The sequence below is a fragment of the Streptomyces sp. NPDC045778 genome, from assembly GCF_056431945.1.
The window spans coordinates 1-56,110 of the sequence record NZ_JBWKJZ010000034.1 but is presented as its reverse complement, the minus strand read 5'-3'; the positions used below and the strand labels follow the sequence as shown (position 1 = coordinate 56,110).

Annotated in this window: 50 protein-coding genes (1 of these 50 cut by a window edge); 29 read left to right on the top strand and 21 right to left on the bottom strand. The window is 72.0% G+C overall.

Annotated elements, in window-relative coordinates:
* On the top strand, positions 1-1,935 hold the end of the coding sequence (locus AC07GB_RS32640) for a non-ribosomal peptide synthetase (protein ID WP_478851826.1). The gene continues 4,065 nt to the left of window position 1, outside the view; the window shows 1,935 of its 6,000 coding nt (coding positions 4,066-6,000); its start codon lies beyond the left edge, outside the window; it ends in the stop codon at positions 1,933-1,935.
* Positions 1,936-1,957: 22 nt separating this feature from the next.
* On the opposite strand, the gene pip is transcribed toward AC07GB_RS32640, so the two are convergent.
* Positions 1,958-2,920, bottom strand: a complete 963-nt coding sequence (pip, locus tag AC07GB_RS32635) for a prolyl aminopeptidase (RefSeq protein WP_478851824.1) — start codon at positions 2,918-2,920, stop codon at positions 1,958-1,960.
* A gap of 117 nt (positions 2,921-3,037) precedes the next feature.
* On the opposite strand from pip, the gene AC07GB_RS32630 reads away from it, so the two are divergent.
* Positions 3,038-3,964 (top strand): aminoglycoside phosphotransferase family protein, encoded by a 927-nt coding sequence (locus AC07GB_RS32630; protein WP_478851822.1) that lies wholly within the window; start codon positions 3,038-3,040, stop codon positions 3,962-3,964.
* A gap of 60 nt (positions 3,965-4,024) precedes the next feature.
* Here the strand turns inward: AC07GB_RS32630 and AC07GB_RS32625 are convergent, their stop codons facing one another.
* Entirely contained in the window at positions 4,025-4,447 is a 423-nt protein-coding gene (locus AC07GB_RS32625; RefSeq protein WP_478851820.1) for a hypothetical protein, read from the bottom strand.
* 675 nt (positions 4,448-5,122) lie between these two features.
* Between AC07GB_RS32625 and AC07GB_RS32620 the strand changes: the two genes are divergently transcribed.
* From AC07GB_RS32620 to AC07GB_RS32610, 3 genes are all read left to right on the top strand, one after another.
* Positions 5,123-5,773 (top strand): nucleotidyltransferase domain-containing protein, encoded by a 651-nt coding sequence (locus tag AC07GB_RS32620; RefSeq protein ID WP_478851818.1) that lies wholly within the window; start codon positions 5,123-5,125, stop codon positions 5,771-5,773.
* Positions 5,774-5,857: 84 nt separating this feature from the next.
* Positions 5,858-6,361 (top strand): NUDIX hydrolase, encoded by a 504-nt coding sequence (locus AC07GB_RS32615; RefSeq protein ID WP_478851816.1) that lies wholly within the window; start codon positions 5,858-5,860, stop codon positions 6,359-6,361.
* A gap of 51 nt (positions 6,362-6,412) precedes the next feature.
* A complete protein-coding gene (locus tag AC07GB_RS32610; protein WP_478851814.1) occupies positions 6,413-6,964 on the top strand; it encodes a GrpB family protein in 552 nt (183 codons plus the stop codon).
* Positions 6,965-7,026: 62 nt separating this feature from the next.
* On the opposite strand, the gene AC07GB_RS32605 is transcribed toward AC07GB_RS32610, so the two are convergent.
* The gene (locus AC07GB_RS32605) at positions 7,027-7,320 is read right to left on the bottom strand and encodes a DUF1330 domain-containing protein (protein ID WP_478851812.1); all 294 of its coding nucleotides are present in this window, start codon (positions 7,318-7,320) and stop codon (positions 7,027-7,029) included.
* Between the two features lie 161 nt (positions 7,321-7,481).
* Between AC07GB_RS32605 and AC07GB_RS32600 the strand changes: the two genes are divergently transcribed.
* Entirely contained in the window at positions 7,482-7,838 is a 357-nt protein-coding gene (locus AC07GB_RS32600) for a winged helix-turn-helix transcriptional regulator (RefSeq protein WP_478851810.1), read from the top strand.
* Positions 7,839-7,993: 155 nt separating this feature from the next.
* Here AC07GB_RS32600 and AC07GB_RS32595 read toward each other — a convergent pair whose 3' ends face one another.
* Entirely contained in the window at positions 7,994-8,569 is a 576-nt protein-coding gene (locus AC07GB_RS32595) for a transcriptional regulator (protein ID WP_478851808.1), read from the bottom strand.
* Between the two features lie 398 nt (positions 8,570-8,967).
* Complete coding sequence (locus AC07GB_RS32590; protein ID WP_478851806.1) at positions 8,968-9,546, bottom strand: TetR/AcrR family transcriptional regulator; 579 nt, start codon at positions 9,544-9,546, stop codon at positions 8,968-8,970.
* Between the two features lie 111 nt (positions 9,547-9,657).
* On the opposite strand from AC07GB_RS32590, the gene AC07GB_RS32585 reads away from it, so the two are divergent.
* The gene (locus tag AC07GB_RS32585) at positions 9,658-10,536 is read left to right on the top strand and encodes an SCO6745 family protein (protein WP_478851804.1); all 879 of its coding nucleotides are present in this window, start codon (positions 9,658-9,660) and stop codon (positions 10,534-10,536) included.
* Positions 10,537-10,620: 84 nt separating this feature from the next.
* Here AC07GB_RS32585 and AC07GB_RS32580 read toward each other — a convergent pair whose 3' ends face one another.
* Positions 10,621-11,946, bottom strand: coding sequence for a deoxyguanosinetriphosphate triphosphohydrolase family protein (locus tag AC07GB_RS32580; protein ID WP_478851802.1), 1,326 nt, complete (start codon positions 11,944-11,946; stop codon positions 10,621-10,623).
* 85 nt (positions 11,947-12,031) lie between these two features.
* On the opposite strand from AC07GB_RS32580, the gene AC07GB_RS32575 reads away from it, so the two are divergent.
* Positions 12,032-12,307: a hypothetical protein gene (locus tag AC07GB_RS32575; protein ID WP_478851800.1), complete on the top strand. Its 276-nt coding sequence runs from the start codon at positions 12,032-12,034 to the stop codon at positions 12,305-12,307.
* A gap of 133 nt (positions 12,308-12,440) precedes the next feature.
* Here the strand turns inward: AC07GB_RS32575 and AC07GB_RS32570 are convergent, their stop codons facing one another.
* On the bottom strand, positions 12,441-13,043 hold the full coding sequence (locus AC07GB_RS32570) for a TetR/AcrR family transcriptional regulator (RefSeq protein ID WP_478851798.1): 603 nt from the start codon (positions 13,041-13,043) through the stop codon (positions 12,441-12,443).
* A 99-nt stretch (positions 13,044-13,142) separates the two neighbouring features.
* Between AC07GB_RS32570 and AC07GB_RS32565 the strand changes: the two genes are divergently transcribed.
* Positions 13,143-13,928, top strand: a complete 786-nt coding sequence (locus AC07GB_RS32565) for an MBL fold metallo-hydrolase (RefSeq protein ID WP_478851796.1) — start codon at positions 13,143-13,145, stop codon at positions 13,926-13,928.
* 26 nt (positions 13,929-13,954) lie between these two features.
* Here the strand turns inward: AC07GB_RS32565 and AC07GB_RS32560 are convergent, their stop codons facing one another.
* Positions 13,955-14,548, bottom strand: a complete 594-nt coding sequence (locus AC07GB_RS32560; protein ID WP_478851794.1) for a YbhB/YbcL family Raf kinase inhibitor-like protein — start codon at positions 14,546-14,548, stop codon at positions 13,955-13,957.
* Between the two features lie 200 nt (positions 14,549-14,748).
* Complete coding sequence (locus AC07GB_RS32555) at positions 14,749-18,555, bottom strand: nSTAND1 domain-containing NTPase (protein WP_478851792.1); 3,807 nt, start codon at positions 18,553-18,555, stop codon at positions 14,749-14,751.
* A gap of 70 nt (positions 18,556-18,625) precedes the next feature.
* Here AC07GB_RS32555 and AC07GB_RS32550 point away from each other — a divergent pair, with 70 nt between their 5' ends.
* Positions 18,626-20,206 (top strand): glycosyltransferase family 39 protein, encoded by a 1,581-nt coding sequence (locus AC07GB_RS32550; RefSeq protein WP_478851790.1) that lies wholly within the window; start codon positions 18,626-18,628, stop codon positions 20,204-20,206.
* A 17-nt stretch (positions 20,207-20,223) separates the two neighbouring features.
* Here AC07GB_RS32550 and AC07GB_RS32545 read toward each other — a convergent pair whose 3' ends face one another.
* Positions 20,224-21,435, bottom strand: a complete 1,212-nt coding sequence (locus AC07GB_RS32545; RefSeq protein ID WP_478851788.1) for a serine hydrolase domain-containing protein — start codon at positions 21,433-21,435, stop codon at positions 20,224-20,226.
* A gap of 274 nt (positions 21,436-21,709) precedes the next feature.
* Between AC07GB_RS32545 and AC07GB_RS32540 the strand changes: the two genes are divergently transcribed.
* Positions 21,710-22,327, top strand: a complete 618-nt coding sequence (locus tag AC07GB_RS32540; protein ID WP_478851786.1) for an HdeD family acid-resistance protein — start codon at positions 21,710-21,712, stop codon at positions 22,325-22,327.
* Between the two features lie 83 nt (positions 22,328-22,410).
* Here AC07GB_RS32540 and AC07GB_RS32535 read toward each other — a convergent pair whose 3' ends face one another.
* The 5 genes from AC07GB_RS32535 to AC07GB_RS32515 are packed head-to-tail and all read right to left on the bottom strand — an operon-like array spanning position 22,411 to position 28,174.
* On the bottom strand, positions 22,411-23,523 hold the full coding sequence (locus AC07GB_RS32535) for a type III polyketide synthase (protein WP_478851784.1): 1,113 nt from the start codon (positions 23,521-23,523) through the stop codon (positions 22,411-22,413).
* A 5-nt stretch (positions 23,524-23,528) separates the two neighbouring features.
* Complete coding sequence (locus AC07GB_RS32530) at positions 23,529-25,673, bottom strand: MMPL family transporter (RefSeq protein WP_478851782.1); 2,145 nt, start codon at positions 25,671-25,673, stop codon at positions 23,529-23,531.
* Between the two features lie 35 nt (positions 25,674-25,708).
* Positions 25,709-26,935, bottom strand: coding sequence for a beta-ketoacyl-[acyl-carrier-protein] synthase family protein (locus AC07GB_RS32525; RefSeq protein WP_478851780.1), 1,227 nt, complete (start codon positions 26,933-26,935; stop codon positions 25,709-25,711).
* Positions 26,925-27,215, bottom strand: a complete 291-nt coding sequence (locus tag AC07GB_RS32520; RefSeq protein WP_478851778.1) for an acyl carrier protein — start codon at positions 27,213-27,215, stop codon at positions 26,925-26,927. Before AC07GB_RS32520 ends, AC07GB_RS32525 begins: the two co-directional genes overlap by 11 nt.
* Positions 27,212-28,174 (bottom strand): acyl-ACP desaturase, encoded by a 963-nt coding sequence (locus tag AC07GB_RS32515; RefSeq protein ID WP_478851776.1) that lies wholly within the window; start codon positions 28,172-28,174, stop codon positions 27,212-27,214. The genes AC07GB_RS32520 and AC07GB_RS32515 overlap by 4 nt, the downstream gene beginning before the upstream one ends.
* A gap of 506 nt (positions 28,175-28,680) precedes the next feature.
* On the opposite strand from AC07GB_RS32515, the gene AC07GB_RS32510 reads away from it, so the two are divergent.
* The 4 genes from AC07GB_RS32510 (at position 28,681) to AC07GB_RS32495 (ending at position 34,451) form a co-directional block, all read left to right on the top strand.
* Complete coding sequence (locus AC07GB_RS32510) at positions 28,681-29,100, top strand: hypothetical protein (RefSeq protein ID WP_478851774.1); 420 nt, start codon at positions 28,681-28,683, stop codon at positions 29,098-29,100.
* Positions 29,101-29,321: 221 nt separating this feature from the next.
* Positions 29,322-30,116 carry an SDR family oxidoreductase gene (locus AC07GB_RS32505; protein ID WP_478851771.1) on the top strand — a complete coding sequence of 265 codons (795 nt, stop codon included), beginning with the start codon at positions 29,322-29,324 and terminating at the stop codon, positions 30,114-30,116.
* A 1,265-nt stretch (positions 30,117-31,381) separates the two neighbouring features.
* Positions 31,382-34,093, top strand: coding sequence for a DNRLRE domain-containing protein (locus tag AC07GB_RS32500; protein ID WP_478851769.1), 2,712 nt, complete (start codon positions 31,382-31,384; stop codon positions 34,091-34,093).
* 22 nt (positions 34,094-34,115) lie between these two features.
* On the top strand, positions 34,116-34,451 hold the full coding sequence (locus tag AC07GB_RS32495; RefSeq protein ID WP_478851767.1) for a hypothetical protein: 336 nt from the start codon (positions 34,116-34,118) through the stop codon (positions 34,449-34,451).
* Between the two features lie 424 nt (positions 34,452-34,875).
* Here AC07GB_RS32495 and AC07GB_RS32490 read toward each other — a convergent pair whose 3' ends face one another.
* The 4 genes from AC07GB_RS32490 to AC07GB_RS32475 form a co-directional block, all read right to left on the bottom strand.
* Positions 34,876-35,514 (bottom strand): HAD-IA family hydrolase, encoded by a 639-nt coding sequence (locus AC07GB_RS32490; protein ID WP_478851890.1) that lies wholly within the window; start codon positions 35,512-35,514, stop codon positions 34,876-34,878.
* Positions 35,515-35,786: 272 nt separating this feature from the next.
* Positions 35,787-36,710 carry an endonuclease/exonuclease/phosphatase family protein gene (locus AC07GB_RS32485; RefSeq protein ID WP_478851765.1) on the bottom strand — a complete coding sequence of 308 codons (924 nt, stop codon included), beginning with the start codon at positions 36,708-36,710 and terminating at the stop codon, positions 35,787-35,789.
* Positions 36,711-36,748: 38 nt separating this feature from the next.
* Positions 36,749-37,714 carry an endonuclease/exonuclease/phosphatase family protein gene (locus AC07GB_RS32480; RefSeq protein WP_478851763.1) on the bottom strand — a complete coding sequence of 322 codons (966 nt, stop codon included), beginning with the start codon at positions 37,712-37,714 and terminating at the stop codon, positions 36,749-36,751.
* Between the two features lie 348 nt (positions 37,715-38,062).
* Positions 38,063-38,575 (bottom strand): HD domain-containing protein, encoded by a 513-nt coding sequence (locus AC07GB_RS32475; RefSeq protein WP_478851888.1) that lies wholly within the window; start codon positions 38,573-38,575, stop codon positions 38,063-38,065.
* Positions 38,576-38,975: 400 nt separating this feature from the next.
* Here AC07GB_RS32475 and AC07GB_RS32470 point away from each other — a divergent pair, with 400 nt between their 5' ends.
* The 14 genes from AC07GB_RS32470 (at position 38,976) to AC07GB_RS32405 (ending at position 54,626) form a co-directional block, all read left to right on the top strand.
* Positions 38,976-39,746: a thioesterase II family protein gene (locus AC07GB_RS32470; RefSeq protein ID WP_478851762.1), complete on the top strand. Its 771-nt coding sequence runs from the start codon at positions 38,976-38,978 to the stop codon at positions 39,744-39,746.
* Positions 39,747-39,932: 186 nt separating this feature from the next.
* Complete coding sequence (locus tag AC07GB_RS32465; protein ID WP_478851760.1) at positions 39,933-40,187, top strand: acyl carrier protein; 255 nt, start codon at positions 39,933-39,935, stop codon at positions 40,185-40,187.
* Complete coding sequence (locus AC07GB_RS32460) at positions 40,184-41,401, top strand: beta-ketoacyl-[acyl-carrier-protein] synthase family protein (protein WP_478851758.1); 1,218 nt, start codon at positions 40,184-40,186, stop codon at positions 41,399-41,401. Before AC07GB_RS32465 ends, AC07GB_RS32460 begins: the two co-directional genes overlap by 4 nt.
* Positions 41,402-41,517: 116 nt before the next feature.
* Positions 41,518-42,741 carry a WS/DGAT domain-containing protein gene (locus tag AC07GB_RS32455; RefSeq protein WP_478851756.1) on the top strand — a complete coding sequence of 408 codons (1,224 nt, stop codon included), beginning with the start codon at positions 41,518-41,520 and terminating at the stop codon, positions 42,739-42,741.
* A 458-nt stretch (positions 42,742-43,199) separates the two neighbouring features.
* Positions 43,200-44,213 carry a beta/alpha barrel domain-containing protein gene (locus tag AC07GB_RS32450; RefSeq protein WP_478851754.1) on the top strand — a complete coding sequence of 338 codons (1,014 nt, stop codon included), beginning with the start codon at positions 43,200-43,202 and terminating at the stop codon, positions 44,211-44,213.
* A 351-nt stretch (positions 44,214-44,564) separates the two neighbouring features.
* Positions 44,565-45,467 carry a fumarylacetoacetate hydrolase family protein gene (locus tag AC07GB_RS32445; protein WP_478851752.1) on the top strand — a complete coding sequence of 301 codons (903 nt, stop codon included), beginning with the start codon at positions 44,565-44,567 and terminating at the stop codon, positions 45,465-45,467.
* Position 45,468: 1 nt separating this feature from the next.
* On the top strand, positions 45,469-47,247 hold the full coding sequence (locus AC07GB_RS32440; protein WP_478851750.1) for a non-ribosomal peptide synthetase: 1,779 nt from the start codon (positions 45,469-45,471) through the stop codon (positions 47,245-47,247).
* A gap of 3 nt (positions 47,248-47,250) precedes the next feature.
* The gene (gene asnB, locus AC07GB_RS32435; RefSeq protein WP_478851748.1) at positions 47,251-49,026 is read left to right on the top strand and encodes an asparagine synthase (glutamine-hydrolyzing); all 1,776 of its coding nucleotides are present in this window, start codon (positions 47,251-47,253) and stop codon (positions 49,024-49,026) included.
* A complete protein-coding gene (locus AC07GB_RS32430) occupies positions 49,023-50,444 on the top strand; it encodes an AMP-binding protein (protein WP_478851746.1) in 1,422 nt (473 codons plus the stop codon). The genes asnB and AC07GB_RS32430 overlap by 4 nt, the downstream gene beginning before the upstream one ends.
* Positions 50,441-50,674: an acyl carrier protein gene (locus AC07GB_RS32425; protein WP_478851744.1), complete on the top strand. Its 234-nt coding sequence runs from the start codon at positions 50,441-50,443 to the stop codon at positions 50,672-50,674. The genes AC07GB_RS32430 and AC07GB_RS32425 overlap by 4 nt, the downstream gene beginning before the upstream one ends.
* Positions 50,661-51,893 (top strand): cytochrome P450, encoded by a 1,233-nt coding sequence (locus tag AC07GB_RS32420; RefSeq protein ID WP_478851742.1) that lies wholly within the window; start codon positions 50,661-50,663, stop codon positions 51,891-51,893. Before AC07GB_RS32425 ends, AC07GB_RS32420 begins: the two co-directional genes overlap by 14 nt.
* The gene (locus AC07GB_RS32415) at positions 51,890-52,609 is read left to right on the top strand and encodes a thioesterase II family protein (RefSeq protein WP_478851740.1); all 720 of its coding nucleotides are present in this window, start codon (positions 51,890-51,892) and stop codon (positions 52,607-52,609) included. Before AC07GB_RS32420 ends, AC07GB_RS32415 begins: the two co-directional genes overlap by 4 nt.
* Positions 52,606-53,886 carry an APC family permease gene (locus tag AC07GB_RS32410; RefSeq protein WP_478851738.1) on the top strand — a complete coding sequence of 427 codons (1,281 nt, stop codon included), beginning with the start codon at positions 52,606-52,608 and terminating at the stop codon, positions 53,884-53,886. Before AC07GB_RS32415 ends, AC07GB_RS32410 begins: the two co-directional genes overlap by 4 nt.
* Positions 53,883-54,626, top strand: coding sequence for a thioesterase II family protein (locus tag AC07GB_RS32405; RefSeq protein WP_478851736.1), 744 nt, complete (start codon positions 53,883-53,885; stop codon positions 54,624-54,626). The genes AC07GB_RS32410 and AC07GB_RS32405 overlap by 4 nt, the downstream gene beginning before the upstream one ends.
* Before the next feature lie 24 nt (positions 54,627-54,650).
* Here AC07GB_RS32405 and AC07GB_RS32400 read toward each other — a convergent pair whose 3' ends face one another.
* Both AC07GB_RS32400 and AC07GB_RS32395 read right to left on the bottom strand, forming a co-directional pair.
* Positions 54,651-55,319 (bottom strand): hypothetical protein, encoded by a 669-nt coding sequence (locus AC07GB_RS32400; RefSeq protein ID WP_478851734.1) that lies wholly within the window; start codon positions 55,317-55,319, stop codon positions 54,651-54,653.
* Entirely contained in the window at positions 55,312-55,878 is a 567-nt protein-coding gene (locus AC07GB_RS32395) for a SigE family RNA polymerase sigma factor (protein ID WP_478851732.1), read from the bottom strand. Before AC07GB_RS32395 ends, AC07GB_RS32400 begins: the two co-directional genes overlap by 8 nt.
* Between the last annotated feature and the right edge of the window lie 232 nt (positions 55,879-56,110).

The following is a 56,110-nucleotide window of genomic DNA, read 5'->3' as shown; positions in this document are numbered from 1 at the left end:
GGTGAGCTGTACATCGGCGGCGCCGGCGTCGGACGCGGCTACCACGACCGCCCCGGCCCGACCGCTGAGCGGTACGTGGCCGACCCCTACGGGCCGGCGGGCGCACGCATGTACCGCACCGGTGACCTGGCCCGCTGGGACGGGTCCGGAGAGCTGGAGTACGTCGGCCGCGCCGACGCGCAGGTGAAGATCCGCGGTTTCCGGGTCGAGCCGGGCGAGGTGGAGGCGGCGGTCGCCGCTCACCCGCGCGTGGCCCGGGCCGCGGTGACCGCCCGCCCCGGCGCGGGCGGCAGGCAGCTGATCGCCTACACCGTGCCCGCCCCCGGAAGCGCCGGCCTCACCGCTTCGGACCTGCGGGAGTTCGTGGCTCGCCGGCTTCCGGAGTACATGGTGCCCGCGGCGTTCGTCCTGCTGGAGCGGCTGCCGCTGTCACCCAACGGCAAGCTCGACATCGCGGCACTGCCCGAGGTCGACTTCGCCGCCGCGGCGCCGCACCGGGCGCCGGGCACGCCGCGCGAGAAGAACCTGTGCGCGCTGTTCGCCGACGTCTTGGACGCCGATCGCGTCGGGCTCGACGACAACTTCTTCGACCTCGGCGGTCACTCGCTCCTGACGGTACGTTTGCTGGCCCGCCTGGAGGCCGATTCGGGTCTGCGGGTGCCGACGCGGGACTTCTTGGCCGCGCCGACGCCGGGCGGGCTCGCTGCCCTCCTGGAGACGCTGGAGACGGGCGGCGGCGCCACCGCGCCGGCCGAGGCCCTGGTGCCCGAGAGCGAGGCACGGTTGGCGTCCTCCCTCCGCTTCCCCGCCGGGGTGCGGTTCGGGTCTCCGCCCCGCCACGTCCTGCTCACCGGCGCCACCGGTTTCGTAGGCGCCTTCCTGCTCAGGGAGTTGCTCACGCGCACCGACGCGGACGTTCACTGCCTCGTACGCGCGGCGTCGCGGGAGGCCGGGCAGGCCCGGCTCGACGGCGTACTGCGCTCGTACGGCATCCGCGTCGGCCCCGGTGGACGGCGCGTGCACGTGGTGTGCGGTGACCTGGCCGAGGACGGTCTCGGACTCCACGCGGGGGTGTGGCGGGCCCTGCGGGACGGCATCGACACGATCCTCCACGCGGGCGCGTACGTGCACCACCTGTCGCCGTACGAGAGGCTCAAGCCCGCGAACGTAGGGGGTACGGAACGCCTGCTCCGGCTCATGGCGGAGGGGGCGCCCAAGCGGCTCCATCACCTGTCGACGATCGGGGTGTTCGGGCGCGCCGAGGCCGCGCGGCGGATCACCGAGGACTCCCCCACCGCGGGGCAGCGGCACACCACGGCCGACGGTTACACGGCGAGCAAGTGGGTGGCCGACCGCATGGTCCAGCACGCCGCGGACCGCGGGGCCGCGGCCCGCGTGTACCGGCTCGGCCGGGTGTGGGCGGACACCGAACGGGGTCTCGTGAACCGGGACGACATGTTCTGCCGCCTCCTCACCACCTGTGCCGAGCTGGGGTGTTACCCGCAGGACGCGGCGGTCGGGGCCGACCTGCTGCCCGTGGACGTCACGGCCCGCGCGCTGGTCGCGCTCGCCTTCGACGACTCCGCCGGTGCCGTGCACCATCTGCACCACGCCCGGCCGACGCCGCCGGGGGCGTTCCTGCGAGTGCGCGACGACCTGTACGGAACGCGGTCGCGGCCGGTGTCCCTCGACCGGTTCCTGGGTCGGCTGCGCGAGGCGGGCGAGGCCGGGCGGGAACTGCCGTTCCTGCCCTATCTGAGCGTGTTCCAGCAGGTCGTCGAGCAGGCCGCCGCCGTGCCACGGTCGGGCCGTGCCGTCCCGCACGACACGAGCGACAACGGCCACACTCTGCGCGACCTGGAGCGGCTCGGGGTGGAGGTTCCCACGGTGGACCGGCGCATGATGACGTCGTTCTGGCGCGGCCTCTGCCTCTAGTCACCCGCTGGGCGGCTTGGTCTCATCTCCGGTGAGCGAACCGGTCGAGGGCCTGGAGTACGTGGACGCGAGTCGTATCGGTGCCCAGGTGACCGGCGTCGTCGACGACGATCAGCTCCGCGTCGGGCCACGCGCGGGCCAGCTCCCACGCGGTGACGAGCGGGCCGCCCATGTCGAGCCTGCCGTGGACCAGCACGCCCGGGATACCGGCGAGGCGATGGGCGTCACGCAGCAGGGCGCCCTCCTCCAGCCACGCGCCGTGGGAGAAGTAGTGCGAACAGATGCGGACCAGGGCCACGCGCGCGGCCGGGGGGCGGTCGCCGTACGGGTGGGAGGTGCCGTTCGTCTCCCCGGACAGGACCGCGTCCTCCCAGCGGCACCAGTCGGCGGTGGCCTTCTCCCGCACCGCGGCGTCCGGGTGTTCCGCCAGGCGCGCGTAGGCCGCGACGATGTCACCGTCTCGCGGTGTGCCGGGGGCTCCGGCGAGGAAGCGTTCCCACTGCTCGGGGAAGTACCGGCCGACCCCCCGGTAGAGCCAGTCGATCTCGGAGCGCCGGGTGGTGGTGACGGCGGCGATGACGATCTCCGACACGCGCTCCGGGTACGTCTCGGCGTAGGCGAGGATCAGCGTGGAGCCCCACGAGCCGCCGTGCAGCAGCCAGCGGTCGACGCCCAGGTGCTCGCGCAGCCGCTCCATGTCGGCGATCAGGTGCGGGGTGGTGTTGTGCCGCATGTCGGTCGCGGGGTCGCTCGCGTGCGGGGTGCTGCGGCCGCAGCCGCGCTGGTCGCACAGGATCACCCGGTACCGGTCGGGGTCGAAGTACCGGCGCGCTCCCGCCCCGCACCCGGACCCCGGCCCTCCGTGAACGACGAGCGCCGGCTTGCCGTCCGGGTTACCGCAGGCCTCCCAGTACACGAGGTTGCCGTCGCCGACGTCGAGCATTCCCTGCTCGTACGGCTCGATCGCCGGGTACGGAACGCTCATTTCGGGGCCTCCTGGGGGCTGTGCGTGGGGGAAGCGCGCCTGTGCCGTAGACACCATGGCAGGGCGGAAACCTTCGGCGTGCCCGCGCTCCGCCTGCCCCCGATACCGTGGCTTGGCATGACCGACGCTGAGATCGAGATCACCGCGGGCCTGGTCCGCGACCTGCTGCGGGAGCAGCATCCGGACCTCGCGGGACTGGCCGTCCGCGAAGTGGCAGGCGGCTGGGGCAACCAACAGTGGCGCCTCGGGGACGAGTTGGCCGTACGCATGCCGCGTACGTCAGGCGCGCCGGACCTCCTGCGCAAGGAGTGCCGGTGGCTGCCCGCCCTGGCCCCGCGCCTGCCGCTGCCGGTCCCCCGCCCCGTACGGATCGGGGAGCCGTCCGCGCGCTTCCCGAAGCCCTGGGCCGTCATGACGTGGGTCCCCGGCGAGCCGCTGGACCGCACCTCGATCCGCCGCGGCGACCATGCGGCCGACGCGTTGGCGGGCTTCCTCAGGGCGCTCCATGTCCAGGCGCCCGCCGACGCGCCGAGCAGTTCGGACCGCGGCGAGCACCCCAAGAAGTGCACGGACGGCTTCGACCACTTCTTTCACGCCGTGCTACCCGGCGGCATCGCCGATGGCATCCCCAATGGCATCGCTGACGAGGTCCGAGCCGTCTGGGAGGACGCCGTGGCGGCGCCCGAGTGGGAAGGTCCGCCGGTATGGGTGCACGGGGACCTTCACCCCGCGAACGTCGTCGTCACCGGTGGGACGCTCTCCGGCGTGATCGACTTCGACGCCGTGTTCGCCGGCGACCCGGCCTGGGACCTCGCGGCCGCATGGGTCGTCCTGCCCGCGGGCGCCGCCTCACGCTTCTTCGACGTGTACGCGCGTGCCGACGAGGCGACGATCCGGCGCGCCCGCGGGCTGGCCGCTCTGAAAAGCCTGTTCCTGATGCTGATGGGGCAGAACGGGGACCGGGGGCTTCCTGGTGGCAAGCCGGCGTGGGGGCCGTTGGGGCGGGCGGCGCTCGATCGTGTCTTGGCGGGTGGGGCGGCGTAGACGCGAAGGCCGGCTCGTGCGGAGCGCTGCCTCCGGTCCGCCCCAACGGGCCGCGTTCCCCTACTTGGGTCGCCTGTCTGCCGGTGCCGCGCGGACGACCTTGACTATCCGAGTCCCCGCCGAGGGCCCGTTCGCCTTCGGTTTGCGGTCGTAGGCACGCACCAGGAGCAGGTCTCCCGTCGCCACACGATCGGTCAGCTTCCGGGGGAGGAAGGTGAGGAGTTCCTCTCCTGGGGCGGCGAAGGTGATGCCGACGCCCCTCCTGCGGCGGCTGGAAGCACCGAGCTTGCCGCCCTGCCGCAGGCCGTTGCGGGCACTGACGACGATGCCCCGCCGCAGGCCGACGTAGGGAGGTCCGGCCCAGTGCTCACCCAGTCTGATCACCGTGCCGCGGAGCTGCCGGGGGTACTGTTGGCGCCTGCGGAGCCGCGCACGCTGGTTCGCGAAGCGCTTCTTGAGGACCTTGCTCTGACGTGCGGTCATCGCTCTTCCTCCCGGTCGGTACGCGGGCCGAAGTGGCCACCGTCCGACCATGGCAACACCTGCCGTCCGGGTCCACCCCTCCGGCACGCCTCTGTTGCCCGGCTGTACCGGCAGCCGCCTGTGGAAGGGCTACGTCCGCAGCGCCGGGCGTCAGCCTTGGCATGACGGGTGTCACCTCAGCCGCCTCCGCCCGGAAGCCTGGTCGCGCGGGCGGACTGCCTCAGGGCCGAGGAGGCCGGGACCCTGGTTGCGCGGGGGACTGCCTCAGGGCCGAGGACGAAGGCCCCTACCGCCGACACCCCCGAAACGCCACGCGATGAGAGCCCAGCTCGCGGCGACGAGGACCAGGCCGACCCACGCCGTGCCGATCCCCTGGGCCACGATGACGTAGACGAGAACCAGAACGCACGGCACCGTGGCGATGGAGGTCCACCGCAGATACCGCCGGGCTCGGTCAGCGTCAGTGAAGCGTCCCTGTTCCATATGCCTTCCTCCGCTGGAGGGGTGGGATCGGAGGCGTGGGAGGAGTATCGCGTACGTACAACGAGGAGTGGGGAGCCCTGGTCGCTCAAGTGCCCCGGTCGCTCGGGAGCCCCGGTCGCTCGGGAGCCCCGGTCGCTCGGGAGCCCCGGTCGCTCGGGAGCCCTGCCGCTCACCGCTGATAGATTCCTTCGGATGAGCGAGCAACTCCCCAGCGGTGGCACCGAACTGTCGCCCGCCGAGCTGAATGCCCTCGACGCTCGGTGGTCATCCTGCTGGACCCCGTGGGAGGTCGCACAGCGCCTGGCCGGGGTGACCGTGCCGTGGTGTGTCGCCGCCGGCTGGGCGCTGGATCTGTTCCGCGGTACGCAGGCGCGCGAGCACGGGGACATCGAGATCGCGATCCCCGCCGCGGAGTTCCCCGAGATTCGCGGCCGCTTCCCCGGATACGTCTTCGACGCGGTCAGCAGCGGCCGGATCTGGGAGAACGCCACACCGGACGTGCTGGCCGCCACACACCAGACCTGGCTGCGCGAGCCGGCCACCGGTGACTACTTGCTCGATGTGTTCCGCGAACCCCACGACGGTACGACCTGGATCTGCCGACGCGACGAGGCGATCCGGCTTCCCTACAGTGAGATCGTCCACCACACCCCGGACGGCATCCCCTACCTGGCGCCCGAACTGGTTCTGCTGTTCAAGGCCAAGCACGCACGGCCCAAGGATCAGGAAGACTTCAACGCGACCCTCCCGCACATGACTTCAGCTCAGCGCACGGCACTGGCCGAGTTCCTCACCCGCGTCCACCCGGGGCACCGCTGGCTCAAGGATCTGTCATACACCTGACGGCTGGTCCGCGAGGACACCTCGTCTCTCGTGAACAGTCCTGGGCTCGGCAAGTGACCAAGCCGCTCACGTACGGTCGACCGCATGACAGCAGAAGCTTCGAGAGCCGCCATACCCCGCGTCCAGTTGGTCATCGGCATCATCCGCAGGGGCGACGAGATCCTCCTCGTGCGGGAGAGCCTCGGCGCCGACGGCGAGGTGCTCTGGTCGCTGCCCGGTGGCGGAGTCGAGGACGGCGAACTCCTGCACGAAGCGCTGCGGCGCGAAATGCGGGAGGAGACCGGGCTGCTGATCGGCGATCCGGCGCGGACAGCTTTCCTCGTACACGTCGACTCCGAGCGGCACCCCTCGGCACTGGCCGCGGCCTTCGAGGTCGAGCAGTGGTCAGGAGACCTCACGCCACAGGACGACGACATCGAACAAGCCGCCTTCTTCCCCCTGCCCGATGCCGTGAAGCTGCTCGGTGCACTGGACAGCGCAACACCGCGGGAGCCCATCGTCAGCTATCTGACCGGGGCCGCCGCGCCGGGCGCGACATGGCTCTACCGGAATCGGGGGAAGCAGGAGACTCTCGTCGCCCGCTGGTGACAGCACCCAGCACCCACCGCATGGAGTGCGCGCCCCTGAGAAACTGTCGGCATGACGGACAGGATCGTAGTCAGCGCCTACGACCCCCGCTGGCCCGAGTGGTTCGAGGATCTGCGGCGGCTGCTGGCTCCGCACGTCGCGGATCTGGCTGTGTCCATCGAGCACGTCGGCAGCACGGCCGTGCCCGGGTGTGCCGCCAAGCCGGTCATCGACCTCGACATCGTGGTGCCCGAGGAAGCGGCCATGCCTGAGCTGATCTCCCGCCTCACGGGGCAGGGCTACCAGCACGAAGGCGACCTGGGCATCCAGGGACGGGAGGCATTCCAGGCCCCGCCCGCGGCTTTCGCCCACCATCTGTACGGCGTGGTCGCGGGCGCGAAGCCCCACCTTGATCATGTGCTGCTCCGCGACCACCTGCGGCGGAGGCCCGCGGAAGTCCAGCGCTACAGCGCGCTGAAGACGGCCCTGGCCCAGCGGTTCACAGCCGACAGCGAGGGCAGGGCGGCCTACTCGGCGTCCAAGAGCGCTCTGGTGGAGGAACTCACAGCAAGGGCCTACGCGGCGCGAGCCCGGCCAAGGCTTGTCCCGGGGAGGCCGTGCTGATCGACGACACCCTCATCGCCGCGAGGCCCAGCCGCGCCGGTGAAGACCCGACCGGGCCCCGCTCAGTCGATGCCTTCGACGATGCGGAAGTCACGCTCGACGCCGCCGGAGAGGGCGGCCAGCGCCTCCTGGTAGGCCTCACTCTCGTACGTCGCGACGGCCTGCTCGAAGCTGTCGAACTCGACCAGGACGGTGCGCTCGGCGATTCCGGCCTCATGCGCCACGACCCGGCCGCCGACCGCGAGGGTCCGACCGCCCCCGGCCTTGACGGCCGGAGGGGTCAGCTCGTTGTAAGCAGCCAGCTTCTCAGGGTCTGAAATGGCGCGGTAGACGCTGACCCAGTAGCCCTTGGGCATGGAACCTCCGGTGTTGAGTTGGTGCGTCTGGCTTGCGGGGTGGTTTCGGACGAGCGCCGGCGGACGACAGCGTGAGCGGTCCGATGCACGGCGCCCCACCCCGCCTGCTTCGATTTTCGAATCACTATGATGCTTCGAGAGCCGAAGCGCAAGGAGTGACCATGGAAGCCAGAGCGCCGCGCCCGGGCGTGCCGGTGCGGGGGTCCGAGACGGGCCGTCCGGTGATGGCCGCTCTCGACCTGCTCGGACGGCGTTGGGCGATGCGGATCCTGTGGGAACTGAGGCAAGCTCCGGTCGGCTTCCGTGAATTGCAGCGCCGGTGCGAGCGCATGTCCTCCAGCGTGCTCAGTACCCGGATCGAGGAGCTGTCCGACGCCCGCCTGCTCGCCCTGGACGGCGACGGCTACCGCCTCACCCAGCTGGGCCAGGACCTTGTCGAGGCGCTGGACCCGCTGGCTGACTGGAGTCGGCGGTGGGCCGAGGAGATGGGGCCCGCGACGGCGGGAGGGCCGGAATGATCACCGCGCGATTGGCCTGATCACGGCAGCGGTGCCATCCTGCGGCTCGGCCGCCGGTGCAGGCTGCCGCCGGTGCAGGCTGCCGCCGATGCAAGCCGCCAGGGAGTTGACGCCGCACGCCGAGTTCGGCCATAGGCCTACCGCTGGGCCTTTGGTCAGGCGGCGAAGCCGATGTTGCTGACGTGCTCGTACTGCCCCCACTGCGAGCCCAGGTCCACCACGGCGTCGCTCACCCACGCCTCGTCCAGGGCCGCGTCGTCGTCGGCGCTCCAGGCGTCGACGATGCGGTCCCAGCGGCGGACGTTGAGGGTGCGGAATTCCACCACTCGCTGGCGCGGCCGGTCCACGTGGGACTGGTTGAGGGGGTGGAACTCCACGCGGGTCCCGCGGCCTTGTCGGTTGAGGCGGGCCAACAAGTAACGAGACACGTTACGGCGGCGTACCGCGCGGTAGGCGGTCTCGATCCGCTCGAGGTTCTTCCGCGACGGGCTGCGCTTGCCGTCCAGCCACGCCTTCAGCGTGCGGTCGGTGACGGACAGGCCGGCTTCGCGGGCCGCCTGGCGGGCGTGGTCGGTGCGGGTGAGGTAGTGCAGACGTGCCAACAGGCCGCGGCGGGCGGTGATGGGTGTGGCGATGAAACCGGCAAGCTGGTCGAGCTGGCGGGCGACGGCTTCATGGCCCTTGATGCCACGAGCACCGTATTTGCCGAACTCGTTATTCCTCTCCGGCATTTCCCGTCCTCCCGGATCTCAGCTGTGGCGGCCCCATCATATCTCAACTCTCTGGAGCGGATTAGGGATTCGGTGGTGGGTCGCGCTTTCAGGGTGTGGATTTGGCGTTCTCGGAGGGGGCCGTGGTCATATCCCGTCGAATACGGCGCGCGTTTCCTCTCGGGACAGTTCCTCACGCCCCCACGGCGCGGCGGTCGCTCCCCCGGGTTCCAGGCCGAAACTGCGTACGTGGTCGAATTCCTCGGCCGGTCCGGTCCGGCACAGGCGGTCGGCGCGGGGCGCAGGAGGGCCCGGGCCAAGCCCGGCCGTGGCCGCGGGAGTTGCCGCAGGTGGCTGGCGGGGCATCGGCGACGGGACAGGTCCGGGCAGGGCGAGCGCTCCCGGTGGCCTGTGCCCGGCTACTGCCGACGGCCGGGGAACAGCAGTTCCGCCAGCGTACGGAAGACGTCCTCCGGGTCGCGCTCCCCCACCGGCTCGCGCAGGTTCTCGGTCAGCAGCAGCGTGGCGAAGCCGTGGGCGAGTGACCATGCGGCGATCCCCGCGAGCCGGGCGTCCTGGCCGCGTTCGCTCTCGGGCACCTGGGCGATGCCCGCTCGCAGTTCGGTCCCGGCCCGGGTGCGGGCGGCGAGCAGGGCGGGGTCGTCGTCGCGCAGCAGGTCGGGGTGGAACATGACCTGGAAGTGCGCGGGGTGCTCGATGCCGAACCGGACGTAGCGGACCCCGCGTTCACGGAGGTCGGCGGCGTCGGCGAGGGCGTCCGCGAGGAGGTCGTAGCCGTCCGCGGCGATGGCGGTGAGCAGGCCGGTGCGGTCCTTGAAGTGGTGGGCGGGTGCCGCGTGGGAGACGCCGGCGCGCCGTGCCAGGTCGCGCAGGCTGAGGGCGCTGGGGCCTTCGGTGGCGATGACGTCGAGGGCCGCGGTCAGCAGGGCGTGGCGCAGGTCGCCGTGGTGGTAGGGGCCGCTCTGGGTGGTGGGCATGGTCAGTATGGTCACGCCGAATCTAGGCGTTGACAAGTTTGCGTACGGGCGAGCAATCTAGTCAGTGTCTAGTTCGGGTGAGTGGTGAGTGGAGAAGACGGGGAGAGCGCCATGCAGGATCAGAAGGGCTCCATCGAGCTTGGCCGTGTGCGTCAGCTGTGGCATCTGCTGGAGCCGCTGCACGCGGTGGTCCACTTCGCCCCGGAAGCGAGCGAGGAGGCGGACCGGCTCGGCATCGCCTCCGGCCGCTGGCCGCGGTACTTCGCCTGGCGGGCCGCACCGCTCGGCGCGGTCGGGCAGGAGCAGGTGACGTCCGCGTTCTACAGCTTCAGCCCCGGGATGGTCAGGGAGCACGTCCCTTCCGTATGGGACGCCGCGGCTCCCGAGGCCGTGCTTGCCGCCCGTCTCCGCGCCGTCGACCGCGCCTACCGTGCGCTCCTCGGCGACCGTGTCGGCAGCCCTGAGCTGGCCGAGGCCGCCGCCCTGGCCCGCCGGGCCGCCGAGGCCGCCGTGCACGCGGGCCGCCCGCTGGCCGCCGCGAACGCGGCGCGGCCCTGGCCCGAGGCCGCGCACCTGGTGCTCTGGCAGGCCGCGACGATCCTGCGCGAGCACCGCGGCGACGGTCACCTGGCGGCGCTGCTGGTCGCCGGGCTCGACCCGGTGGAGTCCCTGGTCTCGTTCGCGGCCGTCGGGGCCGCGCCCGAGGAGACCTTCGCGAGTCGCGGCTGGAGCGCGCGGGAGTGGGCCGCGGCGCGCGAACGACTCGTCGGGCGCGGCCTGGTGGAGCCGGACGGCACGGCGACCGAGGCGGGCCGCGCGCTGCGCGCCGAGGTCGAGCGCCACACGGACGAGCTGGCGGCGGGGCCCTGGCAGGCGCTGGGCGCGGCCGACACGGAGCGGCTCGCCGGACTCCTGGGGGACTGCTGGGTGGCGGTGATCGGGTCGGGGTTGTTGCCCGGTACGAACACGTTGGGGATCGGGAAGGTGTGAGCGAAGGCCGCGCGGCACGCTGCGGCTGCCAGGTTGTTCAGCGGCATCGGAGGGCTGCCCCGGCCCCGGCCCCGGTCAGAGCCATCAGAGCCAGACGTTGTCGCTGACCGAGCCGAGGCTCGTGCCCGAGAGGCGTCGGTGCAGAGCGATGGCCTGGTCCTCGGTCAGCGACGCGACGTGGTCGGCGGCAGCCCGCAGCGGGTCGCCGTGAAGGTCCAGCTCCTCGGCCCGGTCGGCGGGGAGCAGCTGCGGCGCGTCATGGGTCCAGCGCAGCAGCTCGGAGACGATGCGCCGCTTGCCGTGCTGCTGCGTGGCCAGGGCCGGGCGGTCGATGACGTAGCACCAGACCAGTTCCTTGAGCAGTTCGCAGGCCGCCCGGCGCTCGGCGGGCACGACGAGCCGGGCGCCGTAGCGGATCGCGGCGGTGCCGGTGACCTCCAGCTCGATGTCCCGGGTGAAGTGGTCGATCAGCTTGGCGGTACGGGCGTTCACGGCCACGTCGTCCTCGTGGCGGCCGGAGTAGGGCCCCGCGATCGACAGCGCCTTGGCGATGTCCGCCAGGAGGTACGCCGCCTCGTCCCGGTCGAAGTCGGCACCGGCGGCGCGGCGCTTGGCCGCCACGTAGTCCAAGAAGCGCCCCGTCTCACGCTCGGTGTCGCCCCCGGCGGCCCCCGCGGGCGGAAACAGCGCGGCCAGCGGGATCAGCCCCGTGCGGTAGAAGTCCTCCACGTCGTGGCAGGCGTAGGTGACGTCGTCGGCCCAGTCCATCACCTGCTCCTCGACCGGCACCGCGGCGTCGCCCCGGCCCGCCCGCACCCACGCGAACGCCTCCCGGTCGACCGCGTAGACGCCCCACTTGGCGTGCCGGGCCCGGTCGACGTCGCGCGGCGCGCGCTCCCAGGGGTACTTCGTGGCCGCGTCCAGGCAGGCGCGGGTCAGGTGCAGACCGCGGTGGCCGGGGTACTTGTGCGCGGCCAGGAAGGTGAGGATGTGCAGGGTCTGGGCGTTGCCCTCGAAGCTGTCGAGCACCCCGGCCGCGGAGTGCAACTCATCCATCGTCGCGCGCAGCGCGGTCTCACCCGCGTGTCCGAAGGGCGGGTGGCCGATGTCGTGGGCCATGCAGGCCGCCTCGACGAGGGCCGGATTCGGGCCGCCGTAACGCCGCTCCAGGCGCTCGGCCATGCGCCGGCCCAGCTGCGCCACCTTCATCGAGTGCGTCAACCGGGTGTGGTACGCCCCGAGTTCGGCGCTCGCGACGACCTGGCTCTTGCCCGCGAGCGCGCGCCACTGCGTCGAGTACAGGATCCGGTCCACGTCGTGCTCGAACCCCGATCGCTGCCCGTCGTCCGCGACCCTTCGGCGCAGGGAGTGCTGTTCCAGGTCCTCGTCGCTGTAATGGGCAGGTCGCATGGACGGGATGCTACTGGCTGCGCCGTCGGCGCCGCCGCGCAGGGGCGTGCCAAGGGCCGCTCGGACGCTGCGTAGGGTCGTGGTCATGGCCAAGGGAGTGGGGCGGCGGATCGAGGTGGATCTCGACAGCGGCGTCGAGGACGCGACGGTGCTCATCCTGGAGTGGCTCGGTGAACAGGGCGTCGATGCCATGATCCGGGTCGACGCGGAGCGCATGCGTGACGGGCGGCCGGCGTGGACCTTCGCCGCTTCTGGTGGGCCGCTGGACGGCGGGATGCGGGCCGATGGGGCCTCGGTCGCCGCATGCATGGGCAAGGCACTGCATCTCTTGCGGGAGGCCGGGCTGGCTGTTCCCTTCTGAGGCCTTGTTCAGCGCCTGGGGGGCGGAGGCCTCCGAACTCCGGTGACCCCAGCCGACTCCGGCGGGGCAGGCGTGAGCCGTCCGCGCCGGTCGACCGCCCCCTCAGCACGGCCAAGCCCCGCGGCCGCCCCGGTCACGCCTGCTCCAAGGCCCGTTCGATCGCCCGGCGGGCCCGGCCCGCGGCCGTCCGGTCGTCCTGGAGCTGCATGGCCGCGTTCAGCGCGAGCCCGGCGGCGATGATCTCGAACAGCGCCTGGTCGACGTCGAACCCGGCGGGCAGCTCGCCGTTGTCCACCGCCGCGGTCAGGTCCGCCCGCAGCCGTTCCCGCCAGCGCGACCACACCTCGGCCACCGCGTCGCGGACCCGGCCGGGGCGGCCGTCGTACTCACTCAGCGCCGCGGTCATCAGACAGCCGCCGGGCAGCAGGGGCGCTTCGAGGTAGCCCACGGAGTTGGCGCACACCGCGCGCAGCCGCCGCAGGCCCGGTGGTTCGGTGAGGGCGGGCTCGACCACCCGGTGCCAGAAGTCCACGAACGCCTTGTCCAGCGTGGAGATCTGGAGCGTCTCCTTGGTGCCGAAGATCTTGTGCACCCCGGACTTGCTCATCTCCAGCTCCTCGGCGAGCCGGCCGATGGTGATGCCGTCCAGGCCTTCCTCGGAGGCGATCTCGGCGGCGCGGTCGAGGATCCGGCCCCTGGTGGCCTGCGCTTCGGCCGCTGAGCGTCGTGGTGACATGCGCCAAGAATAGCGTACGAGCGTTCGCTATTGATTTAGCGAACGCTCGTACGCTAACTTCTGCGGCACCTGCCAGGGACCGGAGCGAAGGAGTACGCGATGCGAGTACGACGACTGGGCTGGGCCGGCCTGGAGATCGAGGCGGCCGGCGGCGAGCGCCTGGTGATCGACTACGTACAGGACCTCACACCGCTGTTCACGGGGTGGAAGCCGGGCGTGGGCCTCACAGAACCGAGCGGGGAGGCCATCGCGGCCCTGGTCACCCACCTCCACAGGGACCACACCGACGCGGCCGCGCTCGCGCAGGTGCTGACGCCGGGCGCGCCGGTGCTGCGCCCGGCACCCGGCCACGGCGACGACGTGGACAACGTGACGACGCTGGCGGCCGAGCGCGAGCTGGCCCTGCACGGGCTGGCCGTGGAGGTCGTGGACGCCTGGTCCACGCGTGAGGCCGGGCCGTTCCGCGTCACCGCGGTCCCTGCCGTCGACGGACTGGGCGACCCGCAGCTGAACTGGGTGGTGGAGGCCGAGGGGCAGCGGGTCTTCCACGGCGGCGACACGATGTTCCACGGCTACTGGTGGCTCGTCGCACGCCGGTTCAGCCCGTTCGACGCGGTGTTCCTGCCCGCCAACGGCGCCGTCGTCGACGCGCCGCACCTGCGGCCGCCGAGCCCGCTGCCCGCCGCGATGGACCCCGGGCAGTCCGCCGTGGCCGCGGAGATCCTCGACGCCCGGCACGCCGTGCCGATGCACTACGAGACGGAGCAGCCGGACAAGATCCCGGGCTACGTCGAGGTCTCCGACCCGGAGAAGGAGTTCCGCGCACACGCCGGGGGGCGCGCACGCGTGCTGGCCGTCGGGGAATGGCTGGACCTGGCCACCTGAGCGCGGGTCCCACCGTAAGGCTGAAGCTATGACTCGCCGGTGATCCTGGCCGAGCCGATCGAGGACGCGAGGATCTCCCTGGCGGCGGTCTGGGTCGAGGAGTTGGCGTTCAGGTTGGTCAGCGAGGCCTTGTCGAGGGCGTGGACGACGAACTCGTAGGTGTTCACCGTCGAGGGCGAGCACGGCCCTTGATAGCCGTAGAGGCTCGCGCTGCCGCGGTAGTAGACCTGCCTGGCTCCCGCCGGGGTCGAGGGCCGGTACTTGTGCTCGACGTTCTGGGGCAGCGAGGCCGTGCTCGCCGGGATGTCGTAGATGACCCAGTGGATGAGGTTGGCGTTGTCGAGGTCGCGCATGACGAGCGCGTAGCTCTTGGCGGCGGCCGGAGCCCCCGACCAGGCCAGGGGAGGCGACTCGTTCCTCTTGGCGGGGTCGCTTCCGCCGCCGCTGGTGCACTCGTGGACCTTGGGGATGACACCGCCGTCGGCGAACGCGGTACTGGACAGGGCGAACGCGCTCCGGGCCGCCGTCGGCCCCGGCGAGGCCGACGAGGCGGTGGCCGGCGAGAGGCCGGCGGCCCCGGTGACGAGCAGGGCGAATAACGCGATCCTTGCACTTCTCACTGGAGGCTCCCAAGGATGCTGGGGGTCGCTTAGGTGTCCGTGGCGCGAGAGTGATGGTCGTGCGGTGGAACCAGCGTAGGAAGCCCAGGTTTTGACGTCATGTCACTCAAGGCCCTGATCGATGTACTTTTCTCGCCTGTGGTGGCTGCGCCGCCTGGGCCGGGACCGCCATGCTGAACCCGCGAGTCCTCTCGGGAGCTTCAACAGGTCTCGCGGAAGGAGAGGTTCGGCAGATACGTCTGCCACTGCGTGCGCGTGAGCCCGCCCCCGGCCCGGTGGCAGGCCGCAGCCGCGGCGCGTGCGGGGGCGAGCGGCACCTCCCGTACCGGGGTGTGCGCGGTCGCGATCCGCAGTACGTCTCCGGCGAAGCCGAACGCGAGGACGGGGCCGTCGGCGGCGGGGTACTCCGCGCCGGTGAGGCGGGGGGTGCCGGTCTCCCAGACGCGGACGCCGCCGTCCTCGCGGCCCATGGCGATCAGGCGGCTGTCCGGGGAGAAGACGAGCGGCATGGGGTCGCCCAGGGCCGGTTCGGACGACTTCGCGGCGAGCGCGCCGAGGAGGCGGGTGCCGCGCGCGTTCCACAGCGTGAGCCTGGCGCGGGCGTCGACCACGGCGAGGTAGCGGCCGTCCGGGCTGAAGACCGCGTCCTCCAGCGCCCCCTCCCCGCGCAGGACCCGCGTCGAGCGCCCCGTCGTGACGTCGGTCAGCTTGCCGTTCGAGGCGAGGACGAGGCGTCCGTCCGGGGAGATCCTGCTCCAGCGGCCGCCCGTGTACCGGCTCAGCGCGCGGGAGGGGGTGCCAGGGCCGACCTTCCAGACGTCGAGTCGCCACGCGTCGTTGTCCCGGTTCTCGGCGTACGAGCCGGAGGTGACGGCGGGGGCGCTGTCACCGGGCACGGTGAGGCTGTCCACACTGGAGGGGACGGACCCCACCGCCGGCTGACGGTGTGCGCCCGCGCTCCACCGGTGCATCCGCGTCCCGAGAAGGTTCCCTCGGGCGTCCTCGACGAAGGTGGCGGATACAAAGGTCTTCCCGCTCGGAGAGAACCGGAGAAGCGGAGCGGGACAGTCCATACACGCCCTCCCTCCCCTCGGCAGCCGTGCTCGTACGCGTCCGCTGCGGGCGTCACGCAGCTCGACGCCCTGGCCCGCGCGGTCGCGCCGTGCGACGGCCAGGGTGCGGGCGTCCGGGCTGAACTCCGCTCGTGTGAAGGGCCACTCGCCGCCTGAGCCGCCGCCGGGGCCGGAGCCGGGACCGGGGCCAGAACGGGGGCCAGGGCCCGTGAGCACGTCCCGCACGTCGATCGCACGCACCACCGCGCCACTGGTCTGGTACCTGATCACCCCGTCCGCCCGGTCGAGGCGGGCCACGCCGTACACGTTCTCAGCGGGGGCGTACCGCATCAATGGCGCGCCGGGGCTCGCCGTACGCCACAGCGCCAGTTCGCCGGGGCCGCTGGTGACCGCGAGTCCGCCGTCCTCGTCGTAGTCCACGTACTGATCGTCGCCGCCGGGCACGTCCAGACGCGGACGCTCCCTCGCGGAATCCACCTCCCAGGTACGCACTCCGCCCTTGGCGGCGAAGGAGAGCGCGCGACCGTCCGGGGTGAACGTCCAGCTCGGTGCCGCGCAGGCCAGCCGCTGCACGTCGCCCGGCCACGCCAGGCGCCGGGCCCGGCCCTCACCGATCGGGTGGAGGGTCAGGTGCCTCCCGTCCCTGCCGCAGGCGAGGAGACGTCGGCCGTCGGGGCTGAGCAGGGGGAACAGGTTGCCCCTCATGATGATGTCCCCGGCGACGCGTGCGAGCAGCTTGTGGCGCCGTACGTCCCACACCTGGACGACCGTACGGCCGCGTTCCGGGCCCCGGGCGACGAACAGCCGCCCGTCCGCCGCGAATGCGCCCTCCGCGTCCGCCGGGCGAGGTGGCCTGAAGGGCGAGGTGAGGGTGCGGTGCGCCCGCACGTCCCGCACGACGAAGCCCCGAGCAGTACGAACGGCGACGAGACGCCCGTCCGGGCTCATGGCCGCGTAACGCCGGAAGACGCCCGGGTACGCGTCCGTGCCGAGCCGCCGGCCGCCGCGCGCGTCCCACCAGGTCACCTCGTCGCGGTCGACGACGGTCAGAACGCGGCCGTCCTCGCTCAGCACGGAGGGCGTGTTCGGGGCGTTCCCCGCCTCGAACCCCGCCACCGTCGCGACCTCCCGCTGCGCCCCCGCTGTCCGTACCGCCTCGCGCGTCTCCGGCAGGTCGGCGATCTTCCAGGCCGCCACACCGAGGCGCATCGCGGTGCGCGGATCGGACACGCGCAGCGTCTGCGCGATGCTCGCGACGCGCCGGGCCTGGGCCTCGGCGGTACGGCGGTCACTGACGCGGCTCTGCTGCCAGGCGAGGGCGCCCGCCACCGTCGCCAGGCACACCAGGACCGCGAGCGCCGTCAGGAGCGCACGGCTGCGGCGCGCGGCGCGCACCTTGGCGCGCACGCCGTGGTCGTGAGCGGCGACGGCCGCCGCGAGGAACTCGCCCTCCAGAGGGGTGAGTTCCGCGCCGTCGGCGAAGGCCTCACGGGCCGCCGACAGGCGCGTGCCCCGGTACAGCGCGCCGGGGTCACGGTCCAGGTCGCGCCAGGTCAGCGCCGCCTCGGTCAAGGCGCGGTGCAGCCGAAGGCGCTCCCGGCCCGCCTCGACCCAGCCGCGCAGCCGGGGCCACGCACTGATCAGCGCTTCGTGGGCGAGGTCGACGCGCGTACCGTCGACGGTCAGGAGCCGCGAGGCGACGAGGCGCTCCAGCACGGCACCGCAGTCGGCGCCGAGTTCGGAGCGCTCGACGGTGCGCCGGGTGTCCTGCGTGCCGTCGCCCGGCGCGACCATACGCAGCAGCAGCGCCCGCGCGCGGGCCGCCTCCGCCTGCGTGAAGCGCCCGAACGTCTCCTCGGCGGTGTGCGCGACGGCGCCCTGCACCCCGCCGATCGCCTCGTACGCCGCCAGCGTGAGCGTCTTGCCGCTGCGCCGCCGCCAGACCTCGCGCAACGCGTGCGCCATGAGCGGCAGGCCGCCCGGCTCGTCCCCGGTGTCGGCCACGATCCGCGCGGTCAGCGCCCTTTCGACGACGAGCCGTTCGGCCGCGGCGGGACGTACGATCGCCTCGCGCAGCCGGTGGGGCGGCAGCGGACCGACGAGCAGCGTCGCGTCCCGCAGGGCCTCGGCGAGCGGCCCGTGCTCGGCGAGACGCCCGTAGAAATCGGCGCGTACGGCGATGACGACACGCAGACGGCTGCCCTGGTCCCGGGCGGCGAGCACCCGCCCGATGAACCGCTCCCGCTCGTCCGTGTCGTGGCAGAGCGAGAAGACCTCCTCGAACTGGTCGACGACGAGGAGGGTGTCACCGGCCGCTTCGCCCCTCTCGTCGCCGCCCTCGTCGCTCGGCTGGAACCGGGTGCCGTGGGTGCGAGCGGGCCGCGGGCCCGGCGTGAGGACGCGGACCGTGGCGAGACGGGGGCCTCCTCCCCGGGGAGCGTCGCAGGGGGTGCCGTCGCCGCCCCCTCCCCGTAACGCCGGGATCAAACCCGCCCGCAGCAGCGACGACTTGCCGCTGCCGGACGCGCCGACGACCGCCGTGAGACGGCGGCGCCCGGTCAGGGCGAGCAGCTCGGCGACGAGGTCGTCACGGCCGTGGAAGCGGTCGCGGTCGTCGGGGCCGAAGCGGGCGAGGCCGGGGTACGGCGACTCGCCCTCGTCGGGAGCGGGTTCGGCGGCGAGGGTCTCGTGCCACCGCGCCTCCCACGCCGCGCGGTCGCCGCCGCACGCCTCCACGTACGCGAGCAGCACCGGCAGCGAGGGCAGCCGGTCACCCGAGGCCGCGGCGGACAGGGTGGGCGCCGAGTACGCGGTGCGCCCGGCGAGCGTCCGATAGGTGGGACCGCCCGCTTCGGCGCGCAGCTTGCGGAGGTCGTACGCGAAACGCTGCACGGGCCCCGCCGTGGGCTCCAGTGGCTTCTCCCGCCGCCCCATCGCTCCCCCTCCACCGCGCCCCGCCTCCGCAGGGCGGCCGATGCGCACGCTAGCAATTGATAAGCGGCCCGTGACAGGGCTGCCTATCAACCGACACGCGGCTGAACTCGGGTTTCTCCTCGCCTCCTTCGTGATTCTGGAGCCCGCCATCGCCGCCGTCGACACCTGTGCACATCCGCCGCGCCCCGCGCGGAGGGGGCTTCCTCCCGCGACTCCGCGCCCTCGGCGAAGGCCCGCGTGGGCCGTCGCCGCGCCCGGCGTCCTGCTGTCGTCGGCCCTCGGCCTGTGGGGCGTGCGGCGTGAAGGCACCCTGTGGCGGGACGAGGCGGTCACCTACGACATGGCGCGGCGCGACCTGCCCGACCTGTGGCACACGCTGGGGAACGCGGACGCCGTCCACGGCCTCTACTACCTCCTCATGCGGGGCCTGTTCGCCCTGTGCAAAGACGCCGATCCGCTCCTCGTGCTCCGGCTGCCGTCAGTGGCATCCACGGCCCTCGCCGCGGCCGGGGTGGCGTGCCTCGGCCGGCGTCTCGCGGGGCCGCGTACGGGCCTGCTGGCCGGGGTGGCCTTCGCGCCGCTGCCCTTGGTGCAGTGGTTCGCCCAGGAAGGACGGTCCTACGCCCTGGTCCTCGCGACGGTCGTCTGGGCGACGTACGCCCTGGTGCGCGCGGTCGGGACGCGCCGTGCGCGCCGATGGGTCCTCTACGGGGTGCTGATGCTGGCGGCCTGCGTGCTGCACGAGTTCGCGGTGCTCGCCCTGCCTGCCCACGCGGTAACGCTGCCGCGCGCGGCTCGGCGCCCCTGGGCCGCGACCGCCGTGCCGGTCGCCCTGGGCCTGGCCCCCTTGGCACTGCTCAGCCACCGGCAGTCGGCACAGGTGGACTGGATCGGCGGGCTGAGCTGGTCGGCGGTGCTGCCGGTGCTCGGCGCGTGGACGCTTGGGCTGGCCGCGGCGGGGGTGGTGGTGGTGAGGGGGCGGCCGGGCCCCGCGCGGTCGCGCCACACCGTTTCGCTGCCCGGCCTCGGCCTCGCCCTGCTCGTCCTGCCCCCGCTCGCCCTCTGGCTCACCTCCCCGCTCAAGCCGCTCTACGTCGACCGATACGTGCTGTACGCGCAAGCCGGTCTCGCCCTCCTCCTCGGCGCGGCCCTCGACCGGCTCACACGCGCGACACGAGGACGCGCCCTCGCGGCGCTCGCGGCGGCGGTCACCGCCGCCGTGGCGCTCCTGCCCGTCTCGCTCGACATGCGGAGCGCGCGGAGCCGGGTCGACGACACGACCGCGGCCGCACGGGCCCTGCGCGACACCGGCGCCCCCGGTGACGCCGTGCTCTACCTGCCGCTGCGCCGCCGCGTGTGGTCGCTGCCGTACCCATGGGCGGCGCGTGGACTGCGTGACATCGCCCTCGCCCGCCGCCCGGCCGTCTCGCACACGCTGTACGGCACCGAGGTGGCCCCCGATGTCCTGCGCAGGCGACTGCTCGCCGAGGACCGGGTCGTCGTGGTCACCGATCCCGTCGGCCATCCCCTCGACGCGACACCGGGCGAGATGGTCAAGCGCCAGGTCCTGTCGCGGCACTTCGTGCCCTGCGCGACCCGCCGCGCCGACGGCGCCCGTGTCGTCCTCTACGCGCGTCGGGGGCAGTGCTGAGCAACCTTGCGCACCCGCTACTGGGCGTGGGCGTGTCGCCGTTCGCACAGCCCCGTCTTGACGGCGGCTTCCATGTCGTCGTCCTGCGCGTCCGTTCCACCCGGGTCGACGTTCGCCATGACCGTCGCCTGCCTGCCGTCGGCTGTGGCGCCGCCGGCGGTCTGAAAGCCGAAGGTGTCGCCGCCGTGGCCCCAGTAGAGGCCGCCGCAGGGCAGCGGCCGGCTCTCCAGGCCCAGGCCGTACTCCCGGCCGTCGTCACTTCCGGTCGGCCGGGTCCTCATCATCGCCTTGAGCTGGGCCGGGCGCAGCAGCTTGCCGCGGACCAGGGCGTCCAGGAAGCGGTTGAGGTCGGCGCCGCTGGAGATCATCTCGCCGGACGCGCCCGCGACGGAGGGGTTGAACGCGGTGATGTCCACGAGCGGCGCGTCCTTGCCCGGGCGTGCGTACCCGCGCGGGTGCGGCCCGGGGATGGACGTGGCATCGCCCGGCACGGACGTGTCGTGCAGGCCGAGCGGCTCGATGACGCGCCGGTGGATCTCCTCGCCGTACGAGCGTCCGGTCACCTTCTCGATGAGCATGCCCGCCAGGAGGTAGTTGGTGTTGGAGTAGTGCCACTCGGAGCCGGGCTTCGCACCGGGCTTCTCGAAGGTCGGCGGGCGGGCGAGGGCGAGGTTCACCAGGTCGCGGGTGTCGTGGTGGGCCAGCGGGTCCTTGAGGATGTCCTTCGGTTTGAGACGGCCGAGGTAGTCGGGCAGGCCGCTGGTGTGCTGGAGGAGCATACGGACCGTGATCGCCCGGCCGTCGTTCCCGTGACCGCGTACGACGCCGGGCAGGTAGCGCTCCACCGGGGCGTCGAGATCGATGCGGTGCCTTCCCACCAGCTGAAGCACGACCGTGGCCACGAAGGGCTTGGTCATGCTGCCGATCCGGAACCTGCTGTCGCCGCGCACCGGCGCCTGGCTGTCCACGTCCGCGACTCCGCTGGTCAGCACCGAGCCGCCGTGTCTGTCCCGCGTCACGACAAGTGCTCCGGGCGCGCCGTCCGCGGTGGTCAACCGGTGCATCAGCGCGCGCAGCCGAGGGTGGCCGGGAGCGTGGGTGGGCTGCGCGGCGGCGGTTTCGGCCGTGGTCGCCGCGGTGGCGGTGGTGACCGGCAGGACGCCTCCCACCACACCGACTGCCACGGTCAGCGTGAGTGCCCCGCCCAGTGCGCGCTTGTGCTTGATCACGTGTGCGTCCTCCGTCGTCGTAGCAGCGTTGCTGCTGCGGAAGGCTCTTCCGCCGTCGTCGGCTCACGATGCCCGAGCGGCGCCGGCCGGCGCGATGGGGCGGTCATCCGCAACGGCAGGGGGATAACCCCCGGCATGGATCAGCGACTTGAGCCTCAGCCGGGCGGCGCCGCTGCCGGGCCCGCCCGGCTGACGTCAGCACCCAATGAGTGTTTTGACGCAAGGCACTGCCCCGCAGGCTGCGGCCAGCGCAGATTCGTACATACTTGGACATATGGAACGCATAGATGAGGTGGGTCACCTCCATCGAGGCGGCCCGGGCAATCCCCTGGAGCGGCTGGGAACAGTCGCGTGGCAGGCTCTGATGCTGCTGGGTCTCAGCGCTATCGCGATCGGCGTGGTCGCGCTGGTGTGGCCGGGGCGGACCCTTCTCGTGCTGGGTGTGCTGTTCGGCATCTACCTGCTGATCAGCGGCGCGATGCAGATCGTGGCCGCCTTCGGCACCTTCGTCAGCGCCGGGATGCGCGTCCTGCTCATCCTCGTCGGCGCCCTGTCGATGACGCTGGGCCTGCTCTGCTTCCGCAACTCGCTGCACAACTCGGTGCTGCTGCTGAGCCTGTGGATCGGCATCGGCTTCCTGATGTACGGCATCGCCACCATGGTGACCGCCGCGGAGATGAGCAGCGGCTGGGGCGTCTTCCTGGGGCTGCTGGCCACGGCCGGCGGCGTCATCGTCCTCGCCTGGCCCATCGGCTCCATCGTGACCCTGGCGGTGTTCACCGGCATCTGGCTGATCGCGGTCGGCCTGACCGAAGTGATCCACGCCTTCTCCCTGCGGGGCCTGGTGCGCTCGCACAGTGGCTCCAGGAGGCATGCGACCGCCGGGGTGTGAGGGGTGCCATGGGGTGCGTCTCACTCACCTCCAGCGCGTGTGAAGAGGGCGGCCTTTGCCCGGCGGAGCAGTGCAGCAGTCCTCTACCAGCCGAGGAGGACCAGTTCGATGGCGAAGCCCGGGCCCATGGCGGCGAGCAGGCCCGGAGCGTTCGGCGGCGGGGGCGTCTTCATGGCCGCGTGCAGGATGTCCAGTACGGAGACCGACGAGAGGTTGCCGTGCTCCGCCACGGACCGCCGGGTGCGTTCCAGAGCGCGCGGCGGCAGGCGCAGGGCCTGCTCCACGGCGGTGAAGACCTTCGGGCCGCCGCCGTGGATGATCCAGCTGCCGATCTCGTCCGGTGTCAGCGCATGCCGGTCCAGGAGGCTGTGGATGGCGGTGGGCAGGTGTTCTCCCGTCAGCGCGGGGACCTCCGGTGCCAGCAGGATCTTCAGGCCGTGGGAGCCGATGTCCCAGCCCAGTACGTCCTCGGTGCCGGGGAGCAGCAGACTGTGGGTGTCAAGGAGCGCGGGTCCTGCGGGAATGGTGTCCCGGTGGGCCCCGGTGGCCACGACGGCCGCGGCTCCGTCGCCGAAGAGGCTGCCGGCGACGATGTTGGCGATGGTGGCGTCCTTGAACTGGTAGGCCAGGCTGGACAGTTCCACGGCGAGCAGGACGGCGACCTGGCCGGGGTGGGCCAGGAGGTAGTCGCGCAGCCGGGCCAGGCCCACGGCACCGCCCGCGCAGCCGCTGCCGAACAGCGGGACGCGCTGGATGTCCGGCCGCAGCCCCACCCGGTGGGCGAGGCGGGCCTCCAGTGAGGGCACGGCAAGGCCGGTCACGGTGGTGCTGATCACTGCGTCGACGTCCTGCGGGTGGATCCCGGCGGCGCGCAGGGCACCGGTGACGGCCTGCTCTCCCAGGTCCAGGGCGACGTCGAGCCAGATGCGGTTCTTCTCGGTGAAGTCGTCCTGGACGGCCAGCTCGACCAGCTTCTCCAGCGGCAGCGCCAGGGACCGGGTGTCGACACCGGAGCTGTTCGCGATCTTTCGGAGGACGAGGGTGCCCGCCTCGGACTCGAGCGCGGTGGTGCGGGCCAGGTGGGCGAGGATTTCCCGCTGGGGGTAGGTGTAGGGCGGGAAGGCGGTCCGGATCGCGGCCACCCGCGGGGCGGCGGACGCCGGCGGTCCGGTGCGGTCATGGGGAGCCTGAGGCATCTGGATCAGCCCTGCCTTTCTTGTCGGCTCTTGTCGGCTGTCTTGTCGGCTGCGACGATCCCGGGACGGGACCCGATACAGGTAGGAGACCACCAGTTGAGGGGGCCCAGGGCCGCCATCACGGCGGGCACCAGCACGCCGCGCACCAGGACGGCGTCGACGAGCGCGCCGAGGGCGACGCCGATGCCGATGAACTTGAGCAGGGCCACCTGCGAGGTGGCCATCGCGGCGGTCGAGATCGCCACGGCCGCCGCTGCGGACGTCAGCAGGCGGCCGGTGCGCGCGACGCCCTCGACGATCGACGTGCGGCTGTCGCCGCGGCGGTCGAACTCCTCCCGGATACGGCCGAGCAGGAAGACCTCGTAGTCGACCGACAGAGCCAGGGCGATGAACAGGACGAACAGGAGCATGGAAGCGTCGAGGGTGCCCGTCGCGGTGAAGCCGCCGAACAGGGCGCTGCCGTGGCCGTCCTGGAAGAGGACGACCAGCGCCCCCAGGATCGCGCCGAGGCTCACCGCGGCGACGGCCAGCGCCTTGAGGGGCGCGACGAGCGCGCGGGTGAAGGCGCTCAGCAGGAGCAACAGACCGGCTCCCAGCAGGAGCAGGCAGGTGGGGAGGGCACCGAGGACGCTGTGCGCGGTGTCGGCGATGTCTGCGGCGCGTCCGCCCACCGTGACGCTCCCCGGCGCGGGGCTGTCCCGTACCTGTCGCACCGTGCTCCGCGCGGCGCGGGTGTCGGGGGCGGCGGACATGGCTGCCAGGAGCACCGCCCCCTCACCGGCCCGCGAGGAGGGCGCCACGCGGACGCCGGTGACGCCCGGGAGGCGGGCGAGCCGCTCGCCGTACTCGGAGGCGCCGCCTCTCGCTCCGGGGCCGGTCACCACCACGGTGAGGATCCGCTCGGGTGGCACGGTGAATTCGGCCCGCACCCGCTGCGCCGCGGCGGCGGCGGGGGCGGACGCGGGCAGGGTGCGCTCGTCCACGACGCCGAGGCGGGCGTGGGCGAACGGCGCGGCGAGCAGGGCGAGCAGCAGGAGCGACAGGCCTCCTGCCAGCAGGGGCCGTGCGGTGACGGTGGAGGCCGTGCGGCGCCAGAAGCGGCTTCCCTCACCGATACGCGTACGGCGCCACCGCGCCAGCGGATCGAAGGCCTGGGCCCGGGGGCCGAGGACGCACAGGCAGGCGGGCAGCACCGTCAGGGCGACCAGGGCCGCGAGCACGGCGACGGTCATGCCGGCCAGGGCCAGGGCGCGCAGCATCGGCACCGGTACGGCCAGGGCGGTGGCCAGGCAGACGGTGACGGCGGCGGCCGAGAACACCACCGAACGGCCGCTGGAGCGCCGGGCCGCCGCCAGTGCCGTTCGCAGGTCCGCGCCCCGCGCGCTCTCCTCCCGCACCCGGGCGAGCAGGAAGAGGCTGTAGTCGACGGCCAGGCCGAAGCCGATCGCGGATGCGGCACTCACCGCGACCCGCGAGATGTCCGCGACCTGCGCGAGCAGACCCAGGACCGGGAGGGCGCAGCCGATGGTGAGCGCGGCCACGACCACGGGCAGGAGGGCGGACACCACGGACCCGTAGGCGAGGACCAGCACGACGAACAGCACCGGCGCGGCCAGGAGTTCGGCCCGGCGCAAGTCGTGCTCGACGCTTGCGTCGATCTCGCGGTCGGCCCACACCTCGCCGCTGGGCTCGACGCTGGACGCCGGGGCGGCCGAGCGGGCGGCGGCCACCACGCGGGGTGCCGCCTGCTTGCGTTCCTTGTCCGTCCCCTTCAGTCCTACGAGGACCAGCAGGGTCCGCCCGTCCTTCGAGCGCAGCCAGGTGTCCTTCGTCGTCTGCGCGGACCATGCGGCCTTGACGTCGCCGTGCCCGGCCAGTGTCCGCACCACCGCGGTGGCGGCGTCCTGGGCGGCGGCCTTGCCGGAGCCGGTGTGCTGGGAGACGGCCAGGACGAGATCGGGTGAGGGCACGCCGAGCCGTTCGGCCTGCCGGGCGGCCCGCTCGGCCCCGGTTCCCGTGGCGACCGCGCCGCCCGTGCTCAGCGCCGAGAGGGCGACCGGGGTCAGTGCCCCCGCGCACACCGCCGCCAGGAGCGCGCACGCCAGCACCCACCAGGCCCGCCGCACCGCGCCCCGCTCGTGTGCCCTCATCGGGCCGTCGTCCGGGGCGAAGTGAGCGGCCCGCACTAGGCGGCGGCCGTGAACAGCAGAACCGCGTTCTGGCCGCCGAACCCGAAGGAGCAGCTGATGGCCGCGTCGCCGCGTGCGGGCCGTGGCCGCCCGGCGACGATGTCGAGCTTGTGATCGCCGTCCTGGCCCTGGAAGTTCGCCACCGGTGGGATCAGCCCGTGCCGCAGGGAGAGGACCGTGTACGCGGCCTGGATGGCACCGGCCGCCCCCAGCGCGTGTCCGATCACGCCTTTGGACGCGGTGACGGGCGGCCCGTCGTCACCGAAGACGCGGGTGTAGGCCGCGGCCTCGGCCGCGTCGCCCAACGCGGTCGAGGTGCCGTGTGCGTTGGCGTGGGCGATGTCACCCGGTTCGCAGCCGGCGTCCGCCAGTGCCGCGCGGATGGCACGGACCGCGCCGTCTCCTCGCGGATGCGGGGCGATGGGGTGGTGGGCGTCGGCTCCGGCGCCGTATCCCCGCAGCAGTGCCTGGACCGGGGCCCGGCGGGCGCGGGCCGTTGAGGCGCGTTCCAGGACGAGGACGCCGGCGCCCTCGCTCAGGACCAGGCCGTCACGGCGGGCGTCGAACGGCCGGCTGGCCTGGTCCGGTTCCTCCCGGCGCCGGGACAGGGCCCGCATCCGGGTGAAACAGGTGGCCGTCATGCGTGAGCGCGCCGACTCGCTGCCGCCCGCCAGCACGATGTCGCACGTGCCCGACCGCAGCAGGTCCCGGGCGACTCCGATCGCGGTGGCGCCCGAGGCGCAGGCACTGGCAGTGGTGAAGTTGGGTCCGCGCGCCCCCAGGTCGATCGCGACCTCGCCTGCGGCCATGCTCGGAACACTGCGCGGGAGCGCGAGCATCGAGACGCGCTCCGCACGCCCCGCACCGAGGTGAGTGAACTCCCTCACGTAGGTGCTCAGACTGTTCGATCCCACCCCCAGCACGACACCCACCCGCTCCGCGTCCCACGCATGACGGTCGAGACGCGCGTCGGCGACGGCCCGCCGGGCGGCGACGAGGGCGAACTGGATGAAGCGGTCCATGCGCCGCGCCGGTGCGCGGCCGATTTCCGCCGCGGCGTCGAAGTCCGTCACCCGGCAGGAGAAGTCGACGGGCAGCCCCTCCAGTTCAGGGTCCACGGCGGCCAGCGAGCGGCCCCGGCACAGCGCCGCCCAGTTCGCCTCCGCCGTGTGACCGGCAGGAGTCACCAGGCCAAGGCCGGTGACCGCGATGTCAGGCCACATGTTCGAACGCCTCGGCCGCCTCGCCCAGGGTGGAGGACGGACGGAGGTCCAGGGCCGACTCGGACAGGACGATCCCGTACTCCTCCTCCGCCGCCAGCACCAGCTCCATCAGCGACAGCGAGTCCAGGCCGAGGCTCTCGAACGTCATCGCCGCGGACAGTTCATCCGAGCCCACCTTCACGTCGAGGCGGCTGGTCAACAGGGCCACCAGTTCCTCGGACAGTTCCGGCGGCTGCGGGCCCCGCGCCGACGGCTCATCGATCTGGTCGATCTGGGTCATGCCTTCGTCTCCTGGTTCCTCGGGGTGCGTCGGGCGGCGGTGTTGCGCGCGTTCATCCGCACATAGAGGTCACGGGCGCGCGCCGCCTGGGCCTCCAGTTCCTCCACGTGCCGGCCGAGCCGGTCCTGCGCCTGTTTCCCGTCCGGCCCCAGGGAGGTCACCGCCAGCACGTCCAGGGCGCGCAGCAGGGGCTGCACCACCCGGTCGAGGTGGACATCGAGGTTGAAGATCCCGGCCGCCGCGACCCGGGCGGCCCGCGCCCCGAATCCCGGGATCGCCTCCCCGGGCATGCGGAAGGCGCAGAGCACGTCGGCCAAGGCTGTCAGTGCCTGGTCGGGGAACATCCGCGACGCGTCGGCGTACAGGTCCCGGTAGAACAGCATGTGGAGGTTCTCGTCGGCCGCGATCCTGGTCATCAGGTCTTCGCCCGTCCGGTCGCCGCACGCCGCGCCGACGTTGCGGTGGGCCTGACGGGTCGCCAGTTCTTGCACGGTGACGTACGCCAGGGCGTGCAGGACCGTCGGCAGATCGCTGCTGTACCCGGCGCCCACGTGCCGCATCCGCAGCTCCTCCAGGGTCACCGGGTCGACCGCCCTGCGGGCGTGGACGTAGGCCCGCATGACGTCCGCGTGCCGGCTCTCCTCGGCCGTCCACCGGTGGATCCAGGTGCCCCAGGCGCCGTCCCTGCCGAAGCGGGAGGCGACCTCGAAGTGGTAGCTGGGCAGGTTGTCCTCCGTCAGGAGGTTGATGATCAGCGCGTCCTGCACGGCCGTCGGCAGGGGCGACTGCGCCGGCTCCCACGCCGCGCCGTCCAAGGGCCCGTCGAAGTCCCGCGCCGCGCTCCAGGGCACGAACTGGTGCGGCAGCCAGTCACGGGCCGTGGCCAGATGCCGCTCCAGGAGCCGCTCCACCGATGGCTCCAACTGCTGCAACACGGCCACGTCCACGGCATGGGCCACGACTATGTCCTCCCTTTTGTCACTTTTCGCTACCTTTTCAGCACTGGACCTGATATTCCATCAGCGCGGATCGTCTCCACTCATTCGGGGCAGCGCCCTCCCGACGGCGGCTACGCCCGTACCCAGGGGCTGCTGCCGCCTGCCGCCGTGCTGCGTCGCGTGCTTGCGGACCCACTCCCACCTGCGTGGCCCTGCAACAGGAGGCTTCGCCTTCACCGGGGCGGGCGGGGGCCGCCGGCTCCACAGGGCGGCAGCGCATGCCAGGGCCACGGGCCGTCACCGCTGTTCCTGGTGGGAGGGCTCCGGCGGAACCGGCCTCGCTCCCTGCGGCCCAGTCGCCTACCCGGGCCCACGTGCGCCGCCGTGTGCCTCAACTTCCCTCCACACGCAACGGAGCCTCCCTCTGCGCATGCAGTGCGCCCCTGCGCCGAGGTTCGCACCGCGCCGGGCCCGGTGATAACGCTGGAGTCACGGAATCGGTGAACGAGGTGATGAAAGGATTCGGCATGGCATCTCAGGCAGTTCTGGAGACGGGCCGGCTGTCCGCCATCGTGAAGATCCTCGACCGGGCCGGCCGCCATCTGAGCGCGGCCGTGGACGACCACACCCTGGCGTGCGCGTGCCCCGACGGCGAGACGTCCGCCGTGCAGGCACTCCTCGACCTTTCGCGCAGCGCCTCGCACGACCTGGCATGCGCCGTCCAGCACGCGGGCAGCGGCGAACTGGGTCTTGCCCAGGCCCACTTGGAGGCGGCGCGGACCGCCCCCGACAAGCACGTCGTGCCGACGACAGGCATGCCCGTCCCGCTGCCCGTCGGCGTACGGACCGCACTCCAACTCCTGCGCGGTATCACCGGCTTCTTCAGCACGGAGACCGAGGACGCCCTCGTCCGCGCCCTGACCATCACGCCCGCGTCGGCCACGTGACGCCGCCGGGGCCCGCGTAGCCGGCGCCTTTGTCGACCTCTTCCTCGCCGCCACCCGCAGGGGGAGGAATTACAGCCCGGTGGCGGTGAGGCGGACGCGGTCCGCCGGGGCCGGGATCCACTTGCCTGGAGTGCACTCCAACGTCGTAGCGTCGAGACAGCCCAACCGAACACCCGACGCGTCGACGCATCGTCCCGTACGACCAACGAGAAGGGCGGCAAGTGGCAAACAGCCAATTCTCCACGCATGCGGAACTCTTCGATCTGAGTGGCAAGCGCGCGCTCGTCACCGGTGGCACCCGAGGCATCGGAATGATGATCGCGCGTGGCCTTCTCCAGGCGGGCGCCCGCGTGGTCATCAGCTCACGTGACGCGGAAGCCTGCGCTCAGGCGCAGGAACAGCTGTCCATGTTCGGTGAGGTGCGGGCCATCCCCGCCGACCTGTCCCGCCACGACGAGTGCCGGCGACTGTCCGACCTCGTCACCGCCGACTCGGAGCGTCTCGACATCCTCGTCAACAACGCGGGCACCATGTGGGACGAGCCGCTGGCGACGTTCCCGGACGCGGCCTGGGACACGGTCGTCGACCTCAACCTGAAGTCACCGTTCTGGCTGGTCCAGGCGCTGCTGCCCGCACTTCGCAAGGCAGGCACCGCCGACGATCCCGCGCGGATCATCAACATCGGCAGCATCGCCGCCCTCCACATCCCCCAGCGGCCCAACTACTCGTACTCCAGCAGCAAGGCCGCGCTGCATCAACTCACCAGAGTGCTCGCCAAGGAACTGGGACCGCAGCACGTGACCGTGAACGCCGTGGCGCCGGGACCGTTCCCCTCGTCGATGATGGCCGCGACCCTCGATGAGCTGGGCGAGGCGATCGCGGCGGCGGCCCCACTGCGCCGGATCGGCCGCGACGACGACATGGCGGGTGTCGCCGTGTTCCTCGCCGGCCGGGCAGGCGCATACCTGACAGGCGCCGTGATCCCCGTGGACGGCGGCATCGCCACAACCGCGTAGGCCGCAGGGTCTGTTCGCGGCAGTTGACCTTGCTCGTTGATGATCATGCCCGGTGGGCCGCGGGGACCCCGTCCGGGGCCGCCACCGTGTACGGGCTCGGACGCTCCGCCAGGCCGCGCAGACAGCCGGGCCGGGCAGAAGTTGGTGACGTCCCGAGGGGTCGGGGACTTCACCGACTCGAAGGTCGGCTACGCGATCGTGGAGGCCGAGACGCACGAAGACGCGGCGCGGCTCTTCAGTGACCACCCTCATATCGCTTTCGGCGTAGAAAGCGGGCCGCCAGTCGGCCCTCGCGAGGCCTTGGCGGCAGACGGTGGCCAACCCGGACGGAGGGCTGAGGGGTGCCGTACCGATCCCGCGTCACCGGAGGTGCCCCCGGACCGCACGGAATGCGTACGGGCGTTCCACCAGGACGGCATCCAGCCAGGTCCCCGGCCCCCAGGGCCCGACTCGCGGGGGACAGGTGCTAGCCATGCCGACCTCGAAGGCCGGGGCCTCGCCCCCTGAACTGCGGTGACACGCAAGGCCAGCGGCCGTGCTCGGGCAGTCGCCAGCAAGGTGTGCCGACGGCACCGCGTGAGCGCCCGGGGCTGTGATCGCCGCTCCGCCCCGTCCTGCGCCGGACTCCGGCACCGCATGTTGGCGAGCCCAGAGTCCGACAGAACCCTCCAGGGCGCGCGGGTGCGCCACTTCCAGGGCGATGGCACCGAGGCTCGGCGGTGGCGATCGGCCCATCGCCCCCCGGGCCGGATCGGCCGGCACCGGCCTCACCGAGCCGACCAGGCGGCGAATGGGCCGGGGCGGGCCTCCCGGTCATCACCGGCCAGTACCAGCCCGCCCTCGACCGACCCGTCACCCCCTCTCAGCCCCGCAACTGCCGTCGGCCATGCCCGCACACCATCCCGACGTACGACTGCTCGACGCGCAGCCTCATCGGATCCACCCCAGCCCCCGTACAGCACGACCCGAGCGACGGAGACACGGAGACACGGAGACACGGAGACAGACCCAGCCTCCACTGCCCTCCCAGCCACGTGCCCGAGACGCCCCCCTGTCTGATTTGCGGCGTAAAGATCACCCTTGAGTCAGTTGACTGCATATCAGCCAACTCAGGTAAAAGGTAGGCAAGCCCCGGGCCAAAAGTCCCTATATCGCCTTGATCGACTCGTGCTTATATGCAGCGCGTAAGTTGATCACGGCGGTCATCCGCCGCTCCGCGAGGAGCGGGCCGCGTGCCGTCGTGCCTGAATCCCTGGAGTAACCACGTGAAGCGCAGTTGGCGTGCCCAGACGGCGGGTATAGCGGTGCTGACCGCGGGCGCCGTCCTGACCGCGACCCCGCACGCCATCGCTCAGCCTTCGGCCGAGGGCAAGGAAACCTCGGCCGAGTTCGACCGGGCGCTGTCAGGTCTGGAGAAGGACCTGGGCAGCAGCCTGGAGACGTTCAAGTCCAACCCGATCCGGGAAGCGGAGACCGTCGAGGCCGCGCAGGTGGCGGCGGCGGTGCAGGACCGCAAGGTCGAGGTGTTGCAGATGCGCACCGAGACCGACACCGTCTACGCCAACCCCGACGGCACCCTCACCCGGGAAATGGCGTCCGGTCCGATCCGTATGATCCGAGACGGCAAGTGGGTGGACGTAGACGTCGACTTCAAGGCCGCCAAGGACGGCACGGTGGCGGCCAAGGCGCACCCACAGGAGCTGGAGCTGGCCGGCAAGGGGGGCGTGCTGCCGAAGTCCATCGAGGCCGTCGCCGAGGCCCCGGAGTCCAAGGCGCGCGACCTCGTCACCGTCGGCTCGGGCAAGGACCGGATGGCGGTGCGGTGGAAGGGCGGCCTGCCCGCCCCGAGCCTCAAGGGGAACGTCGCCACCTACAAGGACGCGGTCCCCGGCGGCGACTTGATCGTGGAGGCCACCCGCACCGGGTTCGAGCAGTTCCTGAAGCTGCGCGAGGCACCGAAGGACGGCGCGCCGATCGTCCTGCCCATGACGCTGCCCGACGGGATGACCGCCGAGCAGAACCCCGACGGGTCGGTGTCCTTCTCCGACGCCAAGGGCGAGAACCAGGTCCTGATGCCCGCACCGGTGATGTGGGACGCGACAGTGGACGACAAGTCGCTGGAGCACACCAACACCAAGCCGGTGGACCTGAAGGTCGCACAGGACGGCAACACGGTGGAGCTGACCCTCACCCCGGACGCCGAGTGGCTGAACGATCCCAAGACCCGGTACCCGGTGACGATCGACCCGGCCACCGACACCCTGGACGTCTTGTTCGACACCTTCGCGCAGGGCGGCGACACCACCGACCAGTCCGCGAACACCGACCTCAAGCTGGGCTGGCCCGGGGATCACTCGGGCTCCACGAAGCGCACGGCCCGCTCCTTCCTGACCTTCCGCACCTCCAACTTCGCCGACTCCCTGGTGTCCAAGGCGACGCTGAAGATGTGGAACTACCACTCGTGGTCGTGCGAGAAGCGCGGCTGGGAGGTGTGGGCCGCGGACCCGGCGGACAAGAACACCCGCTGGACCAAGCAGCCCGCCCTGAAGGAGAAGATCGCCACCTCCACCGAGACCAGGTCCGCCTCGTGCTCGAACGCGGGGTGGGTGAGCGCGGACATCACCAAGCTCGCGCAGACCTGGTCCTCGGCCAAGGCCGAGCAGGGCTCCATCGCGCTGAAGGCGGCCGACGAGTCCGACACGTACGCGTGGAAGCGGTTCTCCTCCTCCGAGGCCGCCGACCAGGACCAGGTGCCCACCCTCGAAGTCACCTACAACTACCGGCCCACCAACGGCTCCAACCTCCAGGCCGGTACGCCCTTCCTGTCCCAGGGCGGCATCTTCAAGGTGAACTCGACCACGCCGACCCTCCGCTTCTCCGCCGAGGACCACAACGGCGACGACCAGGTCACCGGAACCTTCGAGATCACCGACACCTCGACGGGCAAGGTCGTCGCGACGCTCAACGCCGCTCCGGTGCCCTCCAACAGCACCTCCACCCTGAAGGTCCCGGCCGGGAAGCTCGTCTCGGGCAGGACCTACAGCTTCCGCACCACCACCTACGACGGCACCCACTACGCCAACGGCTGGTCGGACCCCGTCCGCTTCACCGTCGACACCGCGTGGCAGCCCAGCACCGCCGAGAACGCCCTGGGCCTGGCGAACCTGTACTCCAACGCCGCGGACATCACGGCCGCCACCGCCTCCGACAGCAAGTACGCCTCGATCGCCGCGACCGAGGAGAACATCGTCTCCATCCCCTGGGACGGCAGGAACAACAGCATCGACATCAAGAACGCGCTGATGCCGAACACGCTGACCATCCCCCAGGGCGGCACCAAGGGCACCCAGGTGGGCGGCAACGTCGTCTACACGTCCTCCGGCCCCGTCGACACCGTCGTACAGCCGACCACCGACGGCGGCTCGCGCACGCTGAACATCATCAAGAACAGCTCCGCGCCGCACGACTACGAGACCGGTTTCGTCATTCCAGCGGGGATGAAGGCCGTCACGCACGACGACGGGTCCGTGTCCTTGTACTCCGAAGGGGACGACAACCCCGACAAGGCACCCCTGAAGGAGCCGGCCGGATTCTTCGACGCCCCGTGGGCCAAGGACGCGGGCGGCAAGGACGTACCCACCCGCTACAAGGTCGTCGGCAACAAGCTGATCCAGCACGTCGAGTTCGGCGCCGACAGCGCCTTCCCCATCGTCATCGACCCGTCCTGGTGGTCCACCACCAAGAAGATCTTCAAGTGCGCCACCTACGGCCTCGCGCCCTTCGTCCTCGGCTTCACCCCGGCCGGATCGACCAAGCGCGTCATCACCGCCGTCCGCCTGGCCAAGAAGATCGGGCTCAAGAAAACGGCGAAGCTCATCTACAACTACTCCAAGCGCCGCAAGATGGAGCCCTCGATGCGGAAGATGATCGGCGTCCTGACCGGCATCGAGACGGTCAAGCGGAACTGCAAGTTCTGATCACGAGGAACCACTGATCACCATGCTCACCAACGGCATCGCCACGGCAGTCCTGCTGGCAGAACTGGGCGTCATGATCCGCTATCGGCTCGTACGCGGCCGTCAGGAGCGCCCCGGCGACTGGCCCCACCTGACCGACGCCCGCTACGGCCACCTCGCCGTGGCCCTGGTGGCGGCCCTCACCGGATGGGTCGTCACCGGAGCGGACACGGACTGGGGCACCGTCGTCACCGTGCTGTTCCTCGGCGTGGTCATCCCCGCCCAGGCCGCCCTCGCGGCTTCCGTCCTGTGGCGGCCCGTCACCGGCTGGGTCGTGTGCGCGGCGGGAGGGATGGCCGCGGGCGTGGCCGGCCTGTAGACCAGTAGACCGCCTCCTGTAGATCGCCGTCCTGGGGGCGGTTCCCTCCCTCCGGCCGCCCGCCGGGCCCCTCTCCCAGGCCCCGACGGGCGGCCGCCGTCCTCTTGTCGGCGCCCTGGCTTCCGGACGCGTCTCAGCCCACGCGGCGCCCGCAGCCGATGGCGCGCCCGAGTATGAGGAGTACTCACTCCCGCACACGGTGACGTTCACCCGGCGATCTGACGGTGGGTGGCTGCTTTCGTCGGACACAGTGGATGCCGGCTCCGGTCTGCTTCCCAGCACCCAAGTGGCCGAACCCGACACGGCGGACGGCCGAGGCGCAGCTGCGGGCAAGGGCGAAGGCAGCAAGGAGAGTTCGCGGTCGTCGGCGTGATGGCAGTGCGGCTCCGCGTGGCGCGAGGACAGTCGGCGAAGCGGGGTGTGCTCAGGCCACGGCATGGCCGTCAGGGTCGGACGCGAAGGCCAGGATGTGCGGAACGGCCTCGCGCAGAGTGACGAAGTGGCGGTGCACGCCCTCCACCGCGACGGCGGCGTTCACCCCCCACACCGTCATCCCTGCGCGCAGCCCGGCGCGTACTCCGGAGGGAGCGTCCTCGATGACCAGGCAGTCCCTCGGCTCGGCTCCGAGCTGCTGGGCGGCCAGCAGATACGGCACGGGAGAAGGCTTGCCCTCCCTGACGGCGGCCGCGTCCACGATCACGCGCGGCACCGGCAAACCGGTCCGCAGGAAACGGCCGCGCACCCGGTGTTCGTAGTTCGAGGTCACCAGCGCCCAGGAGCCCGGTGACAGGCCGTGCAGCAACTCCGACGCACCCTCGAAGGCCGCATAGACACCGGAGCGTACGTCGTCGTCCTCCAGCTCGTGCAGCGCGGCAAGGCACTCGCGCGGATCCCGGTCCGCAGCGACCTCGGCGAACGTCTCCATCGGCCGCGTCCGCAGAGCCACTTGGTAGACCTCGTCGGCATCAAGGCCGTACCGCTCCGCCCAAGTCCCCCAGACCCGTCGCTGGTTACTCACCGCGTCCATCAACGTGCCGTCGACGTCGAACAGGACGTACTTCATGCGGCCCGGCCGCCCAGGTTCACTGGTCACCCGTCGATCATGCCAGGCGGCCGGTGGGCCAGTCCGGGCCAGCTCAGCGGAGCATTCGGCTACGGGGCCCGGGGTTACGGATCCAGGGGACCAGAGCATCTGCTCCGGTAGGACGGGGGCGGCGATGAACCAGACGACGGGCAGGCGGGGGCCCGAAGGGGTGCCGGGCAGGGAGAAGGCCTGCTTCAGCAGTCGCCCAGGGGGGTGGCTGCTGAAGCAGGTCGTGTGGGCGGTGGGGTGGGTCAGAACACGACTCCTGCCCAGAGCGGGTCGTGGTCGGAGTGGGGCGCGTGGGTGGCGTCGGACCAGTCGACGTGCATCGACGGTGGCACGAACAGGTAGTCGAGCTTTCCGGAGCCGTGGGTGGACTCACCCGAGCGGCACCAGATCCACGAAGGCGGCACCCCCCAGATCATGTAACCGGCCTTGATCTCGTTGCCGCACGGGCTGTTCACTTCCTTGAACTCGCCTCGTGCGCCGCGCTGGTAGCCGGGGTCGTAGAAGTTGTCGAGCGCCCCCGACAGCGGGTCGTCGTTGAGGTCCCCGCCGAGGAACCTGGTGTACCCGGCGTACGTGGTGGCCAGGATCTGGCGGGCCACGGACGCCTCGTGGCGGCGGGCGTTGAGGGACTTGTCGTCGTCGCCCACGGTCAGATGGGCGCTACAGGCGACGGCCTTGCGGCTCTCGGAGCGTACGCACAGCATCTCGCGCTGCTCGTAGCCCGCGGGGGACTGCAAGGGGTGCGGCACCGCGGTGTCCCTGTCGAAGCCGAAGTCCTTGCGGAACAGCACCGCGTTGCCGAAGTCGGAGTTGTGCGGAGGCCAGCACTTCACCGTGTTGCCGTCTCCGCCCACCACGGGGTGGAAGACTACGTCGTACGACGGGGCCAACTGGTCCACCAGGCGCTCGTTCCAGTCCCGGCAGGCCTCCTGGAGGGCGACGAACACCGGCTGGCGGTCCTGGACGCTGCGCACCAGGGCGTCAGGGGCCTCGTTGCCCTTGGGACCGTGTTCCTTGTGGCCACCGGCCATGTTGAACTGGCCGATGGTGTACTCGGCCTGGACGCGCGGTTCCGCCTCGCCGGCGGAGGCCTGGGGGCCCCAGACGATGCCGGTGCCGAGCAGGACGGCACTCAGGGCGAGCACGGCCTTCTTCCGTATCCGCATACCTTGTTCCTCCTCACGTGACTGCACTGAGACCGGACTCATGCGCTGGGTGACACGACCCCCTTGAGCATCCAGTGGTCGCTGAGCTGACCCAGGTCATAGCGCCACGATCCGACGTAGATCGGCCGCCCTTGCCGGAGATCCCAGCCGAAGTCGCTGAAGAAGACGTAGTCCAGCTTCGTGCCGGCCACGTTGCGGCAGCCCTTGAGGAACCACGGGCCGGTGGTGGTGCACTTCTCGTCCGAGTCCGCCTCGAAGTTCCCCTCGTACAGGGGGTCGAGTTCGTCGTCGCCGGGTTCGAGGTTGAGGTCGCCGCCGATGATGGTGCGATAGCCGCCGTTCTGCCAGTCACCGGCCTGCTGGTCGAAGTCGCGCGCGGACGCCGCACGCAATTGTTTGTCGCCGTCCGCGTTCTTGTTGGCGAAGTGGCTGGTGCAGGCGAGCAGTTTGTTGCCGCGGTCCTGGAGGCACGCGGCACCTTGGGTGTGCTTGCCGTTGGGCTCCTGCGTGCTCTGGAAGGTCATGTCCCAGCCGACGATGTCGCTGCCCGGCAGGCGTTTCATCGCGATGGCTACGCCCGCTTCCAGCGCGCCGCTCCTCGGACAGCGCACCGGGTTGTCCGTCCCGATGACCTTGGCCGTGCGATGTCGTACGACCCAGGAGCCGGACGTCTCGGAGTTGAGGGCGGTCTCCAGCGGACGCGAATGCAGGCTGTCGCAGCTCTCCTGCATCATCACGACGGCGATCGAATCGTCGTCCTTGACCCGGTCGACCAATTCGTTGATCTTCCGTTCCGGGCGGTCGCTGTTGCCGCAACTGGTCAGCGCGCCACAGATGTTCCAGGTCAGGACACCTACTTGCGGGGGCAGGGCGCTCGCCGCCCGGCCGGAGGCCCCGGGAGGCTGGGTGGGCGACTGCGCGGCAGCCCATGGGGCGGGGGCGAGCTGTATCGCCGCTGCGAGGAGCGTGCCCAGCACGGCTATGAGCCGGGTTCTTTTCACCATTCCTCCTTACGATCTGCGGTGTCTGCGGTGTCTGTGATGTCTACGGTTTCTGCGGTGCAGTGGTGCTTGGGCGCGGGCGGGCCCTGGGCCTGTGGCCGGACGGGGCTCGCGGTTGAACCCCCGCAGGGCCCGGCCGGGCCGACCGGCCCCGAGGCGCGCCCGATGCTGGTTTCCTACAGCGAGCAGAGTTGTCCGGCAGCTCGATCCGCGGCACGGGACAACTCAGGTCCGGCCGGGGGCCGGGCCTCGGGATGAGCTTGCGGACGGGCCACGGAGGGCTCGCCGGGCTGAGGCGGGCAGCCCGGAGCTGGTCACAGTGCCGTGGCCCGACCGACCGAGGACAGACGTTCACTCCCCCGGCATGGCGCTCAGCTCCGCGAGCAACGACGGGTTGACGATACGGACGATCGCCTCGATGTCCTCCCGGCGTGCGGCCGGCCACAGCTGGGCCCTCGCGGAACGGTACTTCGCAGCGAGGCGCTCCCGGTCGTCCGCCGATAGTCGGGCGGCCCGGTCCGGACGGGAGTTGTGCGCGTTGTCGGCGATCTTCACCAGGGTCGCCTGGGGGTCGGCGGCGATGCGTGCGATCTTCTCCTCGTACGGCATGCCGGGGGCGTTGGTCACCCTCTCCACGATCTCGACGACCCGGCCCGGGACCCCGGCCTCACGCAGCCCTTCGGCGGTCCAGTCGGTGTCCTCCAGGATGTCGTGGAGCAGGCCCGCCTTGACCAGCTCGTCCCCCAGCGGGGCGAGCCCGGCGGCCACCGCGCGGACGTGCTCGATGTAGGGCACGCCGACCTTGTCCACCTGCCCGGCGTGGGCCCGGGCGGCCAGGAGGTCCACCTCGCTGACGGACTTCATTCCTGCTTCCTCCTCCACTCCCACCTCCTCGGCGAGGTCGCAGGGCCGGGGCCGCCAGGTGAGCGACTGTGCCGTCACATCTTGCGGCTTCTGGTCCGGCAGGGCGACGGGCGGGTCTCCGTTGTGAGGCCGACGAGGGCCAAGGAGTGGTCGGGCGCGTGGGTGCGGGCCAGGAGCGTGGCCCTCGACCGCGTCGGCGGTGTCGGCCAGGGGGCGGAGGAAGGTGGATCGTTCCGGTGAATGCCGCGTTCGGTGCGGCGCTGCGCGTCCATATTCGCGGTGCGGCGTGGACACCGTGGTTCCCGCTGGCCGCAGGCGTGGTGCGGCGAGTACGGGCGCCCGCCGCCGGGGCCATGCCGACATGTTGATCGAGTAGGGAGTGCGTGGTGTGGTGAGTCGGGTGCCGGAGGGACCGAAGAGGGTCGTCCTGCGGAAGCGTCCGCAGGCAGCAGCGCGGCTGTACTGCTTCCCGCCCGCCGGCGCCGGAGCCGACTTCTTCCGGCGGTGGGCGGCGTACGCGCCCCAGTGGCTGGAGGTGTGCTCGGTGAGCATGCCGGGGCGTGGAGCACGGGCACGCGAGGCGTCGGTGACCGACCCCGTGGCCCTGGCGGCACAACTGTCCGACGTAGTCGACGATCCGTCGGACCGGCGGCCGTTTGCCCTGTTCGGGCACAGTGTGGGTTCGCTGACGGCGTTCGAGACGGCCCGTCGTCTCCGTCGGGACGGCGGGCGTCTGCCGGTCTGGGTGGGCCTGTCCGCACTCAGCGGGCCGCAGGACGACGCGTACGCCAGAAGCCTGACGTCGTTGTGGCGCTCGGGCCTCGACGGCCTCGCCATGGTGGTCGGGGACACGGTGTCCCGGCATCTGCTGGAGGACGCGCGGCTGCTGGCCGCGATGGGCACGCCCCTGTTCTCGGACGGCCTGCTGTTGCTGCAGCACCGCCTTCTGCCCGAACCTCCCCTCGACATCCCGCTGGCCCTCTACGGCGGAGCGCACGACCCGACGGTCGACGTGGAGCACCTGCGCAGGTGGAACGAGCTGTTCACCACACCCGCGGAACCACGCCTCTACGACGGCGGGCACAGATACCCGTGCGCGTGGGCCGAGGACCTGGTGGGCCAGGTGGCTGCCGACGTGGCCGCGGCCTGTGACCTCGTCCCGATCACGTGAGGGCCGGACGCCCGTCCCACGGGTCGGCTGTCCGCACGCGGTGGAGGGCTGTGAATCCGGCGCCACTCGGCCCCGTCACCTGTCTGCCCGCCACCGTGGCCGCCCCGGCCGCTGCCCGCCCCGGCCCGTCCGCCCGCATCACCGCCCCCCATCGTCCCCCGTCTCTCCGCTGGAGGTCCTTCCGCCATGTCGAACACACTGGACATGATCGCCACCACCCTTACCGAGACCTTTCCCATCGACGCGTCGCAGATCTCACCCGACACCTCCTTCCAGGACCTGGGGATGGACTCGCTGGCCCTGGTCGAGATGGCGCTGGTGGTGCAGGAGAAGACCGGTGTCTCGCTCCTGGAGGGTGAAATCCCCGAGACCATCGGCGAACTGGCGGACCGCCTGGACGCCGCCGGGACCGACGTCACCACAGCGGACACCGGCGCATGACCCGCGCCGCAGCCGTGACCGGACTGGGCGTCCTCAGCCCGGCCGGCATCGGCCTCGAACCCACGTGGCGGACCCTCCTCGCGGGCCGGCCCACCGCGGCCCGCGATCCGGAACTCGCCGGCCTGCCCGTCGACATCTCCTGCCGCGTCCCGGACTTCGACGCGCGGCAGCTGGTGGGCGGGGTGGCGTGGCGGTTGGACCGGTTCACCGTCCTGGGCATCTCGGCGGCCCGGCAGGCCCTGCTCGACGCGGGCCTCGACCCCGCGCAGTGGGACTCCGCCCGGGTCGGGGTCGTGATGGGGACCGGCTCCAACAGCATGCTCCGCTACCTGCCGGAGGTGGAAAAAATCAACAAGGGCGCCACGTTGGAGGTCTCCCCACTGGCCCTGCCGCGCAGCGTGCCCAACATGTCCGCCGCCGAGATCTCCCTCGACGTCGGCGCGAGGGGACCGAGCCTCACGGTCGCCACGGCCTGCGCCTCCGGCTCCACCGCCCTCGGCGTCGCTCTGGACCTGCTGCGCGCCGGAACCTGCGACATCGTCCTGGCAGGTGGTGCCGAATCCGTCCGCGGTGCCGTCCCAGCGGCCTGCTTCCACCGAATGGGCGCCCTCTCGCAACGCCTCGACGACCCGGCCGGTGCCTGCCGTCCCTTCGACTCCGCACGTGACGGGTTCGTCCTCTCCGAAGGCTCCGCCGTCCTCGTGCTCGAACGCCCCGAGCACGCCCGCGCCCGGGGAGCGCGTCCGCGCGCGTTGCTGGCCGGCCACGCCGCCGGCTGCGACTCCCACCACTACGTCGCTCCCGCCCCGGACGGCCGTGGTGCCGCGGGCGTGCTGTCCACCGCTCTCGCCGACGCGGGGCTGGAACCCGGCGACATCGGCCACGTCAACGCCCACGGGACCGGCACCCGGCTCAACGACGTCGCCGAGGCCCGTGCGCTGCGCACCGTCTTCGGCACGCCCCCGCCCGTGACCTCGCTGAAGGGGGCCATCGGCCACGCCATGGGCGCGGCCGGCGCGATCGAGGCCGCCGTCACCGTGATGACGCTCCAGCACGGCAGCATCCCTCCGACGGTCAATCACGAGGAGCCGGACCTCGACATCGACCTGGACGTGGTGGCCAAGACCGCCCGGCCCGCGCGGGTCGAAGCCGCGATCAGCGCCTCCTACGGCTTCGGAGGGCAGAACGCGGCCCTCGTCCTCACCCGCTGCTAGCCACGGCGTCTCCGTCCGGCTCGGGGCCCGGTGTACCGGTTCAGCCGGGCGGGTGCGCAGCAGGCGGTACGCGGGCGGTTTCCGCTGGGGGACACACTGACAGGAAGGATGGCGCGGTGACGGACGCCGACGCAGCGGACCGGGCCGGTGAGCACCAGCCGGGAAGCCTGGCCCTGGACCGGGCCATGCTGGAGTGGGCGCGGCAACGGCCCGGGGACGGCTACACCTTCGGCCTTGCGCTGCGTCTGAAGGACACGATTCCCCAGGACACGCTGGCCGCACATCTCGCGAGCCGGATCACCGACGCACCCTGGCTGACGCACCACCTGACGGGCCCCTGCCGCCGCGAGACCTACCAGGCGCTGCCCGGCTGGTCGCCCGCGGCACACCTGCGCACGCTCGACGTGGCACACCCCGGCGCCGCGGCGGCCGCGCTGCTCGCGCCCGAGCTGCCCGACGACCGGCCACGCTGGGCGCTGCTGACCTGCCCCGCCCCGCGGGACGGCGGCCAGCTGCTCGCCTATGTCGTCCATCACGCCGTGCAGGACGGGATCGCAGCCACCCGCACGGTCGAGCGTCTGTTCCGCACGGGGCAGGGAGTGCCCGACGGGGCTCACCCGCCTTTCCCCTACCTCACGGCTTTCCCTCACCTCACGGCTTTCCCTCGCCTCACGGCCGGCACGGCACTCCACGTCCAGGCGCACGGCACACGCGCCTTGGTCACCGCCTCCGCGCCCCTGCCACTCCTGCGCGGCGTCGCCCGGGCTTGCCGGAGCACGGTGCACGAGGTGTACCTGGCCGGCCTGGCGGGCGCCCTGCGGCAGTGGCTGCCGAAGGCCGACCGGCGGCAGGACGTCCCGGTCCGGGTGCCCTTCAGCATCCGCCGGCCCGACGACGCCGCCGGAGTCGGCAATCACGTCGCCAACGCCCGGATCCTCCTCCCGGTCACCGAACCCGACTGCAAGCGCCGGCTGGCCGAGGTCACCGCGCGCATGCGGCCGATCCGGTCACCGGAGTACCGGGCCCGCAAGCGCCACGCCCTGGACAGTGTTCCGCCCTCTCTCATCCTGGACCGCATGTCCCGGCCCATCCCGCCCAGCGACTCCCTGCTGTGCGCCACCTCCCTGCGCGTACGCAGCGATCTGGCGGTGGCCGGCCGCACGGTCACCGCTGCCGCCGCGCTCCCGCCCCTCGGGCACGGCCACCTGCTGACCGCCATGCTGTGCACCTACGGCGCCGAGGCAACGGTGTCCTTCACCACCGACGCCACCCCGCACACCCTCCCGGACCTGCGCGACTTGTGGGAACGATCCATCGACGAACTCGCCACCGCCGTCTGAGGCCGGCCTTGGGATCTCACCCCCTGAGACGCCCGAAACCCAGCAGCCCCCGGCCCCATCCGTCAAGGGCCCCCACCCCACTTCGTGCCATGTCGACTGGAACTCTGCGCCCGCGCCGCCGCAACCGCCGCCCAGACCTCCCCAGTTGGCCTTGGTGGCGATCCGGAACGTCGGCATCACGATCGTGCCCCGAGCAGTAAGGGCAGTCGGAATCCCGCCACCTCGCGCTCGACGGGGCCCGAGATCGACATCGGCGGTTCCGGGGCGCCCCGGGCGTGTTATTCGGTCAAAGATTCTACTTGTGTCTACGGCACCAAGGGTTGGGAACGCGTATCTCCGTACGGCACAGCACAAGGGGCTACCGCTTCCCCACATGTTTCCGTAATCGCCGGAATCCCTGTTTCTTCCACCCGTATGGGGAGACGTCATCCGTGCTGCCAAAAACAAGGAGTAACGCCATGTCCTTAGCGGACGGCCGGCCCGAGGAAGTGCCAGCCATCGAACTGCTCGACTGCACGCTGCGCGACGGTTCGTACGCTGTCGACTTCCAGCTCGACGAGGAGTTCGTGACGCAGCTGCTCACCCGCCTCGACACCATTCCGGTGGCCAAGGTGGAGGTGGGCCACGGAATCGGCCTCGAGGCCGAGCGCAGCGGCATCAAAGCGTGCAACATCGGTCACTACCGCTGGGCCGAGATCGCCCGCTCCGCCCTCACCCGCAAGCCCTGGGGCATGTTCGCCCAGCCGGAGTTCACCCGCCTGGACACCATCGCGGAGATGAGCGACCGGGGGATGTCCTTCGTCCGGGTCGGCATGGAGCCCGAGCGGGTCCCCGAGCACCTCGACTACCTGCGGCGCGCCACCGAACTGTGCGGCCAGGTGTACCTCAACCTCATGAAGTCCAGCGCGACCCCGGTCCGCGAGCTGGTCGACCTGCTCGACGGGGTGAGCCCCGACATCGCGGGCGTGTACGTCGTCGACTCCTATGGGGCGATGCTCCCCGCCGACGTCCAGACGTACGTGAGCGCGGTACGTGAATACGTCCCGGTCGTCGGCTTCCACGGGCACGACAACCTCGGCATGGCCAACATCAACAGCATCACCGCCCTGCAAGCGGGGGCCACCATCGTCGACGCCACCCTCGACGGGATCGGCCGCGGCTCCGGCAACGCCGCCATCGAGTCGCTCGCCGGTGTCATCAAGATCCTCGAAACCGACCTCTTCGACTACCAGGAACTCGCCCGGCTCGCCGAGTACTGCCGGGAGAACATGCGGCCCATCGCGGAGGACCGCACCATGCAGGTCCTCGGCGCGGTGATCGGCATCCACTCGGGGTACTTCCCGCTGGTGGAGAAGCTCGCCGAGGAGCACGACACCGATCCGGCGCAGCTCATGGAGACGGCCGTGCAGATCGCCGACCACAGTCCGCGCAAGGACGACTTCCGCGCCGCCGCGAGCCGGATCAGCGCCTGAAGCTGGTGTTCCGTCCGGGTCCCGCCGAAGCGGGCGCCCGCCTCCGGCACCACCGTCCGTGGCCCCGCCTCCGGCACCACCGTCCGTGGCCCCGCCACCGGCTACCGGCTACCGGCCACCGGCCACCGGATGTTGTTCCGCCCGGATCCCGCCGAAGCCGGAGACTCCGGCACACCGTCCGCGGCCCCCTCATCGGCCGACCGCCCGCCGCCCGTGCCCTCGTCACCGGCCACCGGCCCCCTCACGCCCGCCCGCCCCGGGCGGAGACACGCCCCCGCCCGGGGCACCCCGGACCGGCCGGAAAGACCAACCGACCGGCGGACCTCAGCCCACCCACCCACGGAGATCACCATGAGAATCTGCAGGACCGGCACGCCCGCCACCGGATACGGCATCGCCGTCCACCACCACGACCAGTGGTTCGACCTGCCGGACGTGCCCGGGTACGCCGGCACGAGCCGGATCAGCGACCTCCTCGGTGAGGCCGCGTCACGGGAACTGGCCGGTGCCCTGGAGCGGCACGCACCCACCCTCACCCCCGTCCGGACCGACCCGGACCTCGCGCCCACGGTCGTGGATCCGGGGGCCGACATCTGGGGCGCCGGGCTCAACTACCGGCGCCATTCGCAGGACCTGGAGTCCGAACAGCCCCGCTCAGGGCCCGGCTCCTATCTGCGCCCCGCCAACTGCCTCATCGGCAACGGCGACCACATCGAGCTGCCCTCGCAGTCCGAGCGGGTCACCGCGGAGGCCGAGCTGGGCCTGGTCATCAAGACCACCTGCAAGAACGTCGAGCGTGCCGACTGGCGTTCCGTTGTGGGGGGCGTCACCGCCGTCCTCGACATGACGGCCGAGGACGTGATCCGCGAGAACCCCCGCCACATCCCGTGGGCCAAGGGGTTCGACACCTTTTGCAGCGTCGGCCCGGTCCTGGTCACCCTGGACGAGTTCAGTGACGAGGACCTCACCTCCCTGCGCATCGCCACCGTCCGCAACAGGGAGACGATCGCGGCGGCCACCCCCGCCGACATGAAGTTCGGCATCGACCGCCTCGTGGAGTACTTCAGCGCCGGACGCACCCTCGAAGCCGGCACCGTCATCTGCACCGGCACTCCCGGAGCGGCGGTCATCCACGCCGGTGACACGGTGGAGGCGGTCGTCCAGGACGTCGGCACGCTGACCCACCCCGTCCGCCAGCAAGCGGCGGGCCGCCACGAGAAGCGGCACCCCGCATCCCACAGCGAAGGAGGGTGACGTGCGAACAGAGACAGAAGAGGAGTCCGTGCTCGACGGCCTGGACCACGCCGTCCGGGACGTCCCGGACAACGAGGCACTGCGCACCGCGCGGTCCGCCATGACCTACCGGGAATTCGGTGATCGTACCGACGCATTCGCCGAGCGACTGCGGGAGTTGACTCCTCCCGGCGCGTGGGTGGCCCTGCTCGGCACCCGAGGCGCGGCGGCGGTCGTCGCCATGATCGGTGCCCTGAAGGCGCGGCGCCCGTTCGTCGTCGTCGACCAGCGGGACAGCGACACGACCAACACCGCCAAGACCGGCCTGCTGGGCGTCCAGCTGCTGGCCCGCGGCACGAGCGACGACGGCGATGTGGAACTCACCGAGCTGCCCGACGCCTGGCGCGCCCCCGACGGCCCCGCGCCCTCGGCCCACCCGCGCCCCGCCGCAGGACCACTGCCCTTCGCCGACGGCGAGATCGGCTACGCGATCCACACCTCGGGGTCCACCGGCACCCCCAAGTGCGTCCTCGTCCGGGCCGCCCCGCTCGCCCCCGTCGTCCGCGATCACGTCACCCGCCTGTCCGTCGGGCCCGGCAGCCGCACCCTGCAATTCGCGCGGCTCACCTTCGACGGCTGCCTCACCGAGATCCTGTGGACGCTCACCGCCGGAGGCTGCCTCGTCGTCGTGGACGAGGACCGTCTCGCGCCGGGCCCCGTCCTGCAAGACACCCTCGAACGGTTCGGCATCACCCACCTCAAGACGACACCGTTCGCCCTGACGGTCACCGAACCCACCGACGGGATGCGCCTGGAACACGTCGTCAACGGAGGCGGCCCGTGCCGCCCGGCCACGGTCCGTACCTGGTCGAAGGCGGCGAGCTTCCACAACGCCTACGGCCTCACCGAGACCACGGTGTGCAACCTGCTCAGCGACGCCCTCGACCCGGACGACTGCCGCGACGCGGTCCCCCTGGGCGAGCCGGTGGGCGCGTGCGCGTACGTCCTGCGCGACGTGGAGACCGGCGCCACCGGAGCCGGCGTCCGCCGCGGCGAACTCGTCGTCACCGGCGCCTCCGTGGCGGCCGGATACCTCACCGAGCACGGCCTCGACCCCCTCCAGGGCCCCGAGGACACGGGCGGCTACGCCACCGGCGACGTCGTGGAACTGCGCGACGGGCGGCTCTACTACGTGGAACGCCTGGACCGCCAGGTGAAGGTACGCGGCTACCGGCTCGACCCCGGCGAGATCGAGACCGCGGTCTGCCGGCACCAGGACGTACGGGAGGCGGTCGTCGTGGCCGAGGCCCACGCCGACGACACCCACGCCGACGACACCCGCACCGACGACACCCACGGCAACGACACCCTGGCGACCACCGACACCCTGGTCTGCTACTACCAGGGCACGGCCCACCCGCGCGCCCTCCGCCACCACCTGGACGGCGTCCTGGACCCGTACAAGATCCCCTCCGTCCTCGAACGCGTCGACGTGTTCCCCAGCACCCCGAACGGGAAGATCGACCGGGACGCCCTGCGCACCCGGCGGCACGCGGGCATCCCCGCGGACGCCCCCGACGGGCCGGACCAGCAGGTGCTGCGCCTGGTCCGGAAGCTCACCGGGGTCCAGGACGCACGGCTCGACGACAACTTCTTCGAGCTGGGCGGCGACTCCGCCTCGGCCGTCGTCCTGGTCACCGACATGAAGAAGCTCGGCTGGACCGACGCCGGCGTCCGCGACGTACTGCGCGCGGAGAACCTGCGGACCCTCGCCGACCAGCTGCGGGAGAGGAGCGTGTGACGGATGTGCGGCCTGTGCGGGACCTACGCCCCGGACAAGACCCTGGACCGGGCCGTCGCCGCCGCGATGCACGCCCGGCTCGTCCACCGCGGACCGGACGAGACCTACTCCCTGAACACGCCCACCCTCTCCGCGAAGCTCGGCCGGCTCGGGATGACCGCCCTGAAGGACGGCTGGCAGCCGGCCGAGGACCCCGGCGGCCGGTACACGGCCCTGACCAACGGCGAGATCTACAACGCCGCCGAGCTGCGCGCCCAGCTCGGCGGCAGCACGCCCGACAACCGCGTCGACGTCGCCGTCCTGCCCGAGCTTTTCGCCCGCTACGGGCCCGCGGGCCTGACCCGGATCGACGGGCAGTTCGCCACCGTCATCCACGACCGGGCCGACGACAGCCTCTACCTGGGCCGCGACCGCTTCGGTATCTGCCCCCTCTTCTACGCCGTGCTCGGCAGCCACGTGCACTTCTGCTCCGAGCTGAAGTCGCTGGTGCGCAGCGTGCCACGGGACTGGCGGCTCGACCTCGGCGCCGTCGACCAGTACCTGGCGCTCGGCAACATCGTCGCGCCCAGGACCCTGGTCGAGGACGTGCGCGCCGTACCTCCGGGCTGCGTGGTCCGCTTCGGCGACGGGCCCCCCGAGACCGTGCGGTACTGGCGGTACGGGGACTTCCAGGACACGGACCGCCCCGTCACCGGGGAGGAGATCCGCGAGGCCGTGGGGCGGTCGGTCACCGACCGGCTGCGCGCGGACGTCGAGATCGGCGCCTATCTCAGCGGCGGCTTCGACTCCAGCACGCTCGTCCTCGAAGCGGCCCGGGCCCGGGAGAAGCCCACCCGGACCTTCTCCGTGCTCTTCGACGACGTCACCCTCGACGAAGGGCGGTTCCAGCGCGAGATCGCCGACGCCGTGGGCAGCGAGCACCACCAGATCCGCTGTGCCCCGGCCCACGTCGCCGCCGAGTTCGAGGACATGGTGCGCCACTGCTGCTATCCCCAGCGCGAGACGTACAACGTGGCGGCCCTGATGCTCGCCCGCCAGGTCCGGCTCACCGGCCTCAAGGGCGTGATCTCCGGCGAAGGCGCCGACGAGCTGTTCTTCGGCTACGACTCCTACGCCTTCGACGGCGCCCGGCGCACACCGCCCGAGCCACACCCCGAGAACGAACAGGCCTGGGGCAGGGCCGACTTCACCTGGGAGACCGACCGCACCAGAACGGCACGCCGACGGGACCTGTGCCTCGCCCCGCGGGCACTCGACGCCCTGCCCGGCAAGGAGTACTGGCGCGACCGGCTGATCCCCTTCGACGACGGGGAGACCGCCGCCCTGTCCCCGATGCGGCTGCGGTCGATCGCCGACGTGTACGTGCAGCTCAGCGGGCACCTGCTCGGCGACCACGGCGACATGATGCTCATGGCGAACTCCGTGGAAGGCCGCTACCCCTTCCTGGGCAACCCCGTCGTCTCCCTGGCGCTCGGCATCCCCGACGAGCGGAAGATGGCCGACTTCGAGGGCAAGGCCTGCCTGAAGGAGGCCTACGCCGGCATCGTGCCCGAACGGATCCTGCACCGCGCCAAACAGGGCTTCACGGCGTACGGACTCGCCGACACCGCCGTCGAGGCGACCCTGGCGCGCTGGCGGGACCTCGTCGCCGCCAGTGGCGTCTTCCGCCCCGACGCACTGGACATGCTCGGCGCCGACGCCACACCCGACAAGTGGGACGTCCGGCTGAGCCTCATCAGCATCAGCGCGATCATCGACGAGTTGGGACTGCGCTCATGACGGACACCTGGCACGAGCTGCTCCACGGCCCGCGGTGGTCCTCACCGGCCACCGTGTGGGTCGAGGACGGCACCGAGTACAGCTGGGCGGACGTCGACCGGCTCGCCGCGGCGGTGGAGGCCGCCGTACGCGCCCACGGCCCGGCCCGTGTGGTCGTCGTCCGCTCCCCACACAAACTCGGCTGCTTCGCCGGGCAGTTGGGCGCCTGGCGGGCCGGATCCGTGGCCGTCGCCGACGACCACACCCTCGGCGAGGCGGAGTTCGACCGCATACGGCCGGACCTCACCCTCACCGTGACGCCCGGCCCGCACCCGGCGGTCGAACCCGCCGAAGGCGCGGCACGCCGCCCGCGCCCGGAGCCGCTCCCCGAGGAGGCCGTGGCGGTCAACTACACCTCCGGCAGCACCGGAAGCCGCAAGGCCGTCGCCGTCAGCCGCGGCAACCTGCTGGCGCTCTTCGCCTGCCGGGACCTGGACACACCCGGGCCCGGCCCGCTCACCGCGGGCAGCTTCGCCACCCCCACCTACGACGGCTGGTGGTTCGACACCTGGCACACCGTGGCGGCGGGCGGCAGAGTGGTGTGCCTGCCCCACGTCAACGACGACGTCTTCGCCTGGCCCGGCCTCGCCCGGACGTACGGCATCGGCCGCCTGCTGCTGCCCGCCGCGGTCCTGGCCACGGTCGTCGAGGTGCTTCCCGAGGCCGTCGCGGACATCCCCTGGCTGTTCAGCGGCGGCGAGCAGTTCCGCGCGTCGACGTACCGGCAGGCCCGGCAGACGGGCCTGCGCGCCACCTTCGTCAACCTCTACGGGCCCACCGAGGCCACCTTCGCCACCCACCACCACCGGCTGCCCGATGACCTCACCGCCCCGGCCATACCCATCGGCCGGCCGCTGGAGGGGTGCCGGCAGTTCCTGCGCCCGGCGGACGAGGGCCCGCCCGACGTCCGCGAGCTGGTCGTCGACGGCCCGTTCGTCTGCCTGGGCTACCTCGACGACGGCGCCCTCACGCACCGCTTCCTCGACGAGGCGGGCCGGCCCTCGTACCGCACCGGAGACCTGGTGCGCGCCGACGACCACGGTGACCTCGTCTTCACCGGACGCCTTGACGGCGAGGTCAAGGTGAACGGCATGCGGGTCGACACCGCCGCCCTGGAGCAGCGGGTCACCGCCCTGCCCCGGGTGCGGGACTGCCGCGTCGTCCAGCACGAACGGCACACCGTGGCCTTCGTGCGGACCGACCCTGCCACCGTCGGGGACCCCGCCACCCGCACCCGGGTGGAGACCGTCGTCCAGGGCTTCTCGTCCGCGATCGGGATCAGCCTGGTGGACCGCTACCCGGTCCGGGCGGGCGGCAAGGTCGACGTCCCCACCCTCATGGACCACTACCGGACGACAGACAAGGCCGAGGAGACATGACCGAGATCTCGCCAGCTGCCATCACCGACTGCGTGCGTATGGTACTCAACCGCGACCTCGCCAACGACACGGACATCTTCACCGCCGGGGTCGACTCCCTGGCCGTGCTGCGGTGCCGCGCCCTGCTGAAGGAACGGACCGGGATCAAGGTCCCCGGGCACGTCTTCTTCGAAGGCCGCACCCCGACACGCATAGCCGACCTGATCGGAGGCCCCCATGCTGGTCGTTGAGGACAGCCCGCTGTACTCGCCGGAGTTCTTCGCCGACGACGACCCGTGGACCTACCTGGCAGGGCTGCGCGCCGAGAACCCCGTCTCCGTGCACCGCCGCGCCGACGGCTACCAGTTCTACGCGCTGACCCGGTACGCCGACGTCTACGCGGCCTACGTCGACCACCAGCGGCTCAGCTCCTCGTACGGGACGATGGTCGACGGCTCCTACCTGCCGCAGAAGGACTCGGCCTCCGGCCGCATGCTCATCGTCAGCGACCAGCCCGCGCACACCGCCATCCGCAAGCCGGTCAAGACGAGCGGGTTCAGCCGCGAGATGCTCGCCAGGGTCGGCCGCACGGTGCGCCGCAACCTTCGCGACTCCCTCGGCAAGCTGTCGGTGGGCGACCGGCTCGACTTCAGCAGCGTCGTGGCACCGGAGCTGCCCAAGGGCGTCCTGGAGGTGCTCTTCGGCATCGGCCCCGGCGACGCCCACCAACTCCTGGAAGCCACCCGCACGATGATCGGCTACCGCGACGAGGTGTACGCGGGCAGCTCCCCGCTGGACGCGCTCGTCGACGCCCAGCTGGACGTCCTGGAGTTCATCGACGAGCTGATCGGGCACCGGCTCGGCTCCGGGGAGGCCGACGACATGATCGGCTTCCTGGCCCGGTGCGTGGCCGAGGGCACGATGCCCCGTGACGTCGCCGTGCTCAACGGCCTGAACGTCGCCGTCGGCGGGAACGAAACCACCCCGCACACCGCCAGCCTGACCGTGCACACCATCGACGGGGAGCGCGAGCAGTGGCGCAAGGTGGCCGACGGCGATGTCGGCTGCGACGTGGCCACCCAGGAGTTTTTGCGCTGGACCTCGACCAACAGCTACGTACAGCGCCTGGCGGTGGAGGACTTCCAGGTCGGCGAGGACGTCATCCCCTCCGGCAGCTTCGTCACCCTGTGGAACATGGCCGCCAACCGCGACCCCGCCGTCTTCGAACGCCCTGACGAATTCCTGATCGACCGCGAGGACAACAAGCAACTCGCCTTCGGAGCCGGTGTCCACCGCTGCGTCGGCGCCCCCGCGGCCACCTTGGAGATCCAGACCTTCGTCGAGGAACTGGCCGCCTGGGACAAGGCGTTCGCGGTGACCGCCCCGCCCCGCCGACTGCGCTCGAACTTCATGCTCGGCCTCACCGAGCTGCACGTCGAGGTCGTCGACGCCAAGGAATTCGGCACATGAGCGAGGCCACCGCCGGTCAGGACCTGTGCGTCTGCTTCCCGGCCGCCGGGGGCGGCGGCACCACCCTCACCCTGGTGAGGGATGCCGCCGCCCGCCACGGCCTGACCGCCCTGGCCCTGCCGAACGCCGACTCCGTGACCGACCTCGACTCGGGCCGCTGGCAGGAACGCACCCTCGCGGAGATCCAGCGGGCCGCGGACCGCTGCGACGCCCGCCGGATCGTCCTCGCCGGACACTCCATGGGCGGACTGTCCGCCGTCCGCCTGCACCCGGCCCTCGACATGAGGGGTGCCCGGCCGACCGGGGTACTTGTCATCAGCACCCCCTGCCCCGACTCCTCAGGACGCATACCGACGATGTCTCAGCTCTCCGACCCCGAGATCGCCCAGCTACTCGCCCACGACGGCTTCCCCCAGGAGTTACTCGACGACAAGGACATGCTCGCGGAGATCGCCCACGGCCTGCGCGCCGACGCCACGGTGGCCGACCGCCTCGCCGAACGGCTCGGCCCCGCGGACCACCTCACCGACCTGCACGTGCTCTGCGGACGCGACGACCGGTTCATCCCGCCCGACCGCTGCGCCGCCTGGGCCCACCGGGTCACGGGCACCTTCCACCTGACGGTCGTCCCCGGCGGCCACAGCCTGGACGCGACCCGGGCCGACGCCACCGGCCGCGCCATCGCCGCGGCCCTGCCCGGGGAGGCGACGGCGTGAGCGGACTCCAGAAGTCACTGGGCGGCACCGTCGGCACCTTCCTCGCCCTGTCCACCATCCTCGGCAGCGGCATGATGATCCTGCCCGGCACGAGCTACCAGGAACTGGGCCGCTCCGCCTGGCTGCCCTGGGCCGTCGCCGCCGTGTCGGTCATCCCGCTGCTGTACTGCTACGCCTGGCTGGGCCGCCGCCATCCCTCGGCCTCCGGAGTCGCCCACTACTCCGAAGTCGCCTTCGGCCGCCCCGTCGGACGCTCTTCCGGCCTCCTCGCCACCCTCGCGCTGGTCGCCGGCATCCCGGCCACCGCCATCACCGGCGGCCGCTACGTCGCCCAGTTCTCCGACGTGCCGAGCCTGGCCTGGATCTTCCCCCTCGCCGTCCTCGCCGTCGCCACCCTCATCGGGTGCCTCGGCGCGAACGTCTCGGGAAAGGTCCAGGTCGCCCTGGTGCTCGGCCTGTTCGTCCTGGTCACCTGTACCGCGCTGCTCGCCCTCGGCAAGCACGGCGTCCACGCGCCGAGCACCGCGATGCCGCCCCTCGGCGAACTGGGCGGCGTCCTCACCGCCGTCTACGTCGCCTTCACCGGCTGGGAGACCGTGGCGTTCACCTTCGAGGAACACAAGCGCCCCGACGCCATCCCGCGCATCTTCGCCGCCTCCTACCTCATCGTGGTGGCCCTGTACGGGCTGGTCCTCCTCGGCCTGTTCAGCGCGGTCTCCCCCGGCGACGAGGCCCTGGACGACGCCCCGCTGCTGCGCCTCGCGGAACGCTCCCTCGGCGAACTCGGCCGGCCGGTGACGCTGGCCCTGGTCACCGCTGCCATCGTCGCGAACGTCTGCGCCTCCGTGCTCGCCCTGTCCCGCCTCGTGTTCGGCATGGCACGCAGCGGCTACCTGCCCCACCCGCTGGCCCGCGTACGCCACCGGGACAGCAACCCGGTGACGTCCGTGCTGGTGGTCGGCGCCGTCCTGACCGTGATCGCGCTGCTCGGCGCGACCGGCGTCATGTCGTTCGAGCTGCTCTTCGTCCTGTCCGGCGGCATCTACTTCGTCCTGTACGGCCTGGGCGCCGCCTCCTACGCGAAGCTGGCGGGCCCCGGCGGCACCCCCAAGGTGGTCACCGCGCTGTGCGCCGTCACGGTGGTCGCCGTGACCGTGCTCGCGGGGCCGCCCATGTGGGCGTGCTGGGCGCTGTTCGCCGCCGTCTGGCTGGTGACCGCGGCACTCGCCCGCCGCCCGCCGGCGAAGCAACCCGAGTACGAGGGGGCGGACCGGTGAGCGCCACACCGAAGACAGGTGACGACGGGCACGGGCCCACCCAGCACCCCGAGTCGTGCACCACCGTGTTCTTCCCGGGCGCCGGCTCCTTCGGGTCCGAGTTCCGTCCGCTCACCCGGGCGCTGGGCGGCACGTCCTGGCCGGTGCGCTATCCGGGTCGGCCCGGCCGGGACTTCGGGACCCCGGCCGCCTCCTTCGACGCGGTGGTGCGGGCCTGCGCCGAGCAGATCACCCGCCGGTCCGCCGTACGCCCGCTGCTGTTCGGGCACAGCTACGGTGCGTACGTCGCCTACGCCACCGCCGCCCACTTGGCCGAAGCCGGTGTCGAGGTCGCCGCCCTGGTGGCGGTGGGCGCCGCGGGGCCCGGCCGACTGCGGGTGCCGGAGCAGGCCACCGCCGGCCCGGCGGAGGCGGCGGCCTACCTCGACCGGACCGACCCCGGGGTCCTGGCCGACGCCCCCTCCGACGAATGGCGCGCCGTCGTCGCCGAGACGACGGCCCAGGACCTGCGCCTGTTACGTCAGTTCACCCCTGCGCGGGCCTCCGGCCTGCACTGCCCGGTCCTGGCGGCACGCGGCACCGAGGACCCGCTGACCACCGACGACACGATCGCCGCGTGGCAGCACGCCACCACCGGCCCCTTCACCCGGCGCACCTTCCCCGGCGGCCACTCCGACCTGCTGCGCTCCCCCGAGTGCGTCTCCTGGCTCCAGCGGATCCAGGAGACGGCGGGCACCTGACGCCGTGGCGTCTATGAGTCCCTCTCAAGGGGCCTCGATCTTCACCTCCACGACGGAGAGCCACTTGCCGTCCTGCTGGATGGTGACGCGCAGACGGCTGCCGTCGCCGGTGGCGGTGCCCGACCACTGGGGCCGCTCGCCGCCGCGGTAGGTAAGGCCGCAGGCCGTCAGCTCCTGTTCGTAGGCCCAGCGTTCCTGCCTGGCCGTGTCCCGGTTCGCGTAGGAGACGACGCGGTGGCTCGCGGAAGCCTGGCCGTCGGCGGCCTCGGAGTAGTACTCGGTGGAGTACTGGATGTGCTCGGGGGTCCCGCGCGGGCCGAAGGAGTCGGGGCACGTGCGGCGGTCCGCGATCCGCGGCAGGGGTGAGTCCCGCGTGTCCTCCTCGCCCACCTCCCCCACCGTCTGCCAGTGCCAGCGGCCGTTGCCGGGGACCTCGTCCGCGGCCAGGATCCGCGGCATGCCCTCGACGACGATCAGAGGGTTCGGGCTCTGCGCCGGACGTGCGTCCCAGTCCCCGCCCGGCAGGCCCGCCCACACCAGCGCCCCGCCGGTGGCGACCACCGCCGCGCCCGCCACCACGCCCGCCGCCCGGCGCCGGGTCCGCCGCCGCCCGCCCAGCGCACGCACCCGTGCCGCGCTCGGCAGCCGTACCACCACGTCGTCGAGGAGTTCCTCCACCTTCACGTCAGCCACGGCTCGCTACCCCCTCGGTGATGGGCGCGGGGCTGCCCGCGCCGGTGTCCTCGCCCTCGCCCAGGCGGGCGCCGAGCACCTTGCGTGCCCGGCTCAGGCGGGTGCGCACCGCCCCGCTCGACGCGCCGGTCTCCCGGGCGACCTGCTCCACCGGCAGGTCGAGGAGATGGTGCAGGACCACCACCTGCCGCTGCCGGAACGGCAGTTCACGCAGCGCCGCCACCAGCGCCACCCGGTCCGCCGACAGCTCCGGCAGGTCCGCCTGCGGGCCGTGCCGGAACTGGGCACGCACCCGGTTCCGCGTCCGCCGCCAGGTGCTGATCGCAAGGCGCGCCGCCACGGTCCGCACCCAGGGCAGCGGATCCTCCCCCTCCCTGGTGAGCCGCCCCCAGCGCTGCCACGCCCGTACGTACGCCTCCTGGACGGCGTCCTCCGCCTCCGCCAGGTCCCCGGTCATCGCGTAGACGGCGGCCACCACGCGCTTGGCCGTTGCGGCGTAGAACGCGTCGAACTCCTCAGCCCCCCGCACGCCGCCCCGTCCCTCTCCACGCTCTCCCATCGCCCCCCGATCCCTCGCCCGGTCATTGTTCCTCTGCCTGGTACACGCCCGGGGAGGCGGCGATGTTACGTCTCTGTTCGAAGTACGGAAGGGAGCCGATGCCTGCGAAGCGGGCCGGCCGGGGCGGTGGTCAGGCGCTCTGACGCGGGCGGGGGGGGGGGGGGGGGGGGGGGGGGGGGGGGGGGGGGGGGGGGGGGGGGTGGGGGGGTGGGGGGGGTGGGGAGGCGGCGGG

What these genes read in the sequence shown, in the direction of transcription:
- AC07GB_RS32490 (WP_478851890.1), bottom strand. Translation starts at nt 35,514, where the DNA reads ATGAAGTACGTCCTGTTCGACGTCGACGGCACGTTGATGGACGCGGTG.
- AC07GB_RS32540 (WP_478851786.1), top strand. Translation starts at nt 21,710, where the DNA reads ATGGAACGCATAGATGAGGTGGGTCACCTCCATCGAGGCGGCCCGGGC.
- AC07GB_RS32395 (WP_478851732.1), bottom strand. Translation starts at nt 55,878, where the DNA reads ATGGGAGAGCGTGGAGAGGGACGGGGCGGCGTGCGGGGGGCTGAGGAG.
- AC07GB_RS32445 (WP_478851752.1), top strand. Translation starts at nt 44,565, where the DNA reads ATGAGAATCTGCAGGACCGGCACGCCCGCCACCGGATACGGCATCGCC.
- pip (WP_478851824.1), bottom strand. Translation starts at nt 2,920, where the DNA reads ATGAGCGTTCCGTACCCGGCGATCGAGCCGTACGAGCAGGGAATGCTC.
- AC07GB_RS32535 (WP_478851784.1), bottom strand. Translation starts at nt 23,523, where the DNA reads ATGCCTCAGGCTCCCCATGACCGCACCGGACCGCCGGCGTCCGCCGCC.
- AC07GB_RS32450 (WP_478851754.1), top strand. Translation starts at nt 43,200, where the DNA reads ATGTCCTTAGCGGACGGCCGGCCCGAGGAAGTGCCAGCCATCGAACTG.
- AC07GB_RS32495 (WP_478851767.1), top strand. Translation starts at nt 34,116, where the DNA reads ATGCTCACCAACGGCATCGCCACGGCAGTCCTGCTGGCAGAACTGGGC.
- AC07GB_RS32460 (WP_478851758.1), top strand. Translation starts at nt 40,184, where the DNA reads ATGACCCGCGCCGCAGCCGTGACCGGACTGGGCGTCCTCAGCCCGGCC.
- AC07GB_RS32480 (WP_478851763.1), bottom strand. Translation starts at nt 37,714, where the DNA reads ATGGTGAAAAGAACCCGGCTCATAGCCGTGCTGGGCACGCTCCTCGCA.
- AC07GB_RS32420 (WP_478851742.1), top strand. Translation starts at nt 50,661, where the DNA reads ATGCTGGTCGTTGAGGACAGCCCGCTGTACTCGCCGGAGTTCTTCGCC.
- AC07GB_RS32555 (WP_478851792.1), bottom strand. Translation starts at nt 18,555, where the DNA reads ATGGGGCGGCGGGAGAAGCCACTGGAGCCCACGGCGGGGCCCGTGCAG.
- AC07GB_RS32630 (WP_478851822.1), top strand. Translation starts at nt 3,038, where the DNA reads ATGACCGACGCTGAGATCGAGATCACCGCGGGCCTGGTCCGCGACCTG.
- AC07GB_RS32570 (WP_478851798.1), bottom strand. Translation starts at nt 13,043, where the DNA reads ATGTCACCACGACGCTCAGCGGCCGAAGCGCAGGCCACCAGGGGCCGG.
- AC07GB_RS32520 (WP_478851778.1), bottom strand. Translation starts at nt 27,215, where the DNA reads ATGACCCAGATCGACCAGATCGATGAGCCGTCGGCGCGGGGCCCGCAG.
- AC07GB_RS32465 (WP_478851760.1), top strand. Translation starts at nt 39,933, where the DNA reads ATGTCGAACACACTGGACATGATCGCCACCACCCTTACCGAGACCTTT.
- AC07GB_RS32415 (WP_478851740.1), top strand. Translation starts at nt 51,890, where the DNA reads ATGAGCGAGGCCACCGCCGGTCAGGACCTGTGCGTCTGCTTCCCGGCC.
- AC07GB_RS32585 (WP_478851804.1), top strand. Translation starts at nt 9,658, where the DNA reads ATGCAGGATCAGAAGGGCTCCATCGAGCTTGGCCGTGTGCGTCAGCTG.
- AC07GB_RS32600 (WP_478851810.1), top strand. Translation starts at nt 7,482, where the DNA reads ATGGAAGCCAGAGCGCCGCGCCCGGGCGTGCCGGTGCGGGGGTCCGAG.
- AC07GB_RS32575 (WP_478851800.1), top strand. Translation starts at nt 12,032, where the DNA reads ATGGCCAAGGGAGTGGGGCGGCGGATCGAGGTGGATCTCGACAGCGGC.
- AC07GB_RS32610 (WP_478851814.1), top strand. Translation starts at nt 6,413, where the DNA reads ATGACGGACAGGATCGTAGTCAGCGCCTACGACCCCCGCTGGCCCGAG.
- AC07GB_RS32625 (WP_478851820.1), bottom strand. Translation starts at nt 4,447, where the DNA reads ATGACCGCACGTCAGAGCAAGGTCCTCAAGAAGCGCTTCGCGAACCAG.
- asnB (WP_478851748.1), top strand. Translation starts at nt 47,251, where the DNA reads ATGTGCGGCCTGTGCGGGACCTACGCCCCGGACAAGACCCTGGACCGG.
- AC07GB_RS32525 (WP_478851780.1), bottom strand. Translation starts at nt 26,935, where the DNA reads ATGTGGCCTGACATCGCGGTCACCGGCCTTGGCCTGGTGACTCCTGCC.
- AC07GB_RS32580 (WP_478851802.1), bottom strand. Translation starts at nt 11,946, where the DNA reads ATGCGACCTGCCCATTACAGCGACGAGGACCTGGAACAGCACTCCCTG.
- AC07GB_RS32605 (WP_478851812.1), bottom strand. Translation starts at nt 7,320, where the DNA reads ATGCCCAAGGGCTACTGGGTCAGCGTCTACCGCGCCATTTCAGACCCT.
- AC07GB_RS32485 (WP_478851765.1), bottom strand. Translation starts at nt 36,710, where the DNA reads ATGCGGATACGGAAGAAGGCCGTGCTCGCCCTGAGTGCCGTCCTGCTC.
- AC07GB_RS32510 (WP_478851774.1), top strand. Translation starts at nt 28,681, where the DNA reads ATGGCATCTCAGGCAGTTCTGGAGACGGGCCGGCTGTCCGCCATCGTG.
- AC07GB_RS32595 (WP_478851808.1), bottom strand. Translation starts at nt 8,569, where the DNA reads ATGCCGGAGAGGAATAACGAGTTCGGCAAATACGGTGCTCGTGGCATC.
- AC07GB_RS32530 (WP_478851782.1), bottom strand. Translation starts at nt 25,673, where the DNA reads ATGAGGGCACACGAGCGGGGCGCGGTGCGGCGGGCCTGGTGGGTGCTG.
- AC07GB_RS32565 (WP_478851796.1), top strand. Translation starts at nt 13,143, where the DNA reads ATGCGAGTACGACGACTGGGCTGGGCCGGCCTGGAGATCGAGGCGGCC.
- AC07GB_RS32475 (WP_478851888.1), bottom strand. Translation starts at nt 38,575, where the DNA reads ATGAAGTCCGTCAGCGAGGTGGACCTCCTGGCCGCCCGGGCCCACGCC.
- AC07GB_RS32615 (WP_478851816.1), top strand. Translation starts at nt 5,858, where the DNA reads ATGACAGCAGAAGCTTCGAGAGCCGCCATACCCCGCGTCCAGTTGGTC.
- AC07GB_RS32590 (WP_478851806.1), bottom strand. Translation starts at nt 9,546, where the DNA reads ATGCCCACCACCCAGAGCGGCCCCTACCACCACGGCGACCTGCGCCAC.
- AC07GB_RS32620 (WP_478851818.1), top strand. Translation starts at nt 5,123, where the DNA reads ATGAGCGAGCAACTCCCCAGCGGTGGCACCGAACTGTCGCCCGCCGAG.
- AC07GB_RS32430 (WP_478851746.1), top strand. Translation starts at nt 49,023, where the DNA reads ATGACGGACACCTGGCACGAGCTGCTCCACGGCCCGCGGTGGTCCTCA.
- AC07GB_RS32425 (WP_478851744.1), top strand. Translation starts at nt 50,441, where the DNA reads ATGACCGAGATCTCGCCAGCTGCCATCACCGACTGCGTGCGTATGGTA.